Raw genomic sequence first — 57,671 nt, forward strand, 5'->3', positions numbered from 1 at the left:
TCGCTTTAAGCTCGCTTCATGTTTGTCCTGCCAAGGCAGTCCATAACTCAGTCGTATACAATTTTGAAACCGCTCAGACGCACTAAACAACTGTCCGGGCGTTAAACTGATCCCTTGGGCCATTGCCATATTGAACAATGTACCACCATCTATACTCGCACCCAGCTCCAACCAGACAACACATCCGCCACGCGGATCGCTGATCCGTGTCTCAATTGGAAAAGCACTGCGAATACAGGCCAGCATTTTTTGTTTGTTTTCCTGTAACCGCAGTCGCAACTTTTTGAGATGGCGATCATAAGCGCCCGAAGCTAAATACTCGGCCAATACCCATTGATTGATCAGCGATGAAGAGCAGCTCAGCGCCCGTTTATATCGACGTGCTCTGGCGGCATGTCCTGGTGCCAACATCCACCCAACTCGATAACTCGGGGCCGCTGTTTTAGAAAATGAGTCACAGGTGATCACTTGCCCCGGTTGAGCGTAATACTGAGCAGGCTTGCCACGGTGCTTGGTAAAATACAAATCGCCATATACATCATCCTCGATGAGCGTGACGTTATTTTCGACCAACATTTGTAACAAGCTTTGACGGCGGCTGTCCGGCATAAAGCTACCAATCGGATTATTAATGCTCGTTGAGCACACGCATGCTTTTACGTCGTGCTTGGTCAGCGCATGTGCTAAATCTTCCAGCCATAATCCATCATCAGGACACACTGGAATTTCAATTGCTTGTAGTCCAAGGTTTTCAATTAGTTCTATGATGCCAAAATAGCCAGGAGACTCAATTGCAACGACGTCTCCGGGTTGCGTCACGCACTGCAAGGCAATCGCCAGTGCTTCTTGGGCACCATTAGTGATAACAATATCATCGGCGACTACAGATAATCCCATGTGCAAATAACGTTGCACTATCTGTTGCTTTAACTTCAAAAGCCCATCCATAGCGCCATACTGCAGCAGTTGCTCACCTGCTTGTTTTAAGGCGCTGCGCATCATTTTTGCCAATATAGCTTCATCTCCCATCGCTGTCACCGGGTTAGCAATGCCAAATTTCGCCTCGTGTGGCGCGTGTATCCCTTCATATACCTGCTCAATTAAAGACTGCTTGTTGACCTGAGTCGGGTTAATGGGCAACTTGCAGCGCCTTGGCAAGGTATTTTGCTCACCGTTAAATAAAAAGTAGCCGGACTTTTCCTTCGAATAGATTCTCCCTTGCCCTTCAAGATGATAATAGGCTTGTTTAACTGTCGGGATACTGACTGACAGTTGCTGCGCGAGTTTTCGCAACGAAGGAAGTTTATCTCCTGGCTTGAGCACTTGCTGAGAGATCATGTCATTGATCACTTCAATGACTTGTTGATAAAGGAATTGACTGCTTTGCACGCGATTACTCCACCATCAATCTGTATAGGTTAAAAATGACTTTTTCTGTATCTATTATACACAGATTATCCGAGTAAACTGCTCCTTGTCGCAATAATCCAATTACACAAGGACCAACAATGAGAGATTGGCTGTTATATATCATTACCGTTCTTATTTGGGGCTCAACTTGGCTGGCCATTGAATTCCAGCTAGGTCAAGTCAACGAAGTTGTATCACTCTTTTATCGCTTTGCTATTTCCGCACTTTGTATGTGGGGCTTTGTTGTTTGGCGACAGCTTCCCATGCGGTTTAAGCTCGTTGATCACAGTTTTTTCATACTTTTGGCCATAGGTAACTTTGGGCTCAATTACCTACTTCTTTACTGGGCACAAGGCAGTTTATCCTCAGCGATGGCATCTATCGCCTTCTCCTTTATGCTGATCTTAAACATGATCAATACTCGCCTATTTTTTGCCAAACCAATTGCCTTTAAAAGCTATATTGGCGCGGCTTTGGGTGTAGCTGGGATCGTCAGTTTGTTTTGGGATGAATTAGGGACTGCCGATTTATCTTCGAATACCTTGGTTGGCCTAGCATTGGCACTGGCAGGAACCTTTGTCGCATCATTGGGAAATATGGTCAGTATCCGCAACTCAAATCGTGCCATTGGCGTATTAGAGGGCAACGCTTGGGGCATGCTGTACAGCAGTGTGCTGCTTGGCGCATATATTGCCTTCAGCCCACTGTCATTTGTGGCACAGGCCGACACCAGTTACTGGCTCTCTCTGCTTTACCTTTCTGTTTTTGGCACTGTGATTGCGTTTGCATGTTACTTTTCTCTACTAAAAAATATTGGTCCAGAGCGCGCCAGCTATATCATCGTATTATTTCCGATTGTGGCAGTAGTACTCAGCACGCTTTTTGAAGGCTTTACTTGGCAGATCAATACTTTTATTGGCTTTGGTCTTATTTGCGCAGGCAATTTACTCGTGCTTGCCCCCAAGAAACTACTCAACAAGTACAGCTCTGTGTTGCAAACTAAACAGGCCCATTCAAACTAGGCACCTTCAATCGCAGTGACGCCGCATTGCACTTTACCAACGCTGGCGTTGTTGCGATTAAATCCCCATCGGCTTCAACACATATGTTTGAAGAAGTTATTTTGAAACTACTTCCACTTTGCACCTTTACCCACGATAATTTGGTATGCAAACCAAATAACATCAGCGCAAAACTCAGCAAACGTTTGTGCCAAGCAACATTCGGAATAGTAACCATCTGCAGCTGTCCATCACCCACCTCAGCCGATGGCGCCGGTGTTAATCCCGCGGCAAAATGACGACCATTGGCAAATAGGCTCATCAAAACGCGCTGCTCAACACCGTCGACTGAAACAGTGATCCCCTTGTAAAAAAATAACTTGGCTATTCCTGTAAATGTATAGCTAAGCGCGCCAAAACGCTTTTTCCCGGCCATCGCGGACACCACTTCAGCGCTAAAGCCAACACCCGCCATGTTGATAAAATACCGCCGGTCTACTTGACCTACATCTACACGACAAGTGGTATCAGCAAAAACGGCAGCGCGCCACTGCTCCATTGAATAGCCAAATTGTCGCGCGAAATCATTACCCGTTCCGCAAGGTAATAAAGCCACACTCTTTTTTGCATCAACCAAAACACTTTCTTTTACACATAACATAGCGTTGATGGCTAGGTTTAACGTGCCATCACCACCCAATACCGTCACTTGGTGCTGCTGTTTTATTAAACACATTAGCTGCGCTAAATCACGCTCAAAACAGCCACATGTTGCATACCATTGTAATTTGATCTGGCGCTCAATCGCGTTTTTTTCTAACCACGCCTTATGCGCCAACATTTTTTTTCCGCTCTGCGGGTTGTACACTACCAACAACTCAAAACCCCCAAATATATTTATCTGAATAACTATTCAACAGAACAAATATAAATCACAAGATACAGTAAAAGCACCAATAAACCATTGAATAAATATTCATTAGATTATATAAAAAGCACAGCAAAAAAATTAATCATTAGTTTTTCTAATGTGTCACAGGTAATTTTTATCGTTTTAATTTTAATCGCCTTGAATGCAAAATAACCAAGTAAATTAACCGACAGTCAATTATTTGGAGTACGATATGCTTAATTCAGCTGCTGCGTGCAGCAACACGCAAACCACCCATGAACCAATCCACACTATTGCACAAAAACCACAAATTCAGTGGATGGCTTGGTTAAGTAAAATCGGGCGATCACTGAATCTTAGTGCCGTGGTTATGCATAAGTAAATCTGTACTCTTGTACGCTTGATGGCCAGTTCAGTGCGGCCATCAACTGTTTTTCCCGTCTACATTTTAAACACACCCTATCAAAAAGTATAAATTTCAGGCAAACAATTCAATAACTTCGCTTTTTTGACTATTTTTTCAGCAAACGATTAAAAAACTATTTACAGCACCCAATTCGATAAGTATTATCTGTGCCCATGGAGAGATGGCTGAGTGGTTGAAAGCACCGGTCTTGAAAACCGGCATACGTTAATAGCGTATCTAGGGTTCAAATCCCTATCTCTCCGCCATTTTTAAAGTTTTGCGCCGGAGAGGTGGCCGAGTGGCTGAAGGCGCTCCCCTGCTAAGGGAGTATAGGGTTTGTAGCCCTATCGAGGGTTCGAATCCCTCCCCCTCCGCCATTATCTTGTAAAGAAACCGTCCATTGGACGGTTTTTTTATGTCTGAAATTTACATTCAACTTCTTTTAAGCCCCCACCCCTTAATTTCGCATTGAATACTTTTTCACTTCACAAACTGGTCAGATGTGTTAAGAATATAGTCAAGTCTTTTTAAACTTTATGATCACCCATGCAAATTCATTTTATCGAAGGGTACATTCAACAAATTTACTTAGTCGAGTACCCCGACAAGTTATTGTTACTCGACGGATGTACACGCGCAGATGTTGATATTGTCTGTCATTTTATTTGCAAGGAGTTGTCGCGCCCGATCACCGATCTCAAACTCATTATTGTGACGCATATGCACCCAGATCATGCAGGAGGGGCACACTTGCTCAGAACCCGCAGTGGCGCAAAAATAGCAACTGCCAAAGTAGCTGGTCACTGGTATAGCGGACTCGATGGCATTTTAATGCATTGGTCCGATATGATTCTGGCATTGTGGGTTGCCGGAAGAAAAAAGAAAGCACGAAAGAATCTTTGGTATTCGAGAAAATTAGATGCAGACTACTATTTAGCAGATCAAGAACGACTGCCTGACTTCAATGATTGGCAAGCCATACACACACAAGGCCACACAGACAGAGATCTTTCTCTATACCACGAGACTACACAGCGCCTTTACGTAGCCGATCTTTTTGTTAAAGTCAGAGGCCAGTTCATTCCGCCCTACCCAATTTTTTACCCCAATCGATATCGCAGGTCACTACAAAGGATCCGTAATCTGAATCCAACGTCGATCATTTTGGCGCACCAAGGTGAGGTCCCATTTACTGAGATTGATTTTGATCGCTTAGATCAACTTGCGCCCCAGATACCTGTCACACATTGGCGCTCAGTCAAAGCGAAGACCAAAAAAGCCCTTGGCCTTCACCAATCTTTGCCACCTAAATAACGGATTTAATGACAGCGATGAAACGTTCAATGTCCGTTTTGTCGTTGTACACATGCGGTGATATACGCAGCCCATAACGACGTGCATCCACCGCGATGCCTTGCTGAGATAACTGATGTAAACACTCTTGCATATCATCAGGCACATTAACAATCGCGGTACCAGAGCAGCGCTTTTCAAACTGCGGTGACGAAATACACCTTGATGGCAGTGCTTGCCAAATACGCTCTAGTAAAGCTAAGTTGTGATGACGAATATTTTCAATGCCAAATTGACACAATGTATCAATGCTATGTGCAGCCATCACGTAAGGAGCGACCGAAGGCGTCCCACCCCAAAAACGTAATGCGGTGTCGTGAGCGGCAAAATGATGAATATCAAATTCAAACGGATCTTGATGAGAAAACCACCCGACATCTTTTGGCGCGCAGTCAGCCAGTGACGCCGGAGAGACCCATAGAAAACCAGCTCCAGGTCCCCCACACAGCCACTTAACACATGAGCCCAGCACACAATCGGCCTGCCACGCAGCTAAATCTATTGCCAAAATCCCCGCAGATTGTGCAATATCGACAATCACCTTACATTGGTGCTGTTTTGCCAGTGATACGATCTCAGCAACAGGTGCTTGATGTCCCGTATTAGAGTAAACGTGACTGACAAAAACCAAATCGAAATGTGCCGTTAAATGCGACTGCCAAGTCGACATTGCACTCACATCTTCACCAGCAGGAATAAAGCACAACTCAACATCTTCAAGTGCCTGCTGTAAAACAAACCCCATACTTGGAAAGTCATCTTCACTGAGCAAGACTCGAATGCGACGACCGCGCAGCGACGGCATACCCATTAACCACTTGGTCAAGCCACTCGACAAGTTTGTTTGTGGACAAAAATTGTCGGCGTGACCATTGAGCAGTTTGGCCAGTGCTTGGTTAAATTGCATAATGCCATCTAGCCACTGTGCCCAGGGCTCACGATTCTGCACCTGCCACGGCTGCATAAACTGACTGTGAAAGTGTTCAGGTGCACTCTTTAGCATGCGCCCGACCGAATGACTCAACAAGTATGTTCCCTGCGGCATAAAAAAGTGCTCAGCTTGCATCTGGCACCTCACTCGACACTAAGGTTTTACGCAGGGCTTGTAAATCATCATAGCGGGTATCAAGATCTGTGCGCTTTGCACCAGCCCGCTTGTCTCTCAGCGTTTCAAGCTGGGCCAGCAATACCTGTAATGGTGGCCCACTGGCAGTAACTTTGTCTAAATGCTGGTTAGCCAGCGCTTTCGCTGGACCGCAAATATATTTTTCAACTAATTGATTATGATGCTGAATTGCCGTATCACCATGTAATTTGCACGCTTGTAAAAATACTTTTAACGCCGCTTGATACCAAGGCTCCTTGCACTGTGCCTGTGCCGCTAAAAAAGCATCCAATAAGTTGGGTAATCGCATACACTCTTTCAAAGTAGCCTGATCTTCCGGCATCATGTACAACAGCTTTTCAACGAGGATCTGAGCATAATCGACATCATTCGCCTGACATAGACCCAGCATCATATCAATCACGTTGATCCCGGCAAAATCCCCGGCATTGGCTCCACGATAAACTTCTTTGCCAACTCGGTATGGTTTGTAATAAGGCCTGACAACATAAAAGAAAGACTCGGTATCCAATTGCTTAAACAGTGCTTGGTTCGAATTGATAACATCGACCAGTGCGCGTTTAACTTCCTCTAACAAGACTGGCGCCATTGGGTGTGAAATACCCAGAGGCTGAACTTTTAATAGCGCTTCTGCGGCCCGCTTGTAAGCTAAAATCCCTCTCGTGTTGTAATCAATAAACAGCTTTTCAGCCGGATCGCTGGTAAAGCGCTTATACGTCCCATTAATTGCAGTATTGTGTGTTGTTAAATGCGCAGTTGCAAACCTAGGCGTTACACCTATTGATGAACCAATATGCATTGCTAGTGCAGAAGCAGCCTTTAATGGAGAATGTCGCTCTCTACTTGGCTCAGTCAACTCATGTCGACGACATGCTGCCATATACAAGCCAACATTACCGAGTAAGTCAAACGCATTATCGAACCCCTCATCGGTATTACCCTCAGCGAGTAGCGCCTCAATAAAGTGCTGCCCCTGCAACAATAATTGCTGCTTTATCTCATCACCGACCCCTTCGACGTTGGCCGGATCAGCTTGTTCACGATAGATTGCCTCTAATTTATCGTTGAGCATGACAAACTCATTTCTTATCCAGAGGTCAAATTCTTGTGTTCGCTGTGTCATTGTAAAAATCCTGAAAAATGCATCATTGTCAGGCTAACAAAACATCGGCAGAGATATTTGCCAATTATTTATTAATCATTACACTCAAATAGTGGAATACCGACTTTTAATAATGAAAAGTAGCAGAATTAACTAATATGGCCGATATTGATAACAAAGATAGAATATTACTCAGTGCTTTACAGCAAAATGCACGGCTGAGTAACGCTGCACTTGCAGAGCAAGCAAGCTTGTCCGATACCCCCTGTTTGCGCCGAGTTAAAAAACTTCAGCAAGACGGTGTTATTTTGGGGTATCATGCCGATATTTCACCTCCAGCTGTTGGTTACTCTGTTTTAGTATATGCATTTATTCGCTTGACCAAAAACTCGGTTCAAGCTGCAGAAAGCTTCGAAAATCATGTCGACGCACTGAGACAAGTCAGGAGTTGCTCTGTGGTATCAGGCAGTCACGATTACTTGCTAGAAATTATCGCTGAAGACTTACCAAGTTATGAGCATTTTGTTAAACACAGCCTTGCGTCTTTAGAGTTTATTGCGGCTGTCGAATCAACCATAGTATTAAAGCAGACCTTTAATAAACGCGGAGTCCCTTTATGAGTCCAGTAGGCATGTAATCTATGCACATTCAATTCCGCTCGCCAATTCACCATCTCCTTGCCTATATTGGCTTGGCGTTAGGCTATTTTGGTTTTGGAAAACTATTTACCCTAATCGCATTTCAAGATCAGGTACTACCGATTTGGTTGCCAGCTGGTATAGCTTTAGTCGGCAGCTACTTATGGGGCTGGCGTTTTGCACCGGCGATTTTCATCGCCTCAGTTTTGTTTAACTGGACTACCTACTTCGGATTAAAACCCCATATCCATAGTTACAGTGATATTTTGCAGGTTTCGATGGTCGCCACTGGCGCTGTAGTGCAGGGTTTGATAGGTGGATATTTGATGCGCTTCTGGTTAGGTGATCCGCTATTGATGCGCTCTAGAAAGAACATCGCTTACTATGTTTTGTTGGTGGGTATCATCGCCAATGTTGCATCCGCCAATATCGGTATGCTAGCGCTCAGCCTCTTTAACCCGCTGTATGCGTTTTCGCAGCATTGGCAAAATGTCATTGCTTGGTGGCTAGGCGATAGTTTAGGTATTTTAATATTTACACCTCTGTTGCTTATGCTGCTCAATTTAACTGTGTTTGAGCCGCGTAATTATCAACACAAACGTATTATCTTGGCTACTTGCTCAATACTCTTGCTCTCTGTGACTGCCACCACATACCTCTACAATCAAGGTAACCTTAAAGCGGCACAAAGAGAAGCACAACGCGAAGTGAATATCATTGAAAATGTCGTATTGCGCCATGTAAACCTGAGCATGTTGGCAGTGCAAGGTGTTGCTGCTAAATTGCAGTCTTTGCCTCAATTCGACCAAGCCAAATTTATGCAAATCGCTGAGCAACAAAGGGCACGTTATCCATTTTTGTTTGCGGTTTCTTGGGGACAGCGCATCGCGCAATCCCACGCGAACGATTTACAATCCGAGCTCAACGTTCTTTATCGCAACGAAGTAAAATTGCACGGCTTGCCTTTGAATCAAAGGGACCCCATGGTGGTCGTGAAATATGTCTCGCCTCAAGCTGAAAACTTTGCTTCCTTAGGCTTTAATATATACTCCAGAGCCAACCGCAAAGCAGCATTGGAAGACCCAGAAATCATTTTGCAGCCAAGAGCAACAAACGTGGTCAAATTGGTACAAACTCACCCTACGAAACCTGCCTATGTGCTCTTTTCGCCGGTATTTCGTCAAAATGCAACGACACCGCAAACCATTAATGCAGATATTGTCGGCTATGCAATTGGCGTTGTACAAACGGATGTTTTGCTAACTTCTGTATTAAAAACGACACTGGGAAATAATTACGACCTCGCATTTTATGATGGCAACAGTGAAACGCCTTTTTTCAGCAACTATGATCTTGCGCAAAAGCCCTATAACGCAGATACGCACTACAACACCCAAATTCATTTTGCGGGTCAAACTTGGCGCTTAACCTTAGCCATTAAAGATAGTTACATCAGCAACTTAAACCACCAGCAAACCATTTGGCTGCTAACGATACAACTCAGTATATGCGCATTAATCACCTTTATTGTGCTGCTTTATAACTATCAAAATATAGCCCTTAACCATTTGGTTGCGGCACGGACCGAGTCGCTCAATGTTGCATTGCAAGATGCGCAAAAAGCGAATCACGCGAAAAGCCGTTTTCTCGCCAATATGAGTCATGAAATTAGAACCCCACTCAATGCTGTTATTGGCTTCGCGTCACTGGCCAATACCACACAATCTGTAGATACCTTGAAAAAATATGTCACGAATATTGATATGGCAGCCAAAACTCTACTCGGCTTGGTCAATGATATTCTCGATATCACCAAGATTGAGTCGAACAAGCTGCACTTAGAGCGACGTGACTTCGACCTCCAACAGTTGCTCACTCGCGTAGACAGTTTATTCGCTACGAGCGCAAAAGAGAAAAACCTACAATGGCGACTGCACAGCAATGTTGAGCATGCTGTTTGGCTCAAAGGTGACGAACTTAGAATTGAGCAAATTCTGATAAACCTTTGCAGTAATGCCATTAAATTTACTGATTCAGGTCAAGTTGGCCTGCACTGTGAAGTAACCGAGAGTCAATCCGATTATCGCGTGCAATTTATTATTTCTGATTCAGGCATCGGTATTGACGCCACACATCTAGCCCATATCTTTGCGCCATTTGTTCAAGCGGATGACTCTACATCGCGGCGCTTTGGTGGAACCGGTTTAGGGCTGGCAATTTGCAAAGAATTAAGTGACATGATGGGTGGCAATTTATCCGTTGAAAGTCAACTTGATGTGGGTAGCCAATTTCACTTTTCACTGCGCTGCCCTTTTGGTGAAGCCCATAGCAATCAATTACCTGATTTCGATGAAACAAACATCGCAACACTGTCTATATTGGTCGCCGAAGATAACCCTGTGAATCAGATCGTGATTAAGTCAATGCTTGACTCTTTTGGCATCTCTTATCAACTGGTTGATAATGGTCAACAAGCTGTAGCACTTGCTCAACAACAGTCGTTTGATTTAATTTTGATGGATTGCCAAATGCCTGTATTAGACGGTTATCAAGCAACGACCACATTACGGCAACAATTCGATCAGCAAACACTCCCTATTGTCGCGTTGACCGCCGATGTCATGCCTGAAGATAAAGCGTATGCGCTGGCTATTGGCTTTAATAGCCACCTTGCAAAACCGCTTGATCGCGATAAGCTAGGGGCATGTCTGGCCCACTACGCAAAAACATGCTCAAAAAATTCATCGGCTTAATCTCGGCACTGTGTGCAATCGGTGCCGTCGCACAAGATTGCACTACACTGCCTAAAAACCATCAACAATACCTAACTGGCATGACGACTGGTGAATATCGCTACGCGAATCAAATTGGTTCAGCAGTGCTTACACTGAATAAAAAGATGCAGTATAGCGAGTATATTCAGGCAACAAACACCTTGATCGCAGCCCGCAACAAAAGAGCAAACCAGCCTTGCCCACTGCCAGTTGTTGCACAAAATACGGCTAAAATACGCCGAGTAATTGACCACATCGCTCCTTATCAGCTACTGCACGCCAATCAAAACAAAGCCATCTTACTGATCCATGGCTTAACCGACTCCCCTTATATTTTTAGTTCAATCGCACAAGACTTGTATCAACAGGGCTTTAATGTCAGAACCTTACTGTTGCCAGGTCACGGTACTGCTGCCGATGATTTACGCCGTGTTCAATATCAGGATTGGCAACAGCACGTACGCTATGCCATCGAACGTACAAGCACAGACTTTGAACAGTTTGCAGTCATGGGCTTTTCTACCGGTGCGGCTTTGGCTACGCTGGATATCGCCAAATATACGCCAGCTAATCTCAAAGCGCTGGTCCTGATAGCCCCGGCGACAGAGTCCCATAACAAAAACAGTGGATTAGCGCAGTGGGTTGATTGGCTGCCCTTTATGGATTGGCTTGATAAAGATGCAGATCTTGATTTTGCCAAGTATGAATCATTCCCGCTGGCAGCTGCCGCACTGGTCCATGATGTGATGGTTGATATGATGCAAACACCAGTCCCGACAGATCTACCCATCTTAACCATAATGAGCCAAGTCGATGCGACTATAGACAGCCAAGCAACCATGCGCTTGTTAACGCGCTGGGCTAAACGACATAGTGCACCGATGGCGTTGAGGCTATATGCCGAACAGCCTGTGGCTGTGCCTGATACCATCAAAACAACACAGATCAGCAAATTAGATGGGGTCGTTGACATGTCGCATATCGGTTTACTTATTCCAAAAGAGCACCCCTACTACGGCTTGCATGGTGCCTACCGCCATTGTGGTAGCTACTTTGAAGACGCACAAGCCTATCGTGCGTGTAAGTCAGCTGACAACATCACCTATGGTGAACATCACGAGCGCAATAGAGCAGCCTATCAACCTTTTGCGCGCGTTACATTTAACCCTGACTACACAGGTATGACTGATCAACTTATTGAGTTCTTAAACGCCCATGTCAACTGAACAATTTAGTCATCAATTTATTTCTAGGATTAGTGAAGTTGCCCAATGCGATTGGCAACGGCTCGCAGGCCGTAGCTTGTTTACCAGTTATGCTTGGCTTGGCGCGCTAGAAAGCAGTGGCAGTGTCTCTAAGCAGACCGGTTGGCAACCATACCATCTCGTGATCTACCAGCAAGGTAACAGCCAACCCTTTGCTATTTTGCCCGGCTATATAAAAAGTCATTCCTATGGTGAGTATGTCTTTGACTGGGCATGGGCCGAAGCCTACGAGCGCCATCAACTTGAATACTACCCCAAATGGCTCTGTGGCGTCCCTTTTACACCGGTCGTGGGTACTAGGTTATTGTGTAAAACACCAACTGAGGCTTTGTATCAATATATTCAATCGGCATTGAATGAAGCGACGGTACAACACGACTGGTCCGGGTGGCATGTTAACTTCCCTTCAGCAGCTGAAGATTGGTCTAATACCCGATTACTTGAACGACACGGGGTGCAATTTCACTGGCACAACCAGCAATATGTCGACTTCGATGCGTTTTTGGCGACAATGAAAGCGCGAAAACGCAAGATGATTAAAAAAGAGCGCGACAAGATAACCCAATCTCAACTCACTATTGTCTGGTTAGATAAATCGAGCATCAATAAAGAAATTATCGACCTGTTTTACCAATGTTACTGCCATACATATCGCAAACGCTCTGGACACAATGGTTATTTAACACGGGCATTTTTTGACCTCTTATTCACAGCGATACCTGAGCAGATAAAGCTGTGTTGTGCATATCGAAAGGATACTCAAGCTGATATTCGTAACTTTGTTGCTGCCAGTTTATATTTACAGGATGAAGACACTTTATATGGAAGATATTGGGGTGCACTTGAGCATAGTGAGCACTTACATTTTGAGCTGTGTTACTATCAGGGAATAGACTACGCCATCAGCCACAAGCTCGCGCGTTTCGACGCTGGCGCTCAGGGTGAACACAAGCTACTGAGGGGCTTTGAACCTGTCTTAACCCACTCATATCACACTATTTGCCACCCCTTGTTTAATCAAGCAATTGACAACTTTATCAATACAGAGCGCTCGCAAATTGCACACTATGCGCTGCAGTGTAAAGCATTATTGCCCTATAAAACACAATAAACGGTTATTGGCAGGCATCGCATGATCTGCCTCTAGCTCTAGCCCAGCAGCCTGTGCCAAATCAACAATCCACTCGATATCTCTGATCCCACTGTTGGGGTCTCGGGATTTTAAAAATGCATCAAACTCCGCATTGCTCACAGATGTATACTGACCTTGATAATTGAATGGACCATAGATTACAACCTTGCCGTGCGGTGAGAGATGACGCTTTACTCCTTCGAAAAAGCGCACCACCAACTGAGGTGAAACAATATGAAAGGTATTCGCAGTATAGATCGCAGGTACCTGCTCAACAGGCCAATGCTGCGTTAAATCCAACGTTATTGGTCGCCGCAGATTGTCTAATTGCGCCTCGTCACACCACTGCGTAATACCGGCATGATTACATGCTAAATCAGACGTTTGCCATACAACTTCAGGCAATGCTTGGGCAAAGTGTACCGCGTGCTGACCTGTGCCAGACCCCACTTCCAATACAGAGCTGATATTGCTAATGAATGGGGCCAACAACGCTAGAATTGGATCTTTATTATTTTCACATGCCTGAGAAAAAGGTTTTGTCATATTGCACCTATTTAGATCGAACCTGCGCCGAAATAGCGCATTATGCTTTGCATTTTGCAACGACCATATCGTGATGTCTATTTACTTCACTGATTCATATGGATAAAAAAACTCTGGTATATGGTATGCAAAAAACATTGGTATTGACTATAAGTACCTAGTGTACCCGTTCAAATACCCTGTATGGAGATATAAATATGAAATATTCAAAAGTGACGCATATGCCCAATCAAAGCTTAGGTCATATACCAGAGCCCGTTAACACTGAGTCAAAGCAAACTTACCAACAAGAAGTCGCAGACTTGCTGAGCAGTAAAGAGCAGGAAAAAGAGCAGACAACTGAACAATTTATCTTGGGATATAACTAACATACTGGCTCGACCTACAATCCGCATAAGGGTTGCTAATCTCCTATTTTAGTGTAATGATAATAATTATCGTTACACTAAAATATAATACGTCATGGTTACACCTCAAGTTCTATGTCAGTTTCAACCCCGCTTAGATACACAATGCCAACGCCCCTATTTAGATGCCCCTGTGCACGTGGCCAAATTTATTGACGATGGATTTAAGCTGGCTAAGTGGTATGAGAAAAAGCCATGCGTGTTATTACAAGAACTCTATTTACGACGTGTCTTTTTTGAATTGCTAAATCACATTGCTGATCCGTTAGTCCATCAAAGCTATCGCCAACAATGTTTCGAGCAACTTCATAAACCCCTTCTAGCATTAAAGCGTTTCTATAAAACACAACACCGCTCGATGACCTCTTTTTATCGTTTAGAGCGAGAAGCTAGGATCATAAGTCACGAATTTAATCCTTTTAACTAGGAGTCAGCATGACAACTTATCGTACCGCATCTGATAGCATGGGCACTTTAGAAGTACCTGAAACAGCACTGTATCAAGCGCAAACTCAACGCGCAGTCAACAACTTTCCAGTCAGTGACTTAACCATGCCAACCAGTTTTGTCCGCGCACTTGCTTACATTAAACAAGCAGCGGCAGAAGCCAATGCGGAGCTCGGCCACCTTGATCAGAATAAAGCCAAAGCCATCGCTAATGCATGCCAACAAATCATCGATGGTGACCACCTAGATCAGTTTCCAGTCGATGTATTTCAAACTGGTTCAGGGACCAGCTCTAACATGAACGCCAATGAGGTCATCGCGACCTTAGCTAGCCAACAAAGTGGTTTGCAAATCCACCCAAATGATGATGTAAACATGGGCCAAAGCTCAAATGATGTGATCCCAACCGCGATTCATGTGAGCAGTGCGACATCGGCAGTCTATGAATTACTGCCAGCATTGAAGCACTTGTCACAGTCCATTGAAAGAAAGAGCAAAGAAATTGGTCACCACGTGAAAACGGGCCGCACACACCTTATGGATGCAATGCCAGTTACCTTTGCGCAAACCCTGAGCAGCTGGCAACAGCAAATTGACTCAGCCTACGAAGGCATCTTAACTTCTTTGGAAAAAGTTTATCAGTTAGGTCAAGGCGGTACAGCTGTAGGAACTGGCGTCAACGCAGATAAACAATTTGCATCGTCATTCAATACCTACCTGAGTAGCAACGTTGGTATTCGTTTCAATCCAAGCCCAAATTTTTTCTACAATATTGGTTCACAAGACGCCATTGTTGCCTTGTCTGGTCAACTAAAAACCTTGGCGGTCGCCAATATGAAAATCGCCAATGACTTGCGTTGGATGAACTCAGGCCCGCTAGCTGGTTTAGCAGAAATTGAGCTACAAGCACTTCAACCAGGTTCTTCAATCATGCCTGGTAAAGTCAATCCAGTGATCCCTGAAGCTGCAGCCATGGTGAGTGCACAAGTAATTGGCAACGATGCGACTATCACCGTTGGCGGACAATCTGGTAACTTCGAACTCAATGTCATGTTACCTGTGATTGCATACAACATCTTGCAAAGCATTGAGCTACTCGCGAACATTTCTCGCCTTATCGCAGATAAAGCAATCGCTACATTCAAGGTCAATGAAGAAAACATTCAGCGTGCACTGTCACGCAATCCTATTTTAGTAACGGCTCTCAATCCGGTGATCGGCTATGAAAAAGCTGCCGCAATTGCCAAACTTGCCTACAAAGAAGGTCGTCCAATCATAAAAGTAGCGGCAGAGCACACAGACTTAAGCGAAGCGCAGCTAAAAACCTTGCTTGACCCGCAAAAGCTCACCGAGGGTGGCTTATAATTTAAATGCGCTCTAGTCTTATATAGGGTTAGCAATATTCACTCGCCTGTGGCTATTCAGCCTCTATACAGGCGAGTCATGGCCCACTAAATTGGGTCAGTTTTCACTCAACTTGTTGCTTAACCCTAGCGTGCTAGCTCTTGTATCTCATTATAAAGCACGGCACACTGTTAAAAAAAAACAGGATAGATTATGAACGCATTAAAGCTAACACTTGCTAGCCTAGTAATTATTTCAGGATGTTCCACAACAAAGGCTGGCTCAGAGCCAACGCAATCACAACAAGCACAACCTGAGGCATCTCAACAACAGGAAAAGCCCAGTAAAAAGCCAATGAAACCAGCTCAGCTGCAAACCAAATCAGCGACTCGCCATGACAAGGGGACCAGTAAGCCGGCACCAGCAAAAATGATCACCACCATGGAGCCAATTGCACACTACGATGAAGACGAAGTGTCAGAAGCTGGGATCAAAAACCAACACGCTTACCTTAATTTTATTACCAAAGACAAAAGCTGTGACAGCAACAGTCAGTGCATAGCCATTCCAGTTGGCAGCAGAGCATGTGGTGGCCCTTCAAGTTACCTGTTGTTTTCAAGTAAAACCGCCGATCAGAGCAAAGTCTATGAACTGGCGAAAAAACTCACCGACAGTGAAGCACAGTACAACGCCAAACATGGCATGATCAGTATTTGTGAGCATTTACGTCAGCCATCAACCCAATGTGTTGAAAATACTTGTGTTAAACTAGAAGGTACGAACAAATCACCAACTAGGGACTATCGATGAAGTGGAACCTCGGCACATTATGTGGTCTGTCACTGATTTTTTTAGCCGGCTGTGAAGCCACCTATTCAGAGCCACAATCTGCTCAAGCGAAGTCAAATGGCTCATTGGAAGAGAGCATCGCAGATAAAGGGTGTGATGCCAGCTTTCAATGTAAAGTTATCGCAGTAGGCGAGCGGCTTACCTGTGGTGGACCAAGCCGATATTTAGTTTATTCATCACGCAATGTAAATGAAGAAGAGGTAGAGCGCGCCGCTAAAATGGTCACACTGGCAGAGCAATCACAAAATAAAGATAAGATTGCCAGCGAAATATGCGAGCCAGTATTACCAGTTCAAGCGCTATGCATTAGCAGTACCTGCCAATCTATTGTGTTGAAATAATCGAGTAGACAGTGATGTGATCATCACTGTCTATCCCACTAAAAAATAATTGAGTGCCACTAGTGGAATCACCAATACGACACATAACCCCGCCCGTCCCAAATAAGACAATATCAGGCGTTTTTTAACCCAATAGCAGTACATAAATCGCAGTAAATACGTTGATGCAACGCCGAACAGTGCAAACATCAGCAGTAACGAAAGAAGATAAAAAGACACCGACAACTCATACGCTTAGACACATAAATTTATCATAGCGGTACATTGTTAAAACTGCACCTATTTTAGTTGATACAATGGCGGAGATATTTTTTACTTACCAACGATTACTGACCACCACTTTCCCCATTGCCTGCCCACTGCTTAAACGCGCATGCGCACTGCCGATTTCATCGAAGTTAAAGTCCGAGTCATCCAACACAGGCTGTAGTTTTCCACTATCTACGATGTTCGCCATACTCGCTAAGATTCGACCATGGTCGCTGCGTTGCACATTATGAAGCATGGGGATCAGCATAAATACAACATGCAGTGACAAGCCTTTAAAGTGTGCAACTGACAAATCAATTTCTGCCAGTGACACAGTAGTTGCTATCTGGCCATTTAGCCCCGCTGCTTCAAAAGAGTTCAATAAATTCGCCCCACCCACGGAGTCGTAGACAAGATCGAATCCAGCCCCGTGCGTATGCGTCGCTACATAGTCGGCAACCGATTCCGTCTGATAATTAATTGGCGTCGCGCCAAGCTGTTCGATCAAACGTAATTGTGCTGGTTTTGAGCCGGTTGCATAAACTTCAGCACCAAAATGCGTGGCCAACTGTATAGCAACGTGACCAACACCACCCGCTCCACCATGCACCAAGACTTGTTGATTTTGACCAACGCCTGCGCGCACCAAACCTTCATACGCAGTGATCCCAACTAACGGCAGTGCCGCTGCCTCTCGCATACTGAGGGACTTTGGTTTATGTGCAATGAGATTTGCATCAGCCACCATATATTCTGCAAGTGCGCCGGGTAAGTCAGCCAGCCCGCCAGCACAACCATACACCTCATCACCCACTTTAAAGCCTTCTACTTCCTCACCAACTTCATCCACGATGCCAGCAAAATCCATCCCCAAAATGGCTGGTAGCGCCGGAGACAGAGGCAATGCCGGACCCATTTCTCTAATCATAGTGTCAACCGTATTGACACTGCTCGCCATCACTTTAATACGCACATGCCCTACACTGACATTCGGTAGTGCTGCCTCCGCTTGTGTAAAAACCTCAGTATCACCAAATGCATTAATTACCATCGCTTTCATAGCTAAACCCTCGTTCAATGAATGCATTTAGTATATTTTTTAACTATAATTTTGATAATACAGCTACTAATACAATCAGTTTTAAGATTTGCTTGATAATGAATATTGCTCACCTAAAGTTGTTCACGCGCATCGCAGCAACACACAATATAAGCCTTGCAGGCAAAGAATTGGGACTCTCAGCAGCGGTTGCCAGCGCCCATATCAATAAACTTGAAGAAACACTGGGGACACAGTTGCTCTATCGTACCACGCGTAAAGTGTCGTTAACTGAGGAGGGGTTTGCCTTTTTACCCCATGCTGAGTCGGTACTGGATAGTGTAGAAAGTGCCAGAGCAGCTATTGGTGCAGGCAGCCATACCCCTCAGGGTACGTTGCGCGTCACGGCCCCCGCTTCATTTGGCAGAATGCATATTGTGCCTGCATTAGTTGAATTCACCCAGCTCTACCCCGAGCTTCATATTGATTTGCGACTGAGCGACAGCATAGTTGATATGGTTGAAGGTGGATTTGATGTGGCTATTCGCAATGCTGCGTTAAGCGACTCCACCTTAGTCGCACGTAAATTGGCCAGTGATACACGTATTTTGTGCGCTTCGCCTGATTACATTGAGCAACACGGTATCCCTGCGAACATCGACGAGTTAAAAACTCACCCTATTATCAACCTCACCGGAATAGAGCATTGGGTGTTTGCCAACAACCAAGGGACTATAAAATTTAAACCTGCGAGCAAACTCCACATTGATAATGGCGAAGCAATTCGAGACGCATGTATGCGTGGCATGGGGATCACATTGTGTTCAATGTGGTGTGCTTATCAAGCACTTCAAGAGGGAAAACTGGTTCAAGTACTCAAAGACCAACCACTTATCAATGATACTGCACTGTGGGCCGTCTATCCGAGCTCCCGGCTACTGGCCCCCAAAGTACGAGTGTTTATCGACTATCTAAAAGCCTATATCGGCGATGTCCCCTATTGGGACTAGGATCTTTGAAGCTATGCTTCCAGCTGCGTCAAAACCTCCATCAATTGAGCCATCAAACCCGGCGTCGACGCGCTGACATGCGGATCACGAAACTGACCAACATCATTGTCAAAGTAGCGTCCAGAAGCCTGAGCAAAGCGCTCAGATAGCGCAGCTTCAAGCAAAATGTCAGCGCCAAGTTGCACGCTACTACCCTGCATTCCATATGCCTCTTGCACCATTTTACTGCCTAAAAATGACTTGGGATTAACTGCAATAACACTTGGTCCCGATTCTTTCCACTGAGCGCCAATCTGCATTGACCACATGGTCAAAGCCAGTTTGCTTTTGGCATAAACGGCGTCAGCAGTTAAACGGCTAGGCGTGAGCAACTCTTGGGCCTCAAAAGGCGATTGAGCAGCTGATGACAAGTTAATAACCCGCCCACTTGCACCCAGCGCACTGCGTAACCCCTGCATCAAGATATAAGGTGCAATGGTGTTGACCATAAATCGCATATCAAACCCTTCACTAGTCACAGTGTTGTCAACATGAAACACCCCGGCATTATTAATCAATACATCTAGCTTCGGACACTCCTCGCTCACGGCTTGCGCTAGCACGTTCACCTGTGTCATCACAGAAAGGTCAGCACAATATTGCCCTACTTTATCTTTACCAAAGCGTGCAGCAAGATCACCATATACTGTGTTCAGCTTTTTAGAGTTACGTCCGTGTAATAGCACGTGATGCCCTTGCTCGAGTAACGTATTGGCGGTCGCTAATCCAATCCCATCAGTTGACCCTGTTATCAAAATCGTTTTGCTCATATTCTTTCCTATGCACATTGGCTGAGAATGAAGCTGCTACTTTAATACCACCGATTAAACTTGATAATAGCCATTAAAGATAAATTAGTTTCAAAAAATTATTGATAATTACCGCTACTATGGCTTGTCACCAATGCTACACAACCACTCACAGTCACATCGACCCAGCAGATTCACTTACCACACCCTCTTTACTCTCATCTAGAACCTTTACCCGTCTCTTGTCCAGCCACTCAACCAGTATCAAATTTATCGCCATTGCAATTAGCCGGTCATAGTCGTGGTAAAATCCAAAAACCCCTTTAAAAGTTTCCTGCCAACTACCCAAGAGCACTTGTAAAATCGCACCAAGCAATAACGGTGTGATGGCTGCTAAGCAAATAGCAACAGCACGCATCATCCACTTTGTGTGCGCTACTATTTGCCCATTTAATACGGACCAAATGGCGATACCAAACGCCCCCACAATCGCCACGCTCATAATAACTAAAGCAATAAATCGCGCGCCCAAGTCATTGGGAGTCAATACTAAATGCATCCAGATACCAGAGAGAGCCATGACACATCCTGATAAAGCAGCGAAACGCCCCGCGAATTTGTGCCATTTTGGATAGTGTAAACGAATACGTGGTGAAAACTGCCAAGGCATGGTTAAAAAGAACACAGCGCCAGAAAAACCGTGTGTTAAAATCGCGGCAGGTGTCGAAAAGTATTGAGGGTTAATGGTATTCGATATCCCTGCCACAGTTCCCGCTCCCAATAATACCAGGGCCACAATAATGATAGCTGGTATGCCTGGGATAGCCGTGATCAGAAGTAAACCACTGACAACTGGCCAATTGAATGGTGTTTGTTGGTTTTTTTGCGTCATTGCTTGCTCACATATTTCATTGGTGATGTGTGAGTTGATTATGTAAGATGACTAAAAAAGTGTCGTCCGCGCTGATTGGCGAGAACTTTCATGGGGTTATTTCAACCTAACAGTTAACTTTAATATGTTGTTTTAACTACTAACTTTAATTTTATAGACCGCTATAAAAAGAACCTTGCAATGCATATGATAACCGAGCCACCAAGCCTATTTGCACTCCAAATTGCAACCCTTAGCGTGATAGTGATCAGCGCTCATCAGCTTTTATTGCGTGCTCGGAATAGGCAAGTTTACCGGCCTTTAGCTGTGTGTTTACTCGCTATAGGCTTCATTACCGCGTTGCCCATTAGCAAAACATTATTGCCAGTTAGCTTTCAAGTATTGCACTTAATCTTCTGTCTACCCGCATTACTACTTGTTGCACCCAGTTTATGGCTATACAGCATAGGGCTAACCTGCCAAACACCTTGGTCATTTCAAAAAAGCGATATAAAGCATTTTGCGCCAAGCGGATTTGGCTGTCTGGTCGCACTGGTAGCGCTGATATTACCAGAGCAATATCGCTACGCCATTTTAGTAAATGATAACCTGACACTCGTAGAGCAAGCTCCAACAGTGCTTCGCAGCGTTATTTACGGCTTATTGATTGTGACTTTTGGCTGTGTATTAGGCTGGATAGCGCAATCTGCCTGGTACTTTTACAAACTCATCAACAGGCTGCATCACTATCACGAGCAGCTGAAAGATGTTTTTGCGTCGACAGAACAAAAAGAGTTGCGTTGGTTAGTCTGGCTGTTAATCTCGGTTGGCGGGGTATGGTTGTTTATTGCTCTAGACTTATTTTTAGACAATCTTTTTAGCCCAATCCAATTTGACCAACATCTTTATGCAATGATGCTCCTGCTCCTTGTATATAGTCTCGCTTTGTGGGGACTAAGACAAAAACCAGGTTTCACTGAATGTTATGAGCTAGCAGATAGCCATGAATTTGTGTCTGATCCAACTTCCTCAGAACAAGTGAAGTACCAACGCAGTGCACTGGACCATCAGCGCGCTTCTCAAATAGTCACCAAATTAGAACACGCTATGGTGGTAGATAAATGCTACCTAGATGCAAATTTATCCTTACCTAAACTTGCCAAGCACATTCATACACCCAGCCACTATATTTCGCAAACGCTCAATGAGACACTCGGAATGCGTTTCTTCGACTTCGTCAATCAACACCGTGTCGACGCTGCGAAACAGCTTCTCGCGCAGGAGCAAGACGCTATCCTCACTGTTGCCATGGAGGTTGGTTTTAATTCCAAGTCGGCATTTTATACCGCCTTTAAAAAACACACTACACTGACCCCTAGCGATTATCGGAAACAACATCAAATAGAGGGTAATCAATAATGGTTTAAGATTATTGCCATCCTATTTTCCACATTTTAGGATCTTTTAACTCGCGCCAGTTTATAGCAACTTCACGCTGGGTCATCAGCGCTTCAATAAGACATTCAATCACACGTCCCTGCTCGTCAAATTCGACCGACGTGACAATAAAATGCTTCTCTTTATGAGTAGGACTGACCGATGTCCACTTACTGTTTAGTAGCTTCCTAGGGTTTAGGGTGTGCTGCATACGTGTTCATATTTGCTGTTTTACAGCATGATACGACCGTGCAGTTGTCTGGGATCAATTAGATATACGACAGGTGGGTATAATGTGCCCCTATATACCCACCAATTTCATTATCGTACTGATTGGCTTACCGTATATTCTGCGATCAGCTTATCCATCACTTTAGCAGCCTCAGCAATATCAATGGCAGCAACATTGATTTGCTCTGCGCCGCTGACGTTTTCCGTTGCTTTTTGGAAAATCCCATTGATGTTTTTACTCACTTCATCAATCGCATTACTTTGCTGCTGCGTATTACTCGATACCGATTCTGTCACTAACTCAACCTGCTGCGCTTGCTCTACAATTTGCTCGAGTGCGCGTTTGATTTCTTCTGCCCGCTCTGCCGCTTCTAAGGCATTTTCTTTGCCTTTCGTGATCACATTAGAAGCCTCTGAAGAGCTGGATTGCAACTCAGTCACCAAGGCTGATATCTCTTCTGTTGATTTTTGCGTACGGCTCGCCAAGCTGCGGACTTCATCGGCGACCACAGCAAACCCACGACCTTGCTCCCCGGCTCGGGCGGCCTCAATAGCCGCATTTAGCGCCAGCAAGTTAGTTTGCTCAGCAATGCTTTTTATCATTTCAACCATAGATGAGATACTACCAACACGCTCATTCAGTGCATCAACTGTTTTGGCAGACTGTGCCATATCGTCGGATGCCTGCTGTATCACCTGCACCGCATCCGCCACAACTTGCTGTCCTTGAAGAGATTCTTGCGTCACTGTTTTAGCCGCTACAGCGTTTTCATTCATGGAGTTTGCAATGACTTGAATATTGGCGCTCATTTGCTCTGAGGCAGAGGCAATGGTTTGGATCCCTGACTGCTGACTAATTAAATTCTCTTGGCTTTGCTGGATCGCCGCCGCCGTTTCTTGCGAGGCATTAGCGATGTTAGAAGACACTTTCGCAAACTCGACCAAATCGTCTTCAAACTGTCGCGTGAGTTTATTGATGTTGTTTGCCGATTTCCCTAGGTCATCTTTTGAAATTACACCAATTTCATGACCTAAGTTTTTATGCAGCATTGCAATATCGATACCCTCAGCGATTTTTGCTGACTGTCGGCGACGCAAGCGAATGGCAAAGAACAGTGACGCGGTGATCACCAATCCAACCACTAAAATAATCAACTCAATCACCAACACCAAAACTGCGTGCTGTTGGATCTTTATCGCGGTCTTGTCAACCAATGTAAGCGCCTCTTCTTCGGACTCTTTTAACACATTGATCCGCTCAGTCGCGGCTTTAAACCACGCCTCTGCATCTAAGCCAAAATTGGCATTTTTGTTTTCAACCACACTGCGATAGCGTGCAACTTCTTGAAAGGCATTGTCACTCAGTGCTTGCTGCAAAATTCTTTTCATGATTGGAGGCGACGCTTCAAGCGCTTCTTCTAAATACACATCTTGCTTGGTCATCAAGGCCACATGCTTGGTTTTTAACGCTGGTGTAAAGCTATCGCGACTCAGCACATTTGACAGCACTGCGCGTTCAATACCAGCCGACTCTTTAGCACTTGAGAAATTATAAATCGCAACCAACTCGGTGGCGATGGTGTGGTCATTGCTCAATCGCGAGGCTGTGATCACCATATGCAGCGCTTTGAGGTTAATATCTGTGTAATATTTCAGCGCTTCTGAAAGCGGGATGGATAAGGTGTCTACACGACCACGGATCTGAGATAACTGGCGGAACTTACTTTCAAATTCAGCCAACTCTTTAGCCATTTCAGGCATCAATTGCCAGTGTTGTTTTTCTTCCGCTAACTTGGCAATCAGTTTGTCTGTTTGACTGCGTTGCTGGCGTAACTTGTCCTTAAACTTTGTGCCTTTGGAACCAATAAACCCAGCAGAGGCCCCTCGTTCTTTTTGTGTTTCATGGATCACACTCAGCACCATATGACTCAAAAACGCATTGTACTCTGCATCATACGCGTCGTTCATCCGTTTCGCTGACATTGATACATCATAAAAAATCACTGCGCCTAAGAGTAAACATGGAAGTAATACAACTGTTGTCATATGGCTAGATACAAATCGAGCAATTGCTTGTAACATCACTTCACCACTATTTTTTCTTAAACATTTTTTTTACGAAGTAAACTATAGTACAGCTCACTTTGTTGCAAATTATTTATTCAAAAACCCCATCTTTTTGAAAATATTAAAGTTAATTTGCATGGCTAAACTTCCCCAACAAAGGTAAAAAAACAAATAAGTCAGTACTATGAATAAGCTAGCGACATTTAAGCCACCTTGTACTTATTCCAAAAAATTAAATAAAAAAGAGAGCAATTGCTCTCTTTTACTGTTTGATTAGCAATGTGCTGACGACTAACGTCCCTCTTGTATTTTCGCCTTTATCCAAGCACCCGCTTCTTTCAATTGAGCGTCTGAAAAGTCTTGCGCCGCACAGCTGCCCACTTGCCAAGCAGCCCCACTCAGCGGATCGTCTGAATAATTCCAATTGGTCCAGCTGATTTTTTTTCGTGCCATCAAGTCTATGTACTTTTGTGAACTGACAAAGTCATTTGCGCCGCCACCAGTGTAGTGCTGAGTACCAAACTCGCTGACAAATACGGGAAAAATATCTGAAGCTTTATCCAGCATATTGCGATGATATTCGGTGTGTGCAGCAGCATAAAAGTGGAAGGTGTACATAATATTGTCGAATGGAACTGGGTCGTTGATCACATCTTGTAAATCGCCATCTGCCATTGATGCACCAAACGTAGACCAACCGTGAGTTCCGACCATGATCAGAGCATTAGGTTGAATCGCACGGATCACAGGAATAACCTGCTCAGCATAGTGGCGTACCGCTGACCAAGGAACGCCATTTGGTTCGTTGGCAATATCATAGATCAGGTTATTGCGGTGTTTGTGCTTGGTCACAATATCGGTGAAAAACTTTTTTGCCCCTTCAACATTGTAGTTTGGGTCGCCCGGATCAAGCTGGTGCCAGTCAACCAACACATATAACCCACGCTGGCTTGCCATTTCAATGAGTTGGTGCATTTGGTTAGTAAAGCCAACCGGATCTGTTTCATACCCGCCTTCTTGTACATACAAGCTCAAACGCAAAATATCAGCTTGCCAGTCAAACGCTAATACATCCAAACTTTTTTCAGTTAAACATTTACCTAATCCATGCCACTGCAGACCGTGACTGCTCATGCCACGAAGCTGCACACGCTGGTTTGATTCGCTGCACAGTCCCGTACCACACACCTTTAAACGACCGTATTTTTCAACTGGCGTGATCTGTGTTGCATCATCACAACGGCCTAAATACCGCCATGCCGAACTGGTTCCAGGCTCCGCACTGGTCCACCATTTGGCTTGATACAATATATTGTTGTGGACAAGTTTGTCGCCGGTATTGGCATGGCTCGGCTGACCCTGCCAATCAGACTGTGGCCAATTCGGATAGACATTGGTATCTGCACAACTTGCCGCATCAGCATGACTGGCGGCTAGTCCTAAGCACACTGTGAGGGCACTTAAATATCGCTTTTTCATCGCGCTTTCCTTTACATGTTATTTACAATAATGTTCCCAATTGAGATATAGAGACTTTCATTTGAAATGGCTAGGTTTTGGCTGATGATTGATCGTAAAGTATTGCTATTGGTTTGATATGTGTTTAAAAATCGAGCATTTTTATTATTTCGAAGCTCGGTTAATAATCGCAGTGCACCACCCATAGATACCCTTGCCAACGCGCCTAACAAAACATGACCAGTGCCGCTCACTCGTTATCTAAAAATAAAAAGAATCTTAATAACAATAACTTGAAAACAATCATAAAGTGTATGGTAAGGGTTTTTATCGCTCATACGTTCTTATTTATATGACCAATTAAATTAGAAAATTATGAGCAGCTTAAAATCATCTAACTACCCGAGAATGAGTAAACTTAGAACGTCAACATCCAGTGTTCACGACCAACTCGACAAAAAGATCATGGCGCAGTCGCCGTTTGACAACAAAGCCAATTATGGTCAATTTTTGTGCTACCAATACCACTTAATGAAACACGTTGCTGCACTGTATCAAGATGCTCAATTAGCAACCATTATCCCAGATCTGCAAGCCAGAGATCGCAGTGCTCAACTCCTTGCTGACTTTCAAGATTTAAATATGCCACAGCCGGCTGCTATGCCCACGCTGAACGAGCTCAACGCCTCCCATTATGAAAGCTTGGGCTGGTTATATGTCATTGAAGGCTCAAAACTTGGCGCGGCTATTTTAGCCAAAGAGGCTGAAAAACTGGGCCTAAGTGATAAATATGGTGCACGCTTTCTAGCTGGATCAGAGGTCGGCAGAGGCGCCCATTGGAGGCAGTTCATGCAAAGCATTGAAAAGGTAGAGCTCAGTGAGGACCAAGAGCAAGCGATGTTAGCTGGTGCACAGGCTGCATTTAAATTTGCCAATGCGCTGGTAGAGATAAGTTACACCCATTCTCCGAGTACCCATGTCGCTTAATGTACAACGTAATATGTTGAAGTATGGTTATTTTGCCGGCGGCATTGTGTCACTCGGATTGGCTGTGATTGGCGCTTTATTGCCAATCATGCCAACTACGGTATTTTTAATTATGGCACTATGGTGCTTCTCCAAGTCATCTAAACGCCTCGAATATTGGTTGCTCACACATCCCAAATTTGGTGTGACGCTAAGTAACTGGCAACAGCACAAAGTAGTGCCTAAAAAAGCGAAATACTTCGCTGTAATTGGTATGTTGGCAAGTGTGCTGATATCTGGTTATGTACTGTCATTTGGTTGGCTGCAAATTGCACTTGCTGTTCTTTTCGCATTTATCTGTAATTACTTGTTTGCTAAACCGAATAACACAGCCGACCAACCCAATTTAATACGCCAAAAACAGGGCAATGTGTTACTGAGTGTGGTTGCGGTAATTTTGTTGGGCTGTTGGTCTATCACTCTTTAATACAGCGATATCGCATACGCCGAGTAAGGAGCGCAATTAAATTGGCACCACGCCTTGGGATGTCGGCACCAACAACCTCATTTGTACCAGCGCCTTTCTTTGCCGTTACTACTCAAGCCAGTAAACTACTTCACCCTAGATTCAAATATAAAGCCAAAGAGCAAAGTGATATAGATTCAGTTTCCTTATGCACTCACCATGCACAACCTAAATTAGGTACAATTACGCAATCACTGTTATCATAGTAAAAAAATCGCGTTTTAGAATATTCACGGCGTTAAAACTGCGCTATTACCCACCTCTCCTACAGGACCTACTGCATGAAAAGATACCTGATGTTATTATTTGTATTGTGTTTTACTACCTCGGCAAACGCGAACATCACACATTTTGGTGCCGATCAGGTTATCGGTCAAAATAAACTAGGTGAGCCGGTGTTTCGCAGTACCACCACGCCCACGATTGTGACCTTTTGGGCCTCATGGTGTGTATACTGTAAGCAGCTGCTTCCACTACTTGAGGGACTTCAGCGTAAGCTCACAAATGAGCGTATTCGAGTAGTTGTTGTCAATACAAAAGAAGAGGGAAAGCTCGGGCAAACCCGACGCACATACAAAAGCCTGCTTCGACAATTTGAACAGCGAGGGCTGCAAATTGAGTTTGTCTTTGATAAAAGAGATGCGCTCTACAACAGATTTAAGAAACCCGGCCTGCCCTATACTTTAGTCATAGAAAAAAATGGCCAGATCAGCTATGCACAAGCAGGTTATAGTGAGCGACTGGCACAACCTATGCTGGAAGCAATACAACAGGCACTAGATAAAAATACATCTGATCAAATCTAGTTCGCGTCCTCAACTATCATTCAATGAGTTTGCAGCGCTTCTCGTTTGTTTTTACAACCACACGGGATAGCCTGTCACTCATTGACATAATTGCTTACGAAATCACAATAGAGGCTTTTTCCTATATCATTTTTATAACCTTAAGAATCAACAACCTGAAAGTTTTACGAAGTTTATGCGCGACGACCTGACACCATTTATTACACAATTAATTTTGAGCATTGCAGAGGAAAAAAGTTGGCAAAGCACCATGAAAGTAGCTACCTTGGGTAAATTTATTACCATAACTATTGATATAAAGATGATTCCAAGCACTCATTTTCGCAATGCATGCTAAAGATTTAAGCCCACATAAACTCTATCAAAGTAATACCTTCAAAATTTGGAAAGGAATAATGATGTGATAAGTGGTAATGACCTTAAAGCGATGAGAAAAAAAGCAGGACTGACGCAAAAGCAGATGGCCGATAAACTCAATATAACCAGAGAAACGGTCAGCAATTACGAATTAGGTGTAGGTGAACCTAGAACAGGGCATTTTTTTAAATGGTTGTTTTATTGTAAAGTTGATGCAAAAGCGCTTTTAAATCAGATCAAAAGTATCAGTGACGAAATCAATGATAGCGACGACGCCCATCGATTCAAAGATGACAAGTAACGTCTCTATTGCTCAAGCACTCTGAAGTATCTCTTCAACGATAACCTATAAAGCCGCCTCTCATTATTGTTCTACCCTAAAGTGTCGATTGTCGCATTCGAATTCAGAAATTAGTAGGTCATACACACTGCGCTGTATTTACGCACGGCTCTGGCTTTTGGACTTTCCACCATAACAGCGGCGCATTTTAGCTACCAACCAGAAAGGCCACAGATCGATACACATTGGCAGATGAAAAGGTGCCGTAATTTCTATTGACCCCAACCAAGTAGGTGAACAAACTCCAAACTTGTATACAGTGATCAGAACACGATCCGCACATGGACATTGTTTTTGATACAACAGACACTATTTTAAAGCGCCTAGCACATCACTGGTCCACCAAAGAAAATGGCGGTTTTACGTAGCACCTCTCAGATATAGGGCATCAACGCATCACTAGCCTGCTTTTTGGCTACCATCACTGCCTGTATAGCTGATATAAGGACAGGCAAAATCATCACCAAATATAAGATACATTTCGTATAGCTGCGCCATGGTCATAATCGTTCTGCCGGTCTCAAAATTACTAATAGTCGCTTGATCAACATCGAGTTTTGCACCAAGTTGACTTTGAGTCAGCTTGTTCTTTTTTCGAACTCGACGTAAGTTATGCTGTACCTCTTCCATTAGGTTATTCACCTTTATTTTTCTTCTTACTGCATTGTTTTTCATCTCTTCCCTCGCCAATCAGTATTGCTGGTAAATATTTATTTTATTTTTGATAGTGACTTACAAACTTCATTGTCATAAATATAATTTGCTTCATGCGGAAAAATCTTCGAATTTTATTAAAAGGCATTCGCTACATATCCAAAACTAGGAAAAACGGCGTGTAGTAAGGTGATTGAACAATCAATGATGTAGAAAAGTAGAGTGCAGCGGCCAGAAACCACCTTCGAACAAACCTATTTGTCCGCTGGGATATTAAGTAGGGGGTCATTACACCAAGTCTTTCTCAGTGCACTATATTGACTTACTCTTGAAATTCAGCTGTTTCAATGTAATTGATTTCGGCTCTTTGATACAAGCACACAAGCAGCACCATGCCCCTGACATGCCAAAACAATAGGCTAGGCAACGTCTACCGTGCAGGCGAGTACCCAACCAGCCTAATATGATTTCGTCCAAACACTATCACCGTTATGGAGTTAGTCTCCTTTTGGTAAAATCGCAATCTGAAACCAATAGTCTTTAAGTTTTTGTACAGCATCAAATAATGACTCTAGTTTAACTGGCTTTTGAATATAGGTATTGGCCCCAAGGTCATAACACTCCTCAATATCCTTTTCATCATCTGAGGTTGTCAAAACCACAATAGGGATGTTTGCAAGGCGCCGAGTATTTTTTATTTCTTTTAACACGAGACGGCCATCCAGCCCCGGTAGGTTAAGATCCAACAGTATCATAGCCGGCTTTGGATGCGACGGTGTCCACTCTTGACTGAGGTAATTCAGCGCTTCTTGACCGTCTTCACATCGTACAATTGGATTTGATAGGTTACCGTCTTTTTTAAATGCCCGATTAGTCGCGTAATAATCGTCATCGCTATCTTCTACAATCAGAATCAATTTATTATCATTCATTTTCGACTTCACTTTCCTTCAATGTAAAATAGAAACTTGTTCCTTTTCCAAGCTCCGACTCAAACCAAATTTTACCCTTGTGTTGTTCAACAATTTTTTTCGCAAAGGTCAAGCCAGATCCCGTGCCCTCGCCAAACTTTTTATTGCTATTTAGGCGCTTAAATATTCTGAAGACTTCGGTTTTAAAGTGTGCATCAATGCCAATACCATTATCTCTGACACAAAATGCATGCCGCTCTAAATCATAATTCACACGAATAGATTTACGTTCCGATAAGTTGTATTTGTACCCATTCGTTATTAGGTTGTATAACAGCTCTTCTAATCGCGTTTGGTTACCAACCACATTGGGTAAGGCTTCTGTGAGCACCTCGACGTTATATTCTTGCAGCGACTCTTTTAGGCGTTCAAGCACATGACTGAGCGCTTCATCCATATTGACCTGCTTGCTGCTTTGCTCCTCACGGCCCAATCTTGAGAAATACATCAGATTAGAAATAAGCTGCTCCATTTTAGAGCCTAGGTATACCAAACGGTCCAATTTATATACACCATCTTCGCCCAGCTCAGTCTCATAGTCCTCTTTTAAAAATCCAGCGTGATTCTGTATTGCTCGTAACGGCTCTTTTAAATCATGAGAGGCAATATAAGCAAAGTTGTCTAACTCTTCGTTGGACTTGGTCAAACGCTCAATCAATTGCTCTCGCTCTTGGTCCATCGCAACTTGCTTGGAAATATCTCTCACTACCCCACAAAAAAACTGCTCACCTGCAACACTAAACCCGGTAACCCCCAGATCCAATGGGAAGATTTGGCCATTTTTTCGCAAACCTTTCACCTGCCGCCCAGTGCCTATGATTTTCTTTTCACCCGTCGTTAGGTAATTAATCAGATATTGATCATGCTCACTTTTATATGGTTCAGGCATAAAGAAGTTTATATTCTTACCAACACTCTCTTCTTTTTCGTACCCAAACATACGCACTGCCGAGTTGTTGATACTCTTTATCACACCATTTGCATCTATGGTGATGATGCCATCAATGGCGTTGTCGAGCGTTGCTTTGTACTCAGCATCTTGTGCACTAATGATCCGCTCAGACATGCGAGATTTGATTAAATAAAAAGAGGCGATACCTGCCAGGAAAGAAACAAACAACCCATTGAGTAGGGCAATATAGTGAATATCAGAGTCATCAACCGAAACACGGCTTTGCTTAGGCCACAGCAATAACTCCCAGTTGACGCCATGCAGTGCAAATGAATGACTAAAACCAGTAGACTCATCGTACTGCATACCCGCCTCTACTTTACTAAACATCACGCTGCCTTCTGACAGTACTTCAATGTTGTAGTCATTGATAAATTCATGCGGAAGCAAGCTATCTACCAATTGGGATATGTCAAACACACCTAAAATAAACCCGTCAAATCTACCGCGAATATAAATCGGAAAATACGCTAAAAAGCCTTTACCGCCTTGAACAAGCTGGACCGGCTTAGACAGTGAAAAGTTTTTCGAGACCTTTGCTCGCTCTAGGGCCTTTAACCTGTTTTTCTCGAATGACAAGTCGAGATCAACTGCCGATTCGTTGCCTTGCAGTGGCACAACCCATTTAACAACATACTCGCTGTTCACCCATTCGACGGCACGCAGCCCAGCATGATCATTGACATAATCCTGTGCATCCAATCGCCACTCTTCAAAAGGCGGCCCTTCTCGTGCCACCCAGCGATTGCGCATGCGCTCCAGCGCACTGATGATGGCAGGCATCGAATTGATAAATTGATGCTCAATCAATTCGCTCTTGGCAATCGCGGTTAATTTAATGAGGTGTTTTTCTTGGTTATCGGCAAGCTGCCAGACCCAAAGAGATGCCAACATACTCAGTAGGACACAGATAGACACCACGATAAAAGACAGCTTAAATCGCTTCCCTGTACTTTCTACATCTATATGCAAAGCAATTTCCTTTTTTATTCTCGCGCAGTTTGTGATAAATGACTTTACGTCAAAAAGTCGGTACGCGTTTACCGGCTAGGAAAACAAACACGTTTTATTTAGTGTAATTGAATCTGTGTATTTTGCGCCATTAACACACAACATTTTTATAACAAGCTGAAAATAAAAGTGTCGTGCAGAAAAATGGGGGGTTATCGCCATAAAAAACCTTAGTAAAGCCAACGTTTAAACTTAAAAAACACTTTAAATACAATAGCTAAAAACAATGATTTAGCGCATGTAGTGATAACTTCGTCGGAATATAAAATGTCAACTGCTTGATGTTTTTCAGCTAGCACTTCGCTCAGAGTTGGGCGTATTTACATATTCTTTAACACAGTGTGGAGCGATTGAAGCAAACTTACTTGTGCATATCACATTGAATATCGCTGCTCGTAATCTGCCTTTGTACTCGCCTTGCCATTTTATGAATCACCTCACCAACCTTCTAGATGACTAAAATTAAGTATTAAAATACAAATGGATAGATGCAAATCACGCAACACCGCTCAACATCTAGTTCGTTTGCGCGGTGTTTTCAGAACACTTTTTTTAACGAGTTTATAAGTAGCTAAACGTTTGCTCATGATACAAGCCTATGGACCTACTCTGATGCGAAACATAACACGGATCTGGTGGTACTCAATAACCACTTAAAAAGCGGGGAAGTCAAAGAATATAAGGCGTTTGAAGTGGTACACCTATTCCAAACCAAAGCTAAGTAAGCTGCTCTCATATTGCCCTCTCAAACTGAAAATTATGATAATTATGAACTAGAAAAATCCCTGTTATCTGCATCGAGCAATGTTTTATTCGTAGAATAATAGACTTGCTACACCATCTTATTAATGATACCGTCAATGATAATTATTCCTATTTATGCACTATGGTAAGGAACAAAGGTGTCGAATTCCGCTGGCATGGACCTTTTTATTCGTGATAACCAATTTTGGTTAGTTAGATTTTTACAAAACAAGCTAAAACTACATTGTCATCACGATGCACAGGATTTATCTCAGGACACCTTTATTAGGGCCCTGACTTCCTCTACAGATCTGCTTGAAGTCAAAGAGCCAAGAGCATACTTAGCAACCATCGCCAATCGCTTGATCATAGATAAGGCGAGGCGCAAGCGTATTGAGCAAGCCTATATTGAAGCGCAAACCGAAATGCAGCAAGAGCAGGCGCCTTCATGTGAAACGGTGTTAGAAACCATGCAAAGATTAGAAGCGCTATCACGTTTATTAGAGGGTCTGGCAGACAAACCACGACGCGCCTTTTTAATGGCACGTTTAGACGGCATGAAATACAAAGAGATTGCTGCGCAGCTCAATGTTTCTGAAAGTATGGTGCAAAAGTACATCGCGCAAACATTGCTACATTGCCACAGTCAACTGATGGAATAATCAACACATAGAGAAACCCATGTCGGCGAATCAAACCAGCTATCAACATAAACTCAAGCAGGCTGCAGACTGGTGTGCTCTACTCCACTCAGATTCGCCCGCCGACGAAGATATTCAAGCCCATCATCAGTGGCTGAACTTACATCCAGACAATCAAAAAGCGTACGCAGAATTACAAGCGCTTTGGGGTGAGTTTGATACCCCTGAAGATACAGACCTGAATGTTCGGGTACTCAATAATGTACTAGACAAAGATAAACCCAGATCGGTAAGTCTCGCCAAAACCTTCCTTAGCGTTACTTTGTTTGCAGGGTTTGGGCTATTGCTAAATCATTTAGGACTAAGTGGCGTCACAGCAGATCACTACACCCTAAAAGGCCAAACACAAACCATACAACTGCAAGATGGCAGCGTATTGACGTTGAATGCCGAAACGCAAGTAGATATTGAATACAATGCTGACACTAGGTTGATTCGACTATTCAAAGGCGAAATACACGTTGAGGCAATAACTAACCCTTCATGGCCACTGGTGGTGGCAACTCATAACACCAGTGCAACAGCTTTAGGAACCAGCTTCTCGGTGAAAACCAAAGGGCAAGACACCTTTGTCGTGGTGAGTGAATCTAAGGTAGAGCTGTGTTATTTACCACAACATAGATGTGTGATTGGGCAACAGGGCCAAGCCATGGAAGTTGCAGACAGGTACCTAACAGGACCTTATCAAACAAACCCTGATATCAGACTGGCTTGGTTGAACAATAGGCTAGTTGCAAATGATATCAGTCTGACTGAGCTGCTTGAATCACTAGAATCCTACTATCCGGGTGTATTTGTATACCAGCATTCGGAGCTCAGCCAGATCCGAGTTTCAGGTGTGTACCCTACTGACGATGTTGACTTAGCACTGAAAATGTTGACGTCAGATCCAGCCATTAAGCACAGGTCGATTGCAAATTACATTCAAGTTATCTCATTGAAATAAAATGACTTTTCAAGAGGTGGTAAAAGTTTTTTAGTTTTTTTGAGTTTTTGGGTACTGTTTTTTTTTACTGCCCCGTCCTATAAGTAGCTCTAAATAATAATGAGAACTATTTATGATAGGCGACAGTGCTACTCGCTCAATTTATACTGCTTTATTGTGTACTGGACTTGCTCTGCCAAGCGCAGCTTTGGCACAACAGGCGCACCAACTTGATATTCCCAAAGGCAGCTTAGCTGAGGCACTCAATACCCTGGCACTGCAAACAGGCGTACTGCTGCAATTTGATCCTAACCAGATCGGCAGTGCCCAAACTACTGGGTTAAAAGGCGCGTTTGTACTGAGTGATGGCTTTGAGCAGCTGCTCGCAGGCACAGGTTTATACGCTGAGAAAACCAGCAATGGTAGCTATGTCATTCGAGCGTTATCAAGCAACCTAGAACACGCGGTCATGCTCGATACTCTTGAAGTATATGCCAGTAATAATACCCATAAAGAGATCTATCAGTCCGCTTCTTCAGACACCAAATTAAGCCAAGATCAACTCGCCCGTGTAGCACCACGAGATACCTCTGACATTTTCTACAATGTACCCGGAGTGACAACATCGCAAACACGTCAAGAACCCGGAGTCGCGGTCAATGTACGAGGTATTCAAGACTTTGGCCGAGTCAATGTGATGATCGATGGTGCAAGACAGAATTTTCAGCGCAGCGGACACGGCGCTAATGGTACCGTCTACCTCGATCCCCAGCTGCTTTCCAGTGTCGACATTGCAAAAGGTCCCGTCGGCCACGCTGGCGGCGCAGGTGCCATTGGGGGCGTAGTCAATTTCAACACGCTGGAATTTGCTGATCTCGCACTTGAAGGAAAAGACCACGGCAGCAAAGTTGCGCTCGCAACAGGCAGCAACGCATACCATATGCAAGGCTTACTCGCCTCAGGAGTACGCTTGGGAAAAGATCTTGAGCTGGTCGCAGCGGTTGGGCGCAAACACGTCGGAAGGTTTGAGCCTGGTCAGCACGGTGGTAATGCCGGCAATGACAATTACTTTGATGCGCTCAGCTCTTTTACCGAGCAAGATCAATGGTCCTCTTTGCTCAAAGCCAATTATAAAATCAATGAACAACACGCCATAAAACTAAGTTATGTAGGTTTCTCTGCCAACTTTAACGAGGGCTCCACCACAGGAGAAACCGAGCAACCTAGTGCTACCAGCAAACTCAGTAATGACACCATTAAAGTAGATTATTTCTGGAACCCTAATTCAGATTATTTTGACTTAAGTTCAAGCATTTACTACAACCGAACTCAAATGCGCCAACATCAGTTTGAGCTGGGAGACTCGATTAACCCTTACGGGGAGTTTGAGCTGCAATACGAAACCAATACCTTTGGCCTGGTGCTCGAAAATATTTCATTCTTTAGCTTAGAACACGACTGGTTGAGTGAAGCAGACTCTCTGCTCATGCTCAATACTGGCATGGAATACTTTAGAGACTGGACCCAGCCTCAAGCGATCCAGCAAACGCCGGGAACCGGTGACCCAACTTGGTTCACAGGGGCAACTCCGGGGGGAAGCCGCGCAGTGAGCAGTGCATTCTTCCAGACCGAGTGGCAATATGGTGAGCATCTGTCCATTGAAGCAGGCGTCAGATACGAGCACTTCTCACTCGAGGGAGGGGGTGAGATCAACTCAGGGGCTATTCTCAACCCACCCGGCGTCACTCCAAGCAAGACGCTGATCTACACTAATTTTGCCGTGGCGCGCCACGACGATTTTGTCTCGCCTAACTTGCGTTTTGCGTACCGCTTTAATGATGAGATTCAAGCCTATGTCAGTTCTGCCAAAGGTGTGCGCCCTCCCTCGATCACCGAAACCTTGTTATTCGGGATGCATGTGGGTAACCAATTTCCTTTCTACCCAAATCCCGGCTTACAAGCCGAAGAGTCTCTTAACAATGAAGTAGGAATGAATTTTGAGTTTACTCAGCTGGCCAAAGAGCATGATCTGTTTATTAAAACAGGTTGGTTCGAAAACACCGTAGACAACTTCATTATTCAGGGAATGGTGATGAGCCCAACCTCTGTCAGTGACAAAAGTGGCATTCGCAGCTATGTCAATTTACAAGATGAAATCAGCTTTGAAGGCATAGAGCTGCAAGCTGATTATCAATCTAAAGTGATGTTTGCAGAGCTCAACTATACCAAGATGAATTTCGATCCCGGTCTAGGTGACTACAACCCGTTCCCACTCGGCAGTCAGGTCGGTTTCCCCGCAACAAACTTAGGTAAAACTGAGTCTGGCGGACTGCTTTACATTCCACCTCCGAAACACAGTGGCGCCATCACACTTGGATTGAAGCTGTTTGATGACAGCCTAAAGGTTGGCGCAAGAATGCGCTTTGAAGACAACGATGGCCGCGGTGGAAAAGCTTATGAAAAGGTCGTGGATTGGGAAGTTTACGACGTGTGGCTGGACTACCAGTACTCACCAAATATTCAGCTGCGCATGTCGATTGATAACCTCAAGGACCTCAATTATGCCGAAGCAAATGGCACCTCTTACTGGATTGCGCCGGGGCGCAGCGTCATCGCAAGAATAACAGCAAAATTTTAATTAAAGACAAGGGTATAAACATGCGAAAAGCTTTTAAGTTGGCACTTATCAGTAGCGCGTTAGTTAGCGCAAACTTGGCAAGCGCCGCTGAGATCAACCTGCAGCAATTACATGTGTTTGGCACACCACAAACCATCATGTTTGGTGGTGATAAGGGTATGTTGCCTGCAAAACCGCCCGTACTACATCCGGTCAGCGGCAAGCTTGTCGGCACTTTTCTCTCTGGTGGCGGTAGCGATTTTGCCTCAATCAGACAGTCCGGTATTTATTATTTTACGCCCCAGTTGACTGAAGGTGCGCTAACTGACTACAACACGCAAGCCAACTCACTGAATACCGAGATCACAGCGTTTGGTACAAATGTTGTTATCGACGGTCAAGGCATGGCTTACGGTGGCGCTAAAACCAGTTTATTTAAGTGGAGCGAAGGCGAAGAAATGCAAGATGCACTGGCGGACCTTGATCTGTCAGGTATCAATAGCGGTAAATTTGAAATACATGGCTTACTCACAGTAGATTCAAATGACAACGTGTACTTCGCAGCCTCAGATCGCAGCGATGACTTTTATGCACTGCTAAGACTCAGCAGCGCAGGTGAACTTGCTACGCTGGTCGATTTCAGCCGCGATGAATACAAACAAGCAGCTGGCGACCTATACGTTTTCACCAAAGGACAATCACCCGCCGCTTTGATTTTTAGTGCAACTGACAATGCCATTTACGGCCTTGCGCATAAATCAGCAGACTCCGCAGGTGCGGGCAGCAATGACGGCTTAGAAGGTGATAACTTTGCCAGCGGTACTTTATTTAAAGTGGACTTAGCCAATGTCGAAACAGATGGCAGCACAGAAGTCACTGTACTCAAGAGCTTTGATGATGAGACTCACGGACTGATTGACGATCATGTGCTGGCAACCAACGGACTCGTTGAACATGGAGACTGGATTTACGGTACGTCACAAAAAACCATCTGGCGCATGCACAAAAGCAATGACAATGGATTCACTGTTCTACACACCTTTGCGACACAAGAAGATAGCCAAGATGGTGATAAACCAGCAGGTCCCCTGGTGTTGGCCGCCGATGGCAACATTTACGGCACTACTTCAAGCGGTGGCCGTGATGGGGAGTCCGGTACGCTCTATCGCATCAATCTAAGTGAAGATGCCAGTGATGTAGACAGAGCTAAAGACGCTTATGAAGTCGTGCTGCACTTTGCTGGTAAAGATTCAATCGCACCTATGGGCCTATCTGTTGGTACCTTACTCGATGGCTCACAAACCATATATGGCGTAACCAATGGCAACAATACCACTGACTCGGGTGGTGTTTTTCAATTTTCTGTCACTCAACACGGCCTCAGTTTTACCACTGAAACAGAGCAGCTCGAACTGGGTGAAAGTCTGGAGCTAAACTGGCAATCCACTAACCTCAGTAGCTGTACCGCCAGCGGTGATTGGGCAGGTGAAAAGGATGCAACAGGTCAAGAAACCATTGAGCCAGAGTCGGAAGGTGACAAATCTTACGTCCTCACTTGCCTGGATACGGATCAAAAAGCCTTTGTTCGCACACTTGAACTGGTAGTCAATGCTGAGCCAGAACCTGAACCTGAGCCAGAGCCAGAGCCAGAACCTGAACCTGAACCTGAACCTGAGCCAGAGCCAGAGCCAGAACCTGAGCCAGAACCTGAGCCTGAGCCTGAGCCTGAGCCTGAGCCTGAGCCTGAACCTGAGCCTGAGCCTGAACCTGAGCCAACACCTGATACGAGTGAAACGCCTGCGCCGGAACCTCAAGAAGACAAAGGCAGCAGTGGTGCATTTGGCGGGCTAATGCTGATTTTGGGCTTGGTAATGGGCAGACGATTCCGCAAAGCCAGATAAGCCAAAAGAATTTGAATTGCAAGGGCATGCCCTTGCCAATAACAACGGACATATCGGATTGGCGCGCAGCCGATATGTCTCAACACGACCGCTAGGTCAATATTATAAAAAAATTAACTATTAAGGATTTATCATGTCTATACAAGTAACTTACAGCGTTAGCTACGACTTCCCTAGCCTAAACGACTTCTTCACTGATGCGTCTCGTTTTTTCACGAACACTGACTACAACGAAAACATTGGTAGCTTTGCTGGTGCTGAGAATCCAAACCCAACTGTAGACCTAGGCTTCTGGGGTATGTTCGGTACTTTCTCTGGTACACAGTATGCGCAAGAAGGCCAAGTGGGTGCTGAAAGCCTAGGATTTATCATTCAAGCTGCTGATGGTTCTTACATTGACTACACATTCTTCGCAGGCCCTTCACACACTATGTACGGTGAAATCGCGTCTATCTCATTCGGCCGCGGTCTAACTCAAAACGCAAACGGTGAATACAGCTTCACTGAAGAGCTTGTGAGCTTCGATGGTCTAGACACGGTTGGTCTAAACGCAGGCTTCGATGCAAATGGTGGCGTAATTGGCCGCAACGCTGGTGACAACACGACACACAATATTGTTGATGGCATGAAAGACTCAGACTTCAGCTACTTGATGAATGTACTTTCTACAAATGGTGTTGACTTAGGCCCAACAGGCACTGTTGGTGTGTCTACCCCAGTTGACTTCGACCTAGTCGCTTAACCTTAGAGCACTGCAGTACAGCTGCAGTGCTATCTGTCATTTATTGAGCCAACTATGAAAAAACTCTGTATCTTTTTGTTATCACTACCTTTCTCTAGCCTTGCAACCACTGCAATTGATCATGTCAGCGTTAATTACCTCACGTCCCTTCACTATACAGGGCCTGAAGGTTGGCCAAGTGCGGGCAAGCCCTTCGCACCGCCCATTTATAACGCAGAACGAGATCAATTGATTGGCCTATCATTAATGGGCCGTACCGGCAACGATGTCGTGGCACCAAGTATGTGGGGGCTAACACCAGTTGAAGGTCATTATTTTGCATTGGCAAAAGATGTAAATGGATTGGTCGGGTTTGTACAGCACCCAGAGTTAGATCGACTGTATAGCATTGATAGTAAAGGCAACGTTTTCTTCGTGCACTCAGATGGCAGCAATAAAACCATTCTCTTTAACAATGAAAATAAAAATCTCTTCACGCAACCTAATGTCAATCCCATATTTGACAATCAAAGTCGCCTGCTGTTTATCGATACAGATCACAAGACCTACTCTAGGTTAATGCGTCTAGAACACGACAATAGCTTGTTGGAGCTATATCGCTTTAACAATAGCCCGCACAGTGACTTTACTGCTGCTGGCGGTATGTTACTCAGTGGCAACACACTTTATGGCTACATAGGGTACCCAAGAGGCATACCATTTTTAGATACCCTATCCATTGACGACGACTTTCCCGTTGGAGCGCTCTATGCGATTGAGCTCAGTGAAAACCCGGTGGACGCACTTACCATACTGCACGAGTTTACTTTACAGCAAGGTGAAATCCCGTGGGACACAAACGCCACTGAAGGCCGCATCGCAACTTATTTAGTGGAAGATGAACAAGGCTATTTATACGGTTCGACCTCAGTTGGAAGCTGTAAAACAAAAGGCATCATTACATACAGTGGCAAAGAGACTGCATTTGCCAACGGTCTCTGCGGTGGAGACTACCTGTTTTATAGCGCGATTGGTGAGCGTGAGCGCTTGATCCATACCGACTACCCTCATTACGATGGCAGCAACCCTCATGGCTCGGTATTTAGGCTCAAAAAAGATGGCTCGGAATTTACCTTACTGCATACCTTTAGCGGCGAAGATGGCAGTCAGCCACGTGGCCCCATGGTGATAACAGAGAGTGGCTATTTGTACGGTACGACAATGGGTGGCGGCGTACATAAAAGCGACTTAATCTCCGTGAGAGAGGGTGGAAAATACCCCGAACAAGCACTCAATATGACAAGTGACGGGACTATTTACCGTATTAATTTGGCAGATATCAAGTTCAAAGATGGCAAGCTTCTTGAGAGCGGCTTTGAGCACGTGCACTCCTTTAAAGGCGGACCTGGTGAAGACGTAGATGGCAAAACACCCACGGGGTTGATGCTGGCAGAAAATGGACGACTCTATGGTACGACCATAAATGGTGGTCGTGGCTATACCAACCAAGCGGGTTGGGTGTATGAAAACGACATTTTGGGCACTGTGTATGAAGTCGATCTCAGTGGTATGAAGCCCACAGGTTCAGTCTCTATCAGTATCACCCCGGGCACTTTAAAGCTCGGCGAAGAAGCCGAAGTGACCTGGAGTAGCAGCAATGCGACAAACTGTATTGCCACAGGCGGTGTCGCGAGCGGCGACTGGGTGCCTGATGGGGATATTGCACCACAAGGTAGTATCAAGATATCTCCAGATTCCGGCGTGTACTCCTTTTCCATCAATTGTCGAGATGCTGACGTCGGCGCTCGAATTGGTGCGCTCACTACGCTCTATGTAAATGCAGAGGCCAAAGTCAAAGAGAGTGAAACCGTTCACTACGGCAATGGCGGTGCCCTGAATTGGGGCTGGCTGGCACTATTGGGCGCTTTGCGGATTGCGCGCGCTCGACGTCAAGGGGATAACTCATGACCCCCCAAACTCAACCAAGTGAAGCATTAAAAGCCGCACTGAATAAGCAAAAGCGTAGTTTACTGCATGTCGCGGGCTTCAGTGCTGTCATTAACTTATTAATGCTTATTCCCGCAATTTACATGCTACAAGTTTACGACCGGGTATTGAGTTCAGCCAATTTAGACACCTTATTAATGATATCCATGATGGTGGCAGGTTTCTTTTTATTAATGGGTGCACTTGAGTGGGTACGTAGCCGAGTATTGATTGGTGTCAGTGAGAGTTTCGATAACGATTTGCACGGCAAGGTATTTGAAGCTGTATATCAACATCAACTCAAATTAGGTAATGCCAACCCCGGTCAGCTTATTAACGACCTCAACCAAGTCCGTCAATTTATGACCGGCACAGGTATTTTTGCCTTTTTCGATGCACCTTGGGCACCTATTTTTCTGCTGCTGTTGTTTTTCTTTCACCCATTACTCGGCGCCATTGCATTGGTTGGCACTTTGCTATTATTCGCATTGGCGCTACTCAATGAAGTCTGGGCCAAAAAACCCTTACAAGCTTCTTCTTTGGCAACTGCCAATGCCACACGACTGGCCAGTGGCATTATCAATAATGCAGAAGTTGCGCACGCTATGGGGATGCAAGGTAATTTACAGGCGCGATGGCAAACTCAGCACCAAGCAGGAATCAGCCATCAAAGTGAAGCCAGCAACTTAAGCTCAGTGCTCACAGCCACCAGCAAAGTGTTGCGCCTCGCACTGCAATCAGTTGTTTTAGGCGCCGGTGCTTGGCTGGCAGTAGATGGCCAAATCACAGCTGGTATGATGATCGCGGGCTCTATCATGGCTGGTCGCTTATTATCTCCAGTTGAGCAGCTTGTTGGTGCATTTAAGCAGTGGCAGAGTGTGAAGCTGTCTCGCCAACGTCTAGATGCGCTATTGCACCAATATCCAGCTCCAAAAGCCGGGCTCGCTCTGCCAGCCCCAAGTGGCAAATTAAGTGTAGAAAATGCCACCTTGATCCCACCAATGGCTCAAACTCCAGTGCTCAGCAATATCAGTTTTGAGCTAGCGCCAGGTGAGGTACTCGCCATACTGGGTCCTTCGGGTGCTGGAAAATCATCCATAGCGAGATTGATAACCGGGATCTGGGCACCACGCATGGGTAAGGTACGCCTGGATGGTGCTGACATTTTTCAATGGGATACACAGAGTTTAGGCCCTCACTTGGGTTATTTGCCTCAAGATGTCGGCTTGTTTGCAGGTAGTATCAGCGAGAATATTGCCCGCTTTGGCAATATAAATGACGAGGCTGTCATCGATGCTGCGCGGTTAGCTGGCGTACATGAGATGATCCTTAAATTGCCCAATGGCTACAACACAATTTTAGGTGAAGGAGGCATGGGTCTATCTGGCGGCGAAAAACAGCGTATAGGTTTGGCGAGGGCGCTGTACGGCAACCCCAAACTGGTGATCCTCGATGAGGCTAACTCGAACTTGGACGATGCTGGCGAAGCAGCACTGGCAAACACCATCAAAACACTCAAGCAGTCCGGTTGCAGTGTTATTTTCATTACTCATAGAGCCAATATTTTAGGCCTGAGTGACAAAATATTGTTGCTCAATAAAGGTAATGTGCAGGCCTTTGGGCCCAAACAGCAGGTACTAGGTGCAATGCAAAAAGCCCAGCAAGGCCACAGAGGAGCAGCGTAATATGAAGGCAAATCAAGAAATTGCCGGCAGTCAACATATCCGTCTTGGCTGGATCACTATCGCCTTCAGTTTGGGCGTGTTTTTAGTCTGGGGTGCATTTGCACCGCTGGATAAAGGCGTGGTTGTCGAAGGTCAAGTGGTTGTTGCAGGGCATAAAAAACAAATTCAGGCACCACAAAATGGCGTTATTGCGGACTTATTAGTGCAAAACGGACAGTGGGTAGAGCAAGGAGACCCTTTGCTGATCTTGGATAATAAAATTGCGAAAAGTCAGCTGGCGGCTGCCACAACCCAATATTATATGGCACTGGCAGAGAAAGAGCGTCTGAATGCTGAATTGGCAGATGCAACCCTCCTCCAATATTCAGCGGCATTGACCAAGGTGAATTTACCCCAAGCACGTCAGGCCATGGCGCTTAATCAACAAGTATTCGAGCAACGCCGCGATGCTTTGCACACACAACTAAAATTACTGCAAGACAACAAACATACCACGCAATCTCGCATCTCTGGCCTAGAGCATGTCGTTGCGAGCCACAATCAAAGAGCAAGTGTCTATGACAACTGGGTAAAGGACACCCAAGCACTGGTTAAAAAAGGCTTTCAATCACAAGAGCAGCTTTACCAATTGAAAGCACAGGCCGCCGAGATCCGGGCGGACTCGGCAAATGCCATGTCAGAGCTGTTGTCACAGCGCGCACGCCTACTTGAGCTAGATACTCAGCTACAGCAAACTCGCAAAAGTTACCGCCAAGAGGTAAGTCAACAAAGGGCAAAAAATCAATCCAATATCAGTGAGTTCCAGCAACAAATGACCACTGCACAATTTAGCCTAGATCACAGCAAAATTCGCGCTCCCGTGGCGGGCCAAGTGGTTGGTTTGGATGCCTTTGGTGACGTCGTGTCTCAATCTCAGCTGCTGATGGAAATTGTACCCAAGGGACAAAAACTGATCGTCAATGCAAAGATCCCGAGCAATCTGATTGACAGTGTCACCCTTGGTCAAGATGTCGACTTGCTATTTAGCGCATTTAATACCAGCACCACACCAAAAGTACGCGGTCAGGTTGAGCGTTTGGCACAAGATACAGTGAACGACGAACGTACCGGAAAGCCCTACTATCAAGTAGCTATCCGAGTCAGTGAAGATGCGCTTACTGAAAACTTGGTGTTACAAGCAGGGATGCCAGTGCAAGCCTTTGTCAAAAATGGCGAGCGTTCAATGTTAAGTTATCTGCTAAAACCATTAACTGACCGCATTCCAAATGCGATGGCTGATACATAAAGTAAAAAAATTTAAAAACTAATTACGCTTTTTTTAATCTCACGCGTTCTTTAAACATAAGGGTTTGTTTTTAGATAAAGCAGGATTGAACAAAAGATGAAAAAAGCCACTGCCTGTGTTGCACTATTGCTCACATTTGAGGCCTCGGCCGCTGGCGGCTCCCTCACCGCTTACGGTATGTTTATGCAAGCAGATTGGGTGGTCAAAAGCGTCATGTTAACGTTGGTCGCTGCATCAGTGGCTTGCTGGGGGATCTTTATCGCCAAGCAAAAGCAAATTGCAGCTGCACGCAGCCGGCTCAGCGAGTTGCTAGCAAACAGCCGCAGCAAAAATAACCTAGAACAATTGCGTACTCCGAGCGTTTTAGAAGCACAGTTAGTCACTGAAGTGCTCATTGAATTAGACTGGGGCGCAAAAAATAATGCCACAGCTGAAGGAATTAAGGAAAGATCCCTCCAGCGAATGAAGAGCCGTGTCGACGAGTTCACGGATGGTTTGACTCAAGGCACAGGTTCGCTGGCTTCCATTGGTTCAACAGCCCCCTTTATCGGTTTGTTCGGTACGGTGTGGGGCATAATGAACAGCTTTGTTGGCATTGCCACCACCAATACCACTAATTTAGCTGTTGTCGCCCCAGGCATTGCCGAAGCGTTATTGGCCACTGCGGCTGGCTTAATCGCTGCAATCCCCGCGGTATTGATGTACAACCATTTTACCCGAAATATTGCACTTTATCGCAAACAGCTCAATGCCTTATCAAGCCAGTTACTCGTGCTCGCTGGTCGCCAATTAGAGCTACGTTAGCATGGCGATGATGAATGACGGCGAGCAAGATGAGTTCGCACTCAACAATGAAATCAACATGACACCCTTTATCGATGTCATGTTGGTATTACTGATTATTTTCATGGTTGCGGCACCTTTATCAACGGTGTCAGTGCCCCTTGAACTACCCGGTGCCAATGCAGAGCACCAAGCTCTAGACCAAAAACAACTGATTTTATCTTTAGATAAAGAGCGACAACTTTTTTTAGGTGACAAAGCCATTGCCGAGACAGAGCTCGCTCATGTCCTCAATGACGCCAGTGGCAATAACCTTGAACAAATCATATTTATCCGTGCTGATCAGCAAGTTAATTATGGGGCGCTTATGTCATTACTGAATACGCTCAGAGACATAGGTTATCTCAATGTGTCACTGGTCGGCGAAGAGGACCTGAATTAAGTGCTTTCTCGCCGTGATTGGTCACTCGCATTTACTTGGGCCATTGTTTTACACCTAGCTGTACTTGGGGTTGCGCTGTGGCATTGGCAGCCTTCAACGCCGCTTCCTCCAGCTCCACCTAAAGCCCCCTTCGTGGTCAAGCTGGCGCCGTTGGCCAAGACCCATAGTCAATCTCAAGAACTTCAGAGCACACAAGCTCTATCGGCCAACACACCACCCCAAGCAAAAGTTGAAGCAATTACGTCCAGTGATATCGGGTTAGTGCATGAAGGAAAAATTGCCGCAGCTAAGAAGCTTGCGCAAACCACACCACCTGAGCCCAACCCAACACTTCAACCAGAGCCAGATCCGCAACCGTCCGCTGAAACTGAACAGGTTGCGGCGGTCGAACCGCACAAGCCAGAGCCTCAACCACAGCTTGAAAAACCAGAGTTGATTGCAACAAAACCGGCGCAACAGCAAAGTGTCGCCAGTCAAGCCAAAGCCATTCAAGCAGAGACAGTGGCCACGCAAAATCAGGCCCAACAGCAAGGCCAAGATGAGATACTCACTTTGCAAATGACACAAAACTGGCAGGCCGAATTAATTGCCCACCTAGCAAAGAAAAAACGCTACCCAAAAATAGCGAGAAAACGCCGTCAAGAAGCCACCGTGACGGTGCGTTTTACAATAGATGCACAAGGCCAAGCGCGCGATATCGAAGTGGTTCAAGCTTCTCGCTATCCACTGCTCAACAAAGAAGCAAAAAGTGTTGTGAAGCGCGCGCAACCTCTGCCGCTACCACCCGAAAAAATGGTCAACAATAAAGTGCTGGTGCCAGTGCGCTTTTATTTGCTCTAACCGTGTTCAAACTTGAAAGACATTGGCTTTGTTTCAATAGGATTAGATTAAGCGTGAAAAATCGAACTAGATCAAAACGAATTCTTTAGTAGGATAATTGTGCAAAGTTCATTTGGTGTCGATCTTAAGCCCTGCCATCTCTCTGTTGGGTACATCAGTAAGTGTATTGAAAGCGCTTCCCGCTGCCTATACATAGTTATGTGCGACTCAAGGTATTCTTGAGCACGGAGGTACATCTACCCAATTGTAATCACAATAAAAAAGGAAGAATGTTACACATGGTTAAGCTGATTGCTCTTCTATCTATCGCTTTTATGCTAACTGCATGTGATGATTTTAAAGTCACTGACTCGTCTAATATAGTGAGTTACACCAGAATAGACGGTGGACAGGTACACTTTGATTTGGAAAAGTTAATGTATTACGAGGGAAGCTCTTTTTCTCCCATTTTTCCGTGTCAGTTAAGCGGGTTTAAACGCTGCTATATGATTTCTTCAACTGTGCTTGCCATCCCAGATGAAAGCATGCTGCCAGGCCCACTCAAAAAATACGTAACCGGTACAATTGAAGAGCTCTCTTCTGAGTATGAAATAACTCGCTCTGTGCTTTCGTTTGGCAAAGAACAATATGATGGTTATTTTATAAATATTGGCGGATCGCCACCAATAGAGCCTGATGACAACTATTATGGGGCATATTTCTATAGTGTAGAATACGGTATAATCGTTTTTGAAATTAACCACTATTCTCCCAGAGATATAATGTTAGGGGATACCAATATGTATTTGTCATCACCGTCCCTTTGGAGCATTAACGGCTTTAAGTAGCAACACCCACCTTAGGTTACAAAGCGCAGTTGCAATCACATACCAACTGCCCACCTTGATAAAATTAACTAGGCAGTGTTAGTACACTAACAAAAGGAAAAAGCCCAACAAGGGTAGGTACTAATACAGCGATAAATAAAATTAATAAACCCGATGGCATTGAATCCACTATAGGTACGGGTCATACTCACTGGAACAATAACCAAGCGGTTAGCTACCACGAAACAACTCATACTCGTTTAGTAGTTCAACAACTTGGCTTGAAGAAATACGTTATATCGGTATCAACCAGTAAAAGTCACTATTGATAGATGAGCTGGAAAAGAGCCAAAAGCGCGCTCAAAGGCCATGAAACGACGCTCAAAGGTAAATTGATAAAAGGAGTGAAAATTGGTGGCTAAAAAACTTTTATCAGCTCTATTGTTAGGGGTTTCAGCTGTTCCGACCTATGCAGAAAGTGCTGACGCTTTACCAGAGGCCTTTGAATTAATGTATAAATGCGGTGATAGTGAATTTCGTGAAAATCTCGAGAGTCACTATACGGTCTTCGAGTCAATAGAAGGAGTTAAGGCTTTTCTAAAACTCAAGTTGCCTTCTTGGGCATTTTCTATGTTCAACCAAGTCGCCCAACAAGCGTACGAACAACATCTTAAGCAAGAAGTATCACTTGAGTCGATTGAGTCTGCTAGGGTGTATTTCTTTGATACTTTGCGTGTCGCACTGGTTGACAGAGCGAAGCAAAAAGGTCTAAAAGTGGGTGATTGTGAAATGGAAATTGCTGACATAATAGATGAATTGAATCGCAACAAAGCATACTTGCTTTACAACAACAGTTTTCATAACTTCTTTATGCAAGCGAATATTCCGCTTGCAGCGCGCGGCAATGACGGTGTGACATTTCTTCTCGTATTGATGGCTATGCCACAGGCCAGTTTAGTACCTGGAATATGCAAAACTTATCGCCAGCAAGGAGCCAGAGGGACTGCTCAGTTCTCCTATTGTAATTAACATAAATCACAATAGCTCATCTGCAACACTGCTGGGCTATTTATCACGCTTCAATAGCGCTCTACCCACACTAAAACGACAGTGTAAATGCACAAATCGCTTCTTTACTCTGCATTACATAAAGCAGCTGCTATCACATACCAGCTGCCCACCTTGGTAAAATTAACAATCTCTCATTGAAAAATCGCGACAAGTCCACAGACCGCCCGTACATAGCCTAGTGCCATCGCACTCGTCTCGGGTGTCACAAAATGCTGAGTTTGGGCCACCACCAGCAACACGCGGTGTCGCTTCAATACCTACTGACTTGCCATTAAGAGACATACTTTTTAGGTGACGTTTGTTTAGTTTAAGCTTCATAAGTGATTCCTTTTATGTTTTTTTGAACTTTGACTAATTCTTAATCACACTACTTTGTATACAATATACTGTCAATGGTTTTAATTTTGATACTGCACAATGCGTTTTCACTGCTTTTTGACGACGAAAATTAACTAGAGTTAGCGTCCACAAAGAAGATGTACAAAAAGGTAAGCGTTGTTGCCTCGCCAGATATAAACAGCCGTAGTAACTAAACAGTCGAGTGTTACAACTCGACATTGCGGTAAAAAGCGCAGTGCTCGAGCGCTAAGACAGCACTGTAGATGCTTGATTATAAAATAAGCATATTAATCATTATCTTAAAATCAGTAATGGTGTTACCTCAACAAACGTAGGTGTACTAAGAAGTTGAGAGTACTGGGCTCATTTTAGGCGAGTAGATTAAAGTGGGTGGGCACGAGTCAATTTAAAACTTGACCCTCCCCACACCAGATGGGCTCTCGCACCATTAAAGTAGCCAACATCAAGGCTTTGCAGCTTTGATGCATTAAACTTTACCAATATCGGTCACCACATGCGTTGCAGGATGCGATTGCCTGAATATTGATGTTTTACCAAGGCACCTAAGTGCATAATAATAAATGCGAACAATATATAGCTGCTGTACTTATGAATAGTAAAATAAAAGAGCAGCCAAGTCTTATCCGTTACAATAGGCTCCATACTCCACAAACCAAACATACCGAATGGCCTATCCATCATCAACACACCTGAAACAAGCAGTATTGCAATCAGGTTGTACATACAAATGTGGGCAAGGTGCGCCACTTTGACTTGTGCAGTTGGCAATGTTTCACTGTAGCTCGGCTTTTTGGTGCGTACCGCATGCGCCACTCGCCAAATAAAAAATGGGATATATAACATTGTCAAAGACACGTTAAAGTCTGCAATGACCTGTTTTACGTCTTGTAAAAAGGTCGTCTGAGACTGAGCCGTTGAAGGTATAAAACTCACAAGTATACCTGACAGCATGGCCCATATAATTACCACCGCTGACACCCAGTGCAGTGCTCTGGCCGTGCGATCAAACTTTAAAACTGTAGATTCCATAGTCACATCTGAGTAAAAGTAAAAAAGTCAGCCTTTTAGATTTAAAGTTAATGGATCATCTAAACTTTCCCTTAAATTAAAGGCGCATGATGACACCTCAATCTTGACTAAAATGGTCAGTGATTAAGGTGCCCGGTGTGATTAGATCACTCTACTCGAAAAGAGCTGGCTGATTTGTCAGGCCTGAGTAAAGTTGTTCACCGCTTTTTTAGCTGCTGATAGACAGGAACCCATATTGTGTCCCTCTAAGTAGTCACCGGCAATCTCTAAGCCTTCAATGCTCTTAACATAATCGCAGATGATTTTTTTCGCTTGAGAGTGATTGGCACCATAGGCGCATAACCCGCCCATATGCCTTTTCACATGGTAGCGAACTCTTGGAGATTTAATTGGAAGAATTGACGAGAATTCGGATTCAGCCAGTTTGACTAACTCTTCATCAGAGAGCTTCAAAGCCTCTCGCCCTTTTTTACCGGCAATAGTAAAGCGAACTGAGTTAAGTTTATATGATCGGTTCGCTGAACAGTGACCGATATGGAAACTGTCGTCAAACATAATAGACTGGCAGTCTTCAGTAAATATGTCAGATTCATATTCTGCATTGATCAGGGCAACAGGGAAATACCTGACCAGTTTTATCGCTTCTTTTACATGCTCAGGTAGATCAATTACGTTCGGCAATAAGTGTAGTGGTAAAGTTACCAATACTTTACTCGCATCAACACGCTGCTCACCATCTTGGTTTTCCACCATTAGCCCGGCTATCTTATTGTCCTCAATTAGGACTTTATTAACGCGTGTATTTAATTGTACATCGTGATTGGACGCCAGCGTTTCAAAGAACTCTCCAATCGTATTGCTAAATGTACGTAAAGAACCCACACCAAATGGCATGATATGCAGCAAATTAGAGTAATAAGTTTCTTCTGGTTCGGCACCACCCATAATAATCGAGAACATGCGCAGAGGCCCTTTGCAAAGTTTCTCATGGAAGTGCTCAGTGATAGGTGCGTGATCGTACTCTTTTTCAACCTCAAGCAGCTTACCTTCGTCGAAATTGAGTTGATGTTTATGCTTTAACTTGTAGTTGATCATGCGTTTGAACTGCAAGCTTCCCGTGATGCCGATATCTTTCATCATGGTCACAACTTCGGCAAAGCCCATCGTTTTACGAAATGTTTTGAGCTCGCCATTCATGATAATATTAAAGGCATGATGTTGCTTGTCTAGCTCATTCATTTTTAGGTCATTGGCAATTTCAAAAAAATGAGTCCAGGATTCAGCAAAGTTTTTTCCGCCAGTCTCAAAGTAGCCATCTTCAAGCTTTTCATATCCAGCACGCCCACCGGGCTGCCCTTCTGATTCATATACTGTTGAAGAAAAGCCACTCTTCTTTAAAAAGTGTGCACTACCTAGTCCAGAAATACCGGCGCCAATAATATGTATATCTTTATCCATTATGCTACTTCCTTATTATTCTCTTTATTTGATATGGATGAAATTAGTTTGCTCAACACATTTCCTGGACCAACTTCCTCAAAGTCACATTGGTCAGTTGCATTGATATAACTTATAGAATCTACCCAGTGGACTGGGCTGCTTATTTGCTTAGTTAGATTTTCAGCAATGGAATCTGCTTGGTAAGGTTTGGCCGTTACATTTGAAATAACGGGTACTGAGAGTGAACCAAAAGTAAATTGCTGCAAGTAATGACCAAAAGCTGCCTCGATAGTTTTCATGTATCTAGAGTGAAAAGCGGCACTCACTGGCAACTTAATAAATTTGGCGCCACGCGCTTCAAATGCGCTTTTTGCAAATTCAATGTCATGTAATAGGCCCGATATAATTGTTTGCACTGGACCATTGTAGTTAGCGACATCAATATTATTTAGGGAGTTTGTTTTTAATACATCGTGGATTTGTACTTTATTCAAACCAATGACCGCAGCCATCACCCCATTCTTCGCCGTGCTCATCAACTCGCCACGTTTTTTTACTAATCGTAATCCCGTTTCAAAGCTAAATGCGCCCGAAGCAAACAGTGCGGTATATTCGCCCAAACTGTGTCCAGCATAGAAATCGACTTTTTCGCTCAACTCTTGCTTGCTCTTTAAGTAGTGCAACGCATTCACCACATAAAGAGCAGGCTGAGTGTACTGTGTTTTGGACAAAACGTTGTTTGGATCGACTAAACACAACTCTTTGATTGAATATCCTAAAATATCATCTGCAACACGCACATAATCGACAAATTCATCAAACAGTTCCCCTCCCATCCCAACCTCTTGGGATCCCTGTCCAGGGAAAACCATCGCCTTCATAATATCCACCTTTTATAATTATATTTTTGTCATATTTTTTGAAAATAACTCGACTTAAACTTCGCTCGACGTCACACAATATCTCGGTCACCTCATACGAAGAAAAGTAGTTCCTCATTCCCAGTTACTTTGTATTCAAAAAATAAAAATCCTTGGATGTTTTAGTTTATTGCTTAATTTTCGAGCCCATCAATTAACCCGGTTCTAGTGGGTTCATCTCTAGGTGCATCGTCACTGATGACCTAGCATATTTTCTAAAAGTTCTTTAACGGCCAGTGTGATCTTGACTAACGCTGCGCTACCAACATTTACTTTGCGGCATCACTTCCTCATTCACCAATGCGCTTTTACTTTGTCAAACTGTATCAATACTGACTCTGTTGATATGCTTTCCTCTGGTTAGTTTTAAATAACGACACTTGCCGCCTCGCGGTATGTGTTAGCTTGTATATACAGGCCCAAAATGCGCTTTTGCAAAAGCACTAAAGAGGCACTTCGAGGTGATGTCATTCATCGAGGTGCCAGTTTTTAGCGATTAAAGGAGCGGTCGCACCAATTGCCCTGGGCGAACCCGTTCCGCACCTCGAACAATGACGGTATCGCCATCACTTATATTGCCTTTAACCACAATATAGTCGTCGGTGCTGGTGCCAAGGTTCACTGGCACTCGAAGTGCTTTTCCTTCGGCATCAACGGTATAAACAAAAATTTGATTTTGTCGCAATACCAGCGCGTCTCGCGGCACAGTGACTTGATTTTCAGCTGCACCACTTGGCAACTGGACTTTAACCGCTTCACCAATCACCCAATCCGGTGAATCTGGTTTGATCCGTACTTCCAGCATACGTGAGCGTGTGTTACCAACAGGGATCACACGCTCTATCACACCCAATTTAGGCGCTGACATGGCTTCTGCCTGAGCGGGTTGCAACTGAACACGTGCCCCTAAAGTTAAGTTGTCGTACAGATGGATCGGTGCACGCAGCGTAATTTCCTTTTCATCGACATTCACAAAGCGCAATAACGCTTGCCCTTCGGAAAGGTATTCACCGAGCTGAGCCAAGCGCTCGACAACCACACCATCAAATGGCGCCACGATCCGAGACTGCTCAACCAAGTATCGAGTGCGCTCGACTTGAATCTCTGCAGCCGCTAAATCTTGGCGACTCATATCTCGCTCCATTTCCAATCTATCTAGCTCTGACTGTGAAGTACTATTTTGCTCTGCTAGTTTTTTCTCTCGTGTGATTTGACGCGACAAGTAACTCAGATGGGCTTTGAGTCGCTCTACAGTCGTTAAATTATCTCGCAGGCGCAGTCGCAATAAGCGATCGTTGAGTGTTGCCAATACATCACCTTTTTTAACGCGCTGCCCTACCTCAGCAATATTTAACAGATGTCCAGCAACTTCAGTGGCTATCCTTGAATCGACTAAGCTAATTAAATCCCCAGACAACCATGTGGCTGGCGCAACTTCCTGCAACTTTGCTGTTGCCACATCTACTGCAACCCCTTTTGGTTTCGCTTTCGCATTATTATTTGCGAGCACTGATGTCGTCGATAACATCATCAATAACACCAGCCCGCAGCTCAGTGCCTGTTGCCCAAAAATTTTATGTTTAAAAATCTTCTGCATTACTTACTTACCTAATTTGAATCCAATACTTTGATTTATACTGGGATCAGGCCCTAACCCAATCCACAGCTAACTTTAATTCTGTCTTCACGACTGAGACAAAGACGCCCGCGGTTCATCGTTTGCGTCATCCGTAACCGGCGCTAAACCTTTGCCCATACGCAACAAGCAAGGCAATAACAATAAAGTAAAGACCGAACTAATGGTCATGCCACCAACAATGACCGCAGCCAAGCCTCGGTAGATTTCACTGCCATCACCAGGAATTGCTAATAGAGGCAGCATGCCGACGATACTGGTAGACGTACTCATGAAAATAGGTCGTAAGCGTAGCTGCAATGCGCGCTCAACAGCTTGATGGCGATCCAACCCTGAGCGCTCTCCCATACGAGTTTGATGCACCAATAGAATCGCATTGTTCACAACTAAGCCGAGTAAAATCACAAACCCAATCATGGTCAATAAATCCAGCGACTGATAAGTGATTGAGCTGATAGCTTGTAACGCAACAATACCGCCCACCATAGCCAAAGGCATCGCCAAGACAACGAGGAAGCTATCCTTCACTGAACGAAATAGCGCACTCATTAATAAGAATAACAAGCCAATGGCAAACAAGAAGTTCTGACCGAGCGTCAGCACTGCCTGACGCAAGTTATCAGCGCTGCCGCCATAGATTATATTGCCATCCTCTGGTAGTACTGCACGGATACTGGGTTCAACCTGCCCTTGCAAAATGTCGAGTGTTTCTTCAAGCGTTTGATCTTGTGGTGGCATAACTTCCAACGTGATCGTTCTACGGCCATCCACTCTCAGCACCCTGCCCGGGCTCACAGTACGTTCAACACTCCCCAGCTGATTGAGCGTAACTAGGTTGCCTGTCGATGTGATCACAGGGGTATCTGCCAAACTTTCTGGGCTATCCCAAGGTGCTGTTTTAACTATAATATCGAGTCGTTTTTCACCATCAAAGTATTCCCCAACATAGGCTCCATTACCGAGCGTACTCACCAACAAGCCAAGATCTGTGCGGTTCCAGCCTTGCTCAGCTAGACGCGCATCCATAGGCGTAACACGTATTTCTGGCTCTGCACTTTGCCTTCTTGGATGTACGCGAACTCTCGCTTTTGGCATTGCTTCTTTTACTAAGTCAGTGGCTATCCTCGCAACTCTATCGAGTTCTTGTGGGTCTTTGATTTGAATATGGATCGGCACACTGCGGCTTCCGCCTAATCGGCCAAACAAGCTCCGTTGATTAGGAAAACCAACCAAATCAGGTAAATCGGCCAAAATCTCATTTCTGATTAAGGATTTAATTTCGTTGACCTGAGATAAATCTTGACCGATCACCCCCATATTACCGCCGCCATCAGGGAAGACCATGATGTAATAGTCTTTCAAAGCAGGCTCTCGTTCACCATTTAAATAAGGCTGTAAACGCTCTATCATAACGTTGACAACATCTCGCTCTAGCGTCGTGATATTCGTCGCAGGTGGGAACATTAAAAAAGCATCTACACTGTCTTGTTTGACCGGCGGTAAATAGTCAATTTTTGGTAATGCGAGCCAAGAAACCGAAGCAGGCACACCGATCAACACAACGGTTAATATCGCTCTTCGCATCGGGCTAGACGTTAAGTTCATAACCCAACGAGTGATACGATTCCACAGCGCGTGTAAATGGTCAGCACTTGAGAGATCTTTATCTGAGACGTAACGATTCATCAACAGCGGCGTGATTGTCAGCGCAACCAATAAAGAAAAACACACTGCAATCGCGATGGTTAAAGCCAAATCACCAAACAGCTGCCCCTCCACATCTTCTAAGAACAGCACAGGTATAAATATGGCGACAGTAGTAGCTGTAGAGGCTAACAGTGCTGGCCATACTTGCGTTGCACCTTGTACAGCAGCTGTAAAACGGTCTTTGCCTTGCTCTCGCAACCGGATAATATTTTCCAACACCACTATCGATGCATCTACAACCATACCCACAGCAAATGCTAAGCCCGCCAATGAAATCACATTAAAACTGCGGTCCATCAGCTTTAGCACTGTGAAAGTGGCCAGCAATGACAACGGGATCGCCACTGCAATGATCATGGTTGCTCTAAGCTTTCGTAAAAACAGCCATAAAATACCGATGGACAATAGCACGCCAAACCCAAGGTTACTGGACAGTAAATTGATTGAACGATAAATAAATACTGAAGAGTCGAAAGACTGCTCCATGGTTAATTGGTTTTCTTTTAAAACACCTTGGCGAAGCTCATCAACCGCTGCTTTCACTAAATTGAGTGTCGTTAGGACATTTGCGCCGGGTTCGCGATCAATTCGAATACTAATCGCCGGGTTACCATTTTGTACCGCAAGATTGGTACGCCTGCCATCTGCAACCTCTATTGTGGCAATATCACCGAGTTTAATCGCTTGACCTTCATGCCAATCAATAATTTGATCTGGCAGTGTACTGGGATCGTAACGGCCCGTCATGCGCAGTGTATATTGACGTCTTCCAAGATCGACAAGCCCACCCGATACGTCGTTTGCACGGCCGAGTAATCGAGCTAACTCAGGGATGCTCAAACCCAGCTGAGCGGCGCGATGAGGGTCTATGGTAATTTGTAATTCTTGATCGCTACCTGCACCGCTGCGCACTTCGACATTACCTACACCCGGAATGGCCATCAATACGGGTCGAATGACATCATCAATAAAGACGCGATATTCACTGATCGGTTTAGGGTTGCCCGGTAAAGACTGAAGAAAGAAAAATGTCAATGCTGGCGCACCGCCACCCAGTCGGATCTGAGGTTGGGTTGCATCGCGCGGCAGGGGATCGAGTCGATTCATTCGACCAATCACATCAACCATCACTTTTTGCATGTCTGTGCCAATGGAGAAAGTCAGGTTCATTCTGGCAACCCCGGTACTGGTGCTGACATTCAACTCTTCTAACCCAGACATGCCCTCCAATACCCGCTCGATTGGTACGACAATTTCTGATTCCATTTCTTTTGGCGACGCCGTACGCCACGCCGTTTGTATTGAT

General features: G+C 44.6%; 52 protein-coding genes and 2 tRNA genes (2 of these 54 cut by a window edge). 34 read left to right on the plus strand and 20 right to left on the minus strand.

Going from position 1 to position 57,671, the window contains the following annotated elements; all coding sequences use genetic code 11:
* Positions 1 to 1,389: the 5' portion of an aminotransferase-like domain-containing protein gene (locus QNM18_RS21875; protein WP_417714859.1), read on the minus strand. The gene continues 48 nt to the left of window position 1, outside the view; the window shows 1,389 of its 1,437 coding nt (coding positions 1-1,389); the start codon lies at positions 1,387 to 1,389; its stop codon lies off the left edge, out of view.
* A 119-nt stretch (positions 1,390 to 1,508) separates the two neighbouring features.
* Between QNM18_RS21875 and QNM18_RS21880 the strand changes: the two genes are divergently transcribed.
* On the plus strand, positions 1,509 to 2,432 hold the full coding sequence (locus QNM18_RS21880) for a DMT family transporter (RefSeq protein ID WP_284138434.1): 924 nt from the start codon (positions 1,509 to 1,511) through the stop codon (positions 2,430 to 2,432).
* On the opposite strand, the gene QNM18_RS21885 is transcribed toward QNM18_RS21880, so the two are convergent.
* The gene (locus tag QNM18_RS21885; RefSeq protein ID WP_284138503.1) at positions 2,410 to 3,279 is read right to left on the minus strand and encodes a diacylglycerol/lipid kinase family protein; all 870 of its coding nucleotides are present in this window, start codon (positions 3,277 to 3,279) and stop codon (positions 2,410 to 2,412) included. The genes QNM18_RS21880 and QNM18_RS21885 overlap by 23 nt on opposite strands.
* A gap of 256 nt (positions 3,280 to 3,535) precedes the next feature.
* On the opposite strand from QNM18_RS21885, the gene QNM18_RS21890 reads away from it, so the two are divergent.
* The 4 genes from QNM18_RS21890 to QNM18_RS21905 all read left to right on the plus strand — a co-directional run bounded on the left by QNM18_RS21890 (position 3,536) and on the right by QNM18_RS21905 (position 5,023).
* Positions 3,536 to 3,685: a hypothetical protein gene (locus QNM18_RS21890; protein ID WP_211012559.1), complete on the plus strand. Its 150-nt coding sequence runs from the start codon at positions 3,536 to 3,538 to the stop codon at positions 3,683 to 3,685.
* 199 nt (positions 3,686 to 3,884) lie between these two features.
* Positions 3,885 to 3,975 (plus strand) — tRNA-Ser (locus QNM18_RS21895).
* 18 nt (positions 3,976 to 3,993) lie between these two features.
* Positions 3,994 to 4,086 (plus strand) — tRNA-Ser (locus QNM18_RS21900).
* A 169-nt stretch (positions 4,087 to 4,255) separates the two neighbouring features.
* Positions 4,256 to 5,023 carry an MBL fold metallo-hydrolase gene (locus QNM18_RS21905; protein ID WP_284138435.1) on the plus strand — a complete coding sequence of 256 codons (768 nt, stop codon included), beginning with the start codon at positions 4,256 to 4,258 and terminating at the stop codon, positions 5,021 to 5,023.
* Here the strand turns inward: QNM18_RS21905 and QNM18_RS21910 are convergent.
* Both QNM18_RS21910 and QNM18_RS21915 read right to left on the minus strand, forming a co-directional pair.
* Entirely contained in the window at positions 5,016 to 6,128 is a 1,113-nt protein-coding gene (locus tag QNM18_RS21910; RefSeq protein ID WP_284138436.1) for an aminotransferase class V-fold PLP-dependent enzyme, read from the minus strand. The genes QNM18_RS21905 and QNM18_RS21910 overlap by 8 nt on opposite strands.
* Positions 6,118 to 7,311: a PrnB family protein gene (locus tag QNM18_RS21915; protein WP_211012562.1), complete on the minus strand. Its 1,194-nt coding sequence runs from the start codon at positions 7,309 to 7,311 to the stop codon at positions 6,118 to 6,120. The genes QNM18_RS21910 and QNM18_RS21915 overlap by 11 nt, the downstream gene beginning before the upstream one ends.
* 137 nt (positions 7,312 to 7,448) lie before the next feature.
* On the opposite strand from QNM18_RS21915, the gene QNM18_RS21920 reads away from it, so the two are divergent.
* From QNM18_RS21920 to QNM18_RS21935, 4 genes are read left to right on the plus strand one after another with little or no spacing between them, the layout of a single operon-like run.
* Positions 7,449 to 7,910: an Lrp/AsnC family transcriptional regulator gene (locus QNM18_RS21920; protein WP_211012563.1), complete on the plus strand. Its 462-nt coding sequence runs from the start codon at positions 7,449 to 7,451 to the stop codon at positions 7,908 to 7,910.
* A gap of 20 nt (positions 7,911 to 7,930) precedes the next feature.
* Entirely contained in the window at positions 7,931 to 10,681 is a 2,751-nt protein-coding gene (locus QNM18_RS21925) for an ATP-binding protein (RefSeq protein WP_284138437.1), read from the plus strand.
* The gene (locus tag QNM18_RS21930; RefSeq protein ID WP_284138438.1) at positions 10,657 to 11,928 is read left to right on the plus strand and encodes an alpha/beta hydrolase; all 1,272 of its coding nucleotides are present in this window, start codon (positions 10,657 to 10,659) and stop codon (positions 11,926 to 11,928) included. The genes QNM18_RS21925 and QNM18_RS21930 overlap by 25 nt, the downstream gene beginning before the upstream one ends.
* Positions 11,918 to 13,078, plus strand: coding sequence for a GNAT family N-acetyltransferase (locus QNM18_RS21935; RefSeq protein ID WP_284138439.1), 1,161 nt, complete (start codon positions 11,918 to 11,920; stop codon positions 13,076 to 13,078). Before QNM18_RS21930 ends, QNM18_RS21935 begins: the two co-directional genes overlap by 11 nt.
* Here QNM18_RS21935 and QNM18_RS21940 read toward each other — a convergent pair.
* Positions 13,055 to 13,645: a DUF938 domain-containing protein gene (locus QNM18_RS21940; RefSeq protein ID WP_284138440.1), complete on the minus strand. Its 591-nt coding sequence runs from the start codon at positions 13,643 to 13,645 to the stop codon at positions 13,055 to 13,057. The genes QNM18_RS21935 and QNM18_RS21940 overlap by 24 nt on opposite strands.
* A 197-nt stretch (positions 13,646 to 13,842) precedes the next feature.
* Between QNM18_RS21940 and QNM18_RS21945 the strand changes: the two genes are divergently transcribed.
* The 5 genes from QNM18_RS21945 (at position 13,843) to QNM18_RS21965 (ending at position 17,033) form a co-directional block, all read left to right on the plus strand.
* Positions 13,843 to 14,013: a hypothetical protein gene (locus QNM18_RS21945; protein ID WP_211012568.1), complete on the plus strand. Its 171-nt coding sequence runs from the start codon at positions 13,843 to 13,845 to the stop codon at positions 14,011 to 14,013.
* Positions 14,014 to 14,107: 94 nt separating this feature from the next.
* Entirely contained in the window at positions 14,108 to 14,479 is a 372-nt protein-coding gene (locus tag QNM18_RS21950) for a hypothetical protein (protein WP_023399012.1), read from the plus strand.
* 8 nt (positions 14,480 to 14,487) lie between these two features.
* Complete coding sequence (locus tag QNM18_RS21955; RefSeq protein WP_284138441.1) at positions 14,488 to 15,864, plus strand: class II fumarate hydratase; 1,377 nt, start codon at positions 14,488 to 14,490, stop codon at positions 15,862 to 15,864.
* Positions 15,865 to 16,056: 192 nt separating this feature from the next.
* Positions 16,057 to 16,653 carry a hypothetical protein gene (locus tag QNM18_RS21960; protein WP_284138442.1) on the plus strand — a complete coding sequence of 199 codons (597 nt, stop codon included), beginning with the start codon at positions 16,057 to 16,059 and terminating at the stop codon, positions 16,651 to 16,653.
* Positions 16,650 to 17,033, plus strand: a complete 384-nt coding sequence (locus QNM18_RS21965; protein WP_284138443.1) for a hypothetical protein — start codon at positions 16,650 to 16,652, stop codon at positions 17,031 to 17,033. Before QNM18_RS21960 ends, QNM18_RS21965 begins: the two co-directional genes overlap by 4 nt.
* 316 nt (positions 17,034 to 17,349) lie before the next feature.
* On the opposite strand, the gene QNM18_RS21970 is transcribed toward QNM18_RS21965, so the two are convergent.
* The gene (locus tag QNM18_RS21970) at positions 17,350 to 18,342 is read right to left on the minus strand and encodes a zinc-dependent alcohol dehydrogenase family protein (RefSeq protein ID WP_284138444.1); all 993 of its coding nucleotides are present in this window, start codon (positions 18,340 to 18,342) and stop codon (positions 17,350 to 17,352) included.
* Positions 18,343 to 18,440: 98 nt separating this feature from the next.
* Between QNM18_RS21970 and QNM18_RS21975 the strand changes: the two genes are divergently transcribed.
* Positions 18,441 to 19,331: a LysR family transcriptional regulator gene (locus QNM18_RS21975; protein ID WP_211012571.1), complete on the plus strand. Its 891-nt coding sequence runs from the start codon at positions 18,441 to 18,443 to the stop codon at positions 19,329 to 19,331.
* Between the two features lie 11 nt (positions 19,332 to 19,342).
* Here the strand turns inward: QNM18_RS21975 and QNM18_RS21980 are convergent, their stop codons facing one another.
* Both QNM18_RS21980 and QNM18_RS21985 read right to left on the minus strand, forming a co-directional pair.
* Complete coding sequence (locus QNM18_RS21980) at positions 19,343 to 20,140, minus strand: SDR family NAD(P)-dependent oxidoreductase (RefSeq protein WP_284138445.1); 798 nt, start codon at positions 20,138 to 20,140, stop codon at positions 19,343 to 19,345.
* Positions 20,141 to 20,294: 154 nt separating this feature from the next.
* The gene (locus QNM18_RS21985; protein ID WP_284138446.1) at positions 20,295 to 21,011 is read right to left on the minus strand and encodes a DUF2306 domain-containing protein; all 717 of its coding nucleotides are present in this window, start codon (positions 21,009 to 21,011) and stop codon (positions 20,295 to 20,297) included.
* A gap of 180 nt (positions 21,012 to 21,191) precedes the next feature.
* Here QNM18_RS21985 and QNM18_RS21990 point away from each other — a divergent pair, with 180 nt between their 5' ends.
* Positions 21,192 to 22,409 (plus strand): helix-turn-helix domain-containing protein, encoded by a 1,218-nt coding sequence (locus QNM18_RS21990; protein WP_284138447.1) that lies wholly within the window; start codon positions 21,192 to 21,194, stop codon positions 22,407 to 22,409.
* Between the two features lie 10 nt (positions 22,410 to 22,419).
* Here QNM18_RS21990 and QNM18_RS21995 read toward each other — a convergent pair whose 3' ends face one another.
* The 3 genes from QNM18_RS21995 to QNM18_RS22005 form a co-directional block, all read right to left on the minus strand.
* Positions 22,420 to 22,638: a TIGR02450 family Trp-rich protein gene (locus QNM18_RS21995; protein ID WP_211012575.1), complete on the minus strand. Its 219-nt coding sequence runs from the start codon at positions 22,636 to 22,638 to the stop codon at positions 22,420 to 22,422.
* A 110-nt stretch (positions 22,639 to 22,748) separates the two neighbouring features.
* Positions 22,749 to 24,740, minus strand: a complete 1,992-nt coding sequence (locus QNM18_RS22000) for a methyl-accepting chemotaxis protein (RefSeq protein WP_284138448.1) — start codon at positions 24,738 to 24,740, stop codon at positions 22,749 to 22,751.
* Positions 24,741 to 25,016: 276 nt separating this feature from the next.
* Entirely contained in the window at positions 25,017 to 26,204 is a 1,188-nt protein-coding gene (locus tag QNM18_RS22005; protein ID WP_211012577.1) for a cellulase family glycosylhydrolase, read from the minus strand.
* A 354-nt stretch (positions 26,205 to 26,558) separates the two neighbouring features.
* On the opposite strand from QNM18_RS22005, the gene QNM18_RS22010 reads away from it, so the two are divergent.
* The 5 genes from QNM18_RS22010 to QNM18_RS22030 all read left to right on the plus strand — a co-directional run bounded on the left by QNM18_RS22010 (position 26,559) and on the right by QNM18_RS22030 (position 29,139).
* A complete protein-coding gene (locus tag QNM18_RS22010; protein WP_284138449.1) occupies positions 26,559 to 27,170 on the plus strand; it encodes a biliverdin-producing heme oxygenase in 612 nt (203 codons plus the stop codon).
* Positions 27,171 to 27,183: 13 nt separating this feature from the next.
* Positions 27,184 to 27,636: a YbaN family protein gene (locus QNM18_RS22015; RefSeq protein ID WP_417714866.1), complete on the plus strand. Its 453-nt coding sequence runs from the start codon at positions 27,184 to 27,186 to the stop codon at positions 27,634 to 27,636.
* Between the two features lie 41 nt (positions 27,637 to 27,677).
* Positions 27,678 to 27,881, plus strand: coding sequence for a hypothetical protein (locus QNM18_RS22020; RefSeq protein ID WP_284138451.1), 204 nt, complete (start codon positions 27,678 to 27,680; stop codon positions 27,879 to 27,881).
* Positions 27,882 to 27,956: 75 nt separating this feature from the next.
* Positions 27,957 to 28,481 (plus strand): TlpA family protein disulfide reductase, encoded by a 525-nt coding sequence (locus QNM18_RS22025; RefSeq protein WP_284138452.1) that lies wholly within the window; start codon positions 27,957 to 27,959, stop codon positions 28,479 to 28,481.
* A 400-nt stretch (positions 28,482 to 28,881) separates the two neighbouring features.
* Positions 28,882 to 29,139: a helix-turn-helix domain-containing protein gene (locus tag QNM18_RS22030; protein WP_284138453.1), complete on the plus strand. Its 258-nt coding sequence runs from the start codon at positions 28,882 to 28,884 to the stop codon at positions 29,137 to 29,139.
* Between the two features lie 438 nt (positions 29,140 to 29,577).
* Here QNM18_RS22030 and QNM18_RS22035 read toward each other — a convergent pair whose 3' ends face one another.
* From QNM18_RS22035 to QNM18_RS22045, 3 genes are all read right to left on the minus strand, one after another.
* Positions 29,578 to 29,853 (minus strand): helix-turn-helix transcriptional regulator, encoded by a 276-nt coding sequence (locus QNM18_RS22035; protein ID WP_211012582.1) that lies wholly within the window; start codon positions 29,851 to 29,853, stop codon positions 29,578 to 29,580.
* 476 nt (positions 29,854 to 30,329) lie between these two features.
* Positions 30,330 to 30,764, minus strand: a complete 435-nt coding sequence (locus QNM18_RS22040) for a response regulator (RefSeq protein WP_211012583.1) — start codon at positions 30,762 to 30,764, stop codon at positions 30,330 to 30,332.
* On the minus strand, positions 30,757 to 32,727 hold the full coding sequence (locus tag QNM18_RS22045; protein WP_284138454.1) for a PAS domain S-box protein: 1,971 nt from the start codon (positions 32,725 to 32,727) through the stop codon (positions 30,757 to 30,759). The genes QNM18_RS22040 and QNM18_RS22045 overlap by 8 nt, the downstream gene beginning before the upstream one ends.
* A gap of 941 nt (positions 32,728 to 33,668) precedes the next feature.
* Here QNM18_RS22045 and QNM18_RS22050 point away from each other — a divergent pair.
* From QNM18_RS22050 to QNM18_RS22110, 13 genes are all read left to right on the plus strand, one after another.
* Complete coding sequence (locus QNM18_RS22050; protein WP_211012585.1) at positions 33,669 to 34,172, plus strand: sigma-70 family RNA polymerase sigma factor; 504 nt, start codon at positions 33,669 to 33,671, stop codon at positions 34,170 to 34,172.
* 19 nt (positions 34,173 to 34,191) lie between these two features.
* Positions 34,192 to 35,157 (plus strand): FecR family protein, encoded by a 966-nt coding sequence (locus QNM18_RS22055; RefSeq protein ID WP_284138455.1) that lies wholly within the window; start codon positions 34,192 to 34,194, stop codon positions 35,155 to 35,157.
* A gap of 112 nt (positions 35,158 to 35,269) precedes the next feature.
* Positions 35,270 to 37,774: a TonB-dependent receptor gene (locus QNM18_RS22060; protein WP_284138456.1), complete on the plus strand. Its 2,505-nt coding sequence runs from the start codon at positions 35,270 to 35,272 to the stop codon at positions 37,772 to 37,774.
* 20 nt (positions 37,775 to 37,794) lie between these two features.
* Positions 37,795 to 39,654 (plus strand): choice-of-anchor tandem repeat GloVer-containing protein, encoded by a 1,860-nt coding sequence (locus tag QNM18_RS22065; protein WP_284138457.1) that lies wholly within the window; start codon positions 37,795 to 37,797, stop codon positions 39,652 to 39,654.
* Positions 39,655 to 39,787: 133 nt separating this feature from the next.
* The gene (locus QNM18_RS22070; RefSeq protein WP_211012589.1) at positions 39,788 to 40,396 is read left to right on the plus strand and encodes a heme acquisition protein HasA; all 609 of its coding nucleotides are present in this window, start codon (positions 39,788 to 39,790) and stop codon (positions 40,394 to 40,396) included.
* 54 nt (positions 40,397 to 40,450) lie between these two features.
* Entirely contained in the window at positions 40,451 to 42,343 is a 1,893-nt protein-coding gene (locus tag QNM18_RS22075; protein ID WP_284138458.1) for a choice-of-anchor tandem repeat GloVer-containing protein, read from the plus strand.
* A complete protein-coding gene (locus tag QNM18_RS22080) occupies positions 42,340 to 44,046 on the plus strand; it encodes a type I secretion system permease/ATPase (protein WP_284138459.1) in 1,707 nt (568 codons plus the stop codon). Before QNM18_RS22075 ends, QNM18_RS22080 begins: the two co-directional genes overlap by 4 nt.
* A gap of 1 nt (position 44,047) precedes the next feature.
* Positions 44,048 to 45,331 carry an HlyD family type I secretion periplasmic adaptor subunit gene (locus QNM18_RS22085; protein WP_284138460.1) on the plus strand — a complete coding sequence of 428 codons (1,284 nt, stop codon included), beginning with the start codon at positions 44,048 to 44,050 and terminating at the stop codon, positions 45,329 to 45,331.
* Positions 45,332 to 45,427: 96 nt separating this feature from the next.
* The gene (gene exbB / locus QNM18_RS22090; RefSeq protein ID WP_284138461.1) at positions 45,428 to 46,135 is read left to right on the plus strand and encodes a tonB-system energizer ExbB; all 708 of its coding nucleotides are present in this window, start codon (positions 45,428 to 45,430) and stop codon (positions 46,133 to 46,135) included.
* A 1-nt stretch (position 46,136) separates the two neighbouring features.
* Positions 46,137 to 46,556, plus strand: coding sequence for a biopolymer transporter ExbD (locus QNM18_RS22095; protein WP_023398984.1), 420 nt, complete (start codon positions 46,137 to 46,139; stop codon positions 46,554 to 46,556).
* A complete protein-coding gene (locus QNM18_RS22100) occupies positions 46,557 to 47,396 on the plus strand; it encodes an energy transducer TonB (RefSeq protein WP_284138462.1) in 840 nt (279 codons plus the stop codon).
* A 278-nt stretch (positions 47,397 to 47,674) separates the two neighbouring features.
* The gene (locus tag QNM18_RS22105) at positions 47,675 to 48,223 is read left to right on the plus strand and encodes a hypothetical protein (RefSeq protein ID WP_284138463.1); all 549 of its coding nucleotides are present in this window, start codon (positions 47,675 to 47,677) and stop codon (positions 48,221 to 48,223) included.
* A 393-nt stretch (positions 48,224 to 48,616) separates the two neighbouring features.
* Positions 48,617 to 49,231 carry a hypothetical protein gene (locus QNM18_RS22110; RefSeq protein WP_284138464.1) on the plus strand — a complete coding sequence of 205 codons (615 nt, stop codon included), beginning with the start codon at positions 48,617 to 48,619 and terminating at the stop codon, positions 49,229 to 49,231.
* 162 nt (positions 49,232 to 49,393) lie between these two features.
* On the opposite strand, the gene QNM18_RS22115 is transcribed toward QNM18_RS22110, so the two are convergent.
* The 6 genes from QNM18_RS22115 to QNM18_RS22140 form a co-directional block, all read right to left on the minus strand.
* Positions 49,394 to 49,591, minus strand: a complete 198-nt coding sequence (locus tag QNM18_RS22115; RefSeq protein WP_023398982.1) for a hypothetical protein — start codon at positions 49,589 to 49,591, stop codon at positions 49,394 to 49,396.
* Between the two features lie 528 nt (positions 49,592 to 50,119).
* Positions 50,120 to 50,662, minus strand: a complete 543-nt coding sequence (locus tag QNM18_RS22120) for a cytochrome b/b6 domain-containing protein (RefSeq protein WP_211012596.1) — start codon at positions 50,660 to 50,662, stop codon at positions 50,120 to 50,122.
* A gap of 177 nt (positions 50,663 to 50,839) precedes the next feature.
* Complete coding sequence (locus tag QNM18_RS22125) at positions 50,840 to 52,120, minus strand: protoporphyrinogen/coproporphyrinogen oxidase (protein ID WP_211012597.1); 1,281 nt, start codon at positions 52,118 to 52,120, stop codon at positions 50,840 to 50,842.
* Positions 52,120 to 52,983 carry an ACP S-malonyltransferase gene (gene fabD / locus QNM18_RS22130; protein WP_284138465.1) on the minus strand — a complete coding sequence of 288 codons (864 nt, stop codon included), beginning with the start codon at positions 52,981 to 52,983 and terminating at the stop codon, positions 52,120 to 52,122. The genes QNM18_RS22125 and fabD overlap by 1 nt, the downstream gene beginning before the upstream one ends.
* Before the next feature lie 535 nt (positions 52,984 to 53,518).
* Positions 53,519 to 54,619 (minus strand): efflux RND transporter periplasmic adaptor subunit, encoded by a 1,101-nt coding sequence (locus QNM18_RS22135; protein WP_211012599.1) that lies wholly within the window; start codon positions 54,617 to 54,619, stop codon positions 53,519 to 53,521.
* Between the two features lie 87 nt (positions 54,620 to 54,706).
* On the minus strand, positions 54,707 to 57,671 hold the 3' portion of the coding sequence (locus tag QNM18_RS22140; protein WP_284138466.1) for an efflux RND transporter permease subunit. The gene runs 134 nt beyond the window's last position; only the last 2,965 of its 3,099 coding nucleotides appear in the window; its start codon lies off the right edge, out of view; its stop codon occupies positions 54,707 to 54,709.

Source organism: Pseudoalteromonas obscura (assembly GCF_030135505.1).
GTDB classification, from domain to species: Bacteria; Pseudomonadota; Gammaproteobacteria; order Enterobacterales; family Alteromonadaceae; genus Pseudoalteromonas; species Pseudoalteromonas obscura.

Bases quoted from the DNA above. Each gene is read 5' to 3' on its own strand.
- QNM18_RS21880 (WP_284138434.1), top strand. From the start codon at position 1,509: ATGAGAGATTGGCTGTTATATATCATTACCGTTCTTATTTGGGGCTCA.
- QNM18_RS21890 (WP_211012559.1), top strand. From the start codon at position 3,536: ATGCTTAATTCAGCTGCTGCGTGCAGCAACACGCAAACCACCCATGAA.
- QNM18_RS21905 (WP_284138435.1), top strand. From the start codon at position 4,256: ATGCAAATTCATTTTATCGAAGGGTACATTCAACAAATTTACTTAGTC.
- QNM18_RS21910 (WP_284138436.1), bottom strand. From the start codon at position 6,128: ATGCAAGCTGAGCACTTTTTTATGCCGCAGGGAACATACTTGTTGAGT.
- QNM18_RS21915 (WP_211012562.1), bottom strand. From the start codon at position 7,311: ATGACACAGCGAACACAAGAATTTGACCTCTGGATAAGAAATGAGTTT.
- QNM18_RS21920 (WP_211012563.1), top strand. From the start codon at position 7,449: ATGGCCGATATTGATAACAAAGATAGAATATTACTCAGTGCTTTACAG.
- QNM18_RS21925 (WP_284138437.1), top strand. From the start codon at position 7,931: ATGCACATTCAATTCCGCTCGCCAATTCACCATCTCCTTGCCTATATT.
- QNM18_RS21930 (WP_284138438.1), top strand. From the start codon at position 10,657: ATGCTCAAAAAATTCATCGGCTTAATCTCGGCACTGTGTGCAATCGGT.
- QNM18_RS21935 (WP_284138439.1), top strand. From the start codon at position 11,918: ATGTCAACTGAACAATTTAGTCATCAATTTATTTCTAGGATTAGTGAA.
- QNM18_RS21940 (WP_284138440.1), bottom strand. From the start codon at position 13,645: ATGACAAAACCTTTTTCTCAGGCATGTGAAAATAATAAAGATCCAATT.
- QNM18_RS21945 (WP_211012568.1), top strand. From the start codon at position 13,843: ATGAAATATTCAAAAGTGACGCATATGCCCAATCAAAGCTTAGGTCAT.
- QNM18_RS21950 (WP_023399012.1), top strand. From the start codon at position 14,108: ATGGTTACACCTCAAGTTCTATGTCAGTTTCAACCCCGCTTAGATACA.
- QNM18_RS21955 (WP_284138441.1), top strand. From the start codon at position 14,488: ATGACAACTTATCGTACCGCATCTGATAGCATGGGCACTTTAGAAGTA.
- QNM18_RS21960 (WP_284138442.1), top strand. From the start codon at position 16,057: ATGAACGCATTAAAGCTAACACTTGCTAGCCTAGTAATTATTTCAGGA.
- QNM18_RS21965 (WP_284138443.1), top strand. From the start codon at position 16,650: ATGAAGTGGAACCTCGGCACATTATGTGGTCTGTCACTGATTTTTTTA.
- QNM18_RS21970 (WP_284138444.1), bottom strand. From the start codon at position 18,342: ATGAAAGCGATGGTAATTAATGCATTTGGTGATACTGAGGTTTTTACA.
- QNM18_RS21975 (WP_211012571.1), top strand. From the start codon at position 18,441: ATGAATATTGCTCACCTAAAGTTGTTCACGCGCATCGCAGCAACACAC.
- QNM18_RS21980 (WP_284138445.1), bottom strand. From the start codon at position 20,140: ATGAGCAAAACGATTTTGATAACAGGGTCAACTGATGGGATTGGATTA.
- QNM18_RS21985 (WP_284138446.1), bottom strand. From the start codon at position 21,011: ATGACGCAAAAAAACCAACAAACACCATTCAATTGGCCAGTTGTCAGT.
- QNM18_RS21990 (WP_284138447.1), top strand. From the start codon at position 21,192: ATGCATATGATAACCGAGCCACCAAGCCTATTTGCACTCCAAATTGCA.
- QNM18_RS21995 (WP_211012575.1), bottom strand. From the start codon at position 22,638: ATGCAGCACACCCTAAACCCTAGGAAGCTACTAAACAGTAAGTGGACA.
- QNM18_RS22000 (WP_284138448.1), bottom strand. From the start codon at position 24,740: ATGTTACAAGCAATTGCTCGATTTGTATCTAGCCATATGACAACAGTT.
- QNM18_RS22005 (WP_211012577.1), bottom strand. From the start codon at position 26,204: ATGAAAAAGCGATATTTAAGTGCCCTCACAGTGTGCTTAGGACTAGCC.
- QNM18_RS22010 (WP_284138449.1), top strand. From the start codon at position 26,559: ATGAGCAGCTTAAAATCATCTAACTACCCGAGAATGAGTAAACTTAGA.
- QNM18_RS22015 (WP_417714866.1), top strand. From the start codon at position 27,184: ATGTTGAAGTATGGTTATTTTGCCGGCGGCATTGTGTCACTCGGATTG.
- QNM18_RS22025 (WP_284138452.1), top strand. From the start codon at position 27,957: ATGAAAAGATACCTGATGTTATTATTTGTATTGTGTTTTACTACCTCG.
- QNM18_RS22035 (WP_211012582.1), bottom strand. From the start codon at position 29,853: ATGAAAAACAATGCAGTAAGAAGAAAAATAAAGGTGAATAACCTAATG.
- QNM18_RS22040 (WP_211012583.1), bottom strand. From the start codon at position 30,764: ATGAATGATAATAAATTGATTCTGATTGTAGAAGATAGCGATGACGAT.
- QNM18_RS22055 (WP_284138455.1), top strand. From the start codon at position 34,192: ATGTCGGCGAATCAAACCAGCTATCAACATAAACTCAAGCAGGCTGCA.
- QNM18_RS22060 (WP_284138456.1), top strand. From the start codon at position 35,270: ATGATAGGCGACAGTGCTACTCGCTCAATTTATACTGCTTTATTGTGT.
- QNM18_RS22065 (WP_284138457.1), top strand. From the start codon at position 37,795: ATGCGAAAAGCTTTTAAGTTGGCACTTATCAGTAGCGCGTTAGTTAGC.
- QNM18_RS22070 (WP_211012589.1), top strand. From the start codon at position 39,788: ATGTCTATACAAGTAACTTACAGCGTTAGCTACGACTTCCCTAGCCTA.
- QNM18_RS22075 (WP_284138458.1), top strand. From the start codon at position 40,451: ATGAAAAAACTCTGTATCTTTTTGTTATCACTACCTTTCTCTAGCCTT.
- QNM18_RS22080 (WP_284138459.1), top strand. From the start codon at position 42,340: ATGACCCCCCAAACTCAACCAAGTGAAGCATTAAAAGCCGCACTGAAT.
- QNM18_RS22085 (WP_284138460.1), top strand. From the start codon at position 44,048: ATGAAGGCAAATCAAGAAATTGCCGGCAGTCAACATATCCGTCTTGGC.
- exbB (WP_284138461.1), top strand. From the start codon at position 45,428: ATGAAAAAAGCCACTGCCTGTGTTGCACTATTGCTCACATTTGAGGCC.
- QNM18_RS22095 (WP_023398984.1), top strand. From the start codon at position 46,137: ATGGCGATGATGAATGACGGCGAGCAAGATGAGTTCGCACTCAACAAT.
- QNM18_RS22105 (WP_284138463.1), top strand. From the start codon at position 47,675: ATGGTTAAGCTGATTGCTCTTCTATCTATCGCTTTTATGCTAACTGCA.
- QNM18_RS22115 (WP_023398982.1), bottom strand. From the start codon at position 49,591: ATGAAGCTTAAACTAAACAAACGTCACCTAAAAAGTATGTCTCTTAAT.
- QNM18_RS22120 (WP_211012596.1), bottom strand. From the start codon at position 50,662: ATGGAATCTACAGTTTTAAAGTTTGATCGCACGGCCAGAGCACTGCAC.
- QNM18_RS22125 (WP_211012597.1), bottom strand. From the start codon at position 52,120: ATGGATAAAGATATACATATTATTGGCGCCGGTATTTCTGGACTAGGT.
- fabD (WP_284138465.1), bottom strand. From the start codon at position 52,983: ATGAAGGCGATGGTTTTCCCTGGACAGGGATCCCAAGAGGTTGGGATG.
- QNM18_RS22135 (WP_211012599.1), bottom strand. From the start codon at position 54,619: ATGCAGAAGATTTTTAAACATAAAATTTTTGGGCAACAGGCACTGAGC.